We start from the raw sequence: 57,671 nt of genomic DNA, 5'->3' as shown, positions 1-57,671 counted from the left end.
AGTCGAATCCTCGCGAGGCCATCGAGAACAACGTGTTCGGCACACTGAACGTGGCGCGCATGGCTGACGAGTGCGGCTGCTCGCATTTCATTCTCATCTCTACGGATAAGGCGGTGAATCCCGCCAATGTGATGGGCGCCACCAAGCGCATGTGCGAGATGATCGTGCAGCATTATGCCCAACGGTCGCAGACTGTGTTCGCCTCGGTGCGCTTCGGCAATGTGCTCGGTTCCCATGGCTCGGTGATTCCCCTGTTCAAGCGGCAGCTGAAGGCGGGCGGTCCCATTACGCTGACCCACCAGGACATCACGCGGTACTTCATGACCATTCCCGAGGCGGCTCGTCTGGTCATTACGGCGGGAGCCTTGGCCGAGGGAGGCGAGATCTTCGTGCTCGATATGGGCGAGCCGGTGCGCATTTACGATCTGGCCGAGAACCTGATTCGCCTGTCGGGCCTGACGGTGGGCGAGGATATTGAGATCAAGGTGACGGGCTTGCGTCCTGGTGAGAAGCTGTACGAAGAGCTGAACATGGACGATGAGCCCACCGTGCCCACGGCCAACGGGGCCATCACGGTGATCAAGGGCGTGCGGCCTGAAGTGGCCAGCGTGGAGGAGCGGCTGGCGAAGCTGGAAGCGGCGCTGCCTCAGGAGCGCGACGACATCAAGCGGGTGCTGAAAGAGGCGGTGCCCACTTACACCCCCGAATTCCAATAGCACAGGAGAGCTGGTATGGCTGAGAAGATGAACATTCCGTTTTCGCCTCCCGACATTACCGAGGAGGAGATCGCCGAGGTGGCCGATGCCCTGCGTTCGGGCTGGATTACCACCGGCCCGCGGGTGAAGGAGCTGGAACGCCAGCTGGCGGCTTATCTGGGGGTTCCGCGCTGCGTGTGCCTGAACTCCCAGACGGCATGCGCGGAAATGGCCCTGCGCGTGCTGGGGGTGGGCCCGGGCGATGAGGTGATCGTGCCGGCCTATACCTACACCGCCAGCGCTTCGGTTATCTGCCACGTGGGCGCCACACCCGTCATGGTGGATTGCGCGCCCGACTCATTTGAGATGGACTATGACGCCATGGGGCGCGCCATTACCGCGCGAACCAAGGCTGTTATTCCCGTCGATCTGGGCGGCGTTCCCTGCGACTACGATCGCATCTTCGCGGTGCTGGAAGAGAAGCGGTCGCTGTTCAATCCCGCCTCGGCCATTCAGGAGGCGCTGGGCCGCGTGGCCGTGTGCGAGGATGCCGCCCATGCCCTGGGCTCTGCCTACCACGGTCGGATGATCGGATCGGTTGCCGACTTCACATCGTTCTCCTTCCATGCGGTGAAGAACTTCACCACGGCGGAGGGGGGCTGCCTCACCTGGAATCTTCCGAGCGAGGTGCCCGATGACGAGGTGTACCAGAAGGTGCAGCTGCTCTCGCTGCACGGGCAGTCGAAGGACGCGCTGGCGAAGACCAAGCTGGGGGCCTGGGAGTACGACGTGTTGGGGCCGTGGTACAAGTGCAACATGACCGATATCCAGGCCGCTCTGGGCCTGGTTCAGCTGAAGCGCTACGAAGGGATGCTCGAGCGTCGCCGCGAGTTGATCGCTCTGTACGATAGCTATCTGAAGCCGCTGGGGGTCGAGCCGCTTCCCCATCAGGGCGAGGGCTATGCATCGTCGGGCCATCTGTACATTTGCCGCGTGCCCGGCGTGTCGCCCGACGAGCGCAATGCCATCATCGAGGCCATGGCCGAGCGTGGTGTGGCCACGAATGTGCACTATAAGCCGCTCCCGCTGTTGACGGCCTACAAGGACCTCGGGTTCGATATCGCCGACTATCCCCGCGCCTATGCTCGTTTCGCCAATGAGGTGACCTTGCCGCTGCATACCTGCTTGACCGACGAGCAGGCTCATTATGTGGCCTCTACATTCGCCGACATAGTCGGAGGGACGCGGTGAGGCTTCTTCCTTGGGATGCACTGCCCGACGAGCTGAGGTGCGAGGCGGTCAGGCCCTACTACGAGACCCTGGCGGCCAAGCGGGCACAGCTGGCGGGCAAGCGTTGCTTCGATATCGTGGTGGCGGCGCTTTTGCTGGTGCTGCTCAGCCCGGTGTTCCTTGTGCTGGCCGTTGCCATCAAGGTAGATTCGCCCGGTCCGGTGTTCTATCGTCAGGAGCGCGTTACCCAATACGGCAGGCGATTTCGCATCTTCAAGTTTCGCACGATGTGCGATCGGGCCGATCAGATGGGCAGTGCCGTGACGACAGACGGAGACGTTCGGGTCACGCGCGTCGGTGCCAAGATTCGCGACTATCGTCTCGACGAGATCAGCCAGCTGATCGACATTCTGCGGGGGACCATGACGTTTGTGGGCACCCGTCCGGAGGTGCCCCGCTATGTGGAGGGCTACACGTCCGAAATGATGGCGACGCTGCTTCTGCCCGCGGGTGTCACTTCAACGGCGAGTATCCAGTTCAAAGATGAAGCTGATCTGCTGAATGGGGCCGATGACGTGGACAAAGTTTATGTGGAAGAGATTTTGCCCCTGAAAATGGAATACAATTTGCAGGATGTAAAGAAATTCAGCCTGCCGCGGGATCTGCGCATTATGCTCGCAACGGTAGGCGCCGTAACGAATCGAGGAGAATAGCGTGTCCGGGAAAACGATCTGGACGATCATGATGGACAACTGCCTGCCCGAGCATGGGCCCCACAATCGTCACTTCTGGTTCGCGAAACATCTGAAAGAGCAGGGCTATAATCCTGTGGTGTTTGTGGCGAGCCGTGAGCGTGGAAACGCCATCCAGATGATCGGGGATGACGCTCCCTTTAAGGTGGATGATTCTTACGGCTTTCCTTTTGTCTATATTCGTATTAAGGATTACGGCGAGAGCATGAAGAAACGCATTCTCGCTATCTTTGAATTTCACAAGCGCCTCAACAAATACGCCGACACCTTTGCGGAGATGTATGGGAAGCCCGATGTCATTCTGGGCTCGAACGGCTATCCGCTTTCGCCGTGGTTGGCCAATCGTCTGGCAAGGAAATACCATGCAGCCAGCATTTGCGAGGTGTGTGATCTGTGGCCGTTGTCACTAGAAGTGTATGGCGTTATCGGGCGTGGTGGCGCCATTGCAAAAGCCATGTACGTGCTTGAGCGCAAGAATTACGAAGATGCAGATGCCATTGTTTTTTCCATGGAAGGTGGCTCGCGCTATATTGCAGACCACGGTTGGGATGTAGCCCACGGCGGAAAGATCGATCTGTCGAAGGTCCATCATATTAACAACGGTGTTGATCTGGAGGCTTTTGATGCCAATCTTACAAGAAGGGGTGCTGGTGCGTCTGAGATAGCATCGGATGGAGCTACTGTTGTGTACGCCGGCTCGATGCAGAAGATCAACAACGTTGAATATCTCGTTGATGCGGCCGCTTGCCTTCGTGACGAGCCGATCCAGTTCATTTTCTACGGAGACGGCGAGGATGCGGCTTTTTTGCGTAAAAAGGTATCGGAAGAGGGACTGACAAACGTTTCTCTCCCGGGGGCGATCGACAAACGCGATATTCCCGCGGCTCTGCATGGGGCGACCTTGCTTCTGATGTACTCGCTGCCTGAGGACGAGATTGCAAAGTACGGGATGAGCCAAAACAAGTTGTTCGACTATCTTGCTAGCGGCCGTCCGGTGCTCTCCAATCTGCCCTCCGATTTTTCGGTGATCAACAGATACGATTGCGGCATCGAGGAGTCGTTTTCGGGGCCCGAGGATTTCGCTCGGCGAATTGCGCAGATGCTGTCTGACGAGGATTCGTTGAAACGGTGGGGAGAGAATTCTCGCAGCACTGCCGAGTTATACTCTTTTGTCAGCCATACGAACCACCTCATTGAGATCATTGAGGACATTACCAAGGAGGAACAGTGAACAAGCAGGAGTTGTTGGACAAGATCGCCTCTCGCGATTTGGTGTGCGGCACCGTGGGTCTCGGCTACGTGGGCCTGCCCCTTGCCGTGGAGAAGGCCAAGGCCGGCTTCAAGACGGTGGGCATCGATGTGCAGGCCGAGAAGGTCGACATGGTCAATCGCGGCGAGAACTACATCGGCGACGTGGTGAACGAGGATCTGCAGCAGCTCGTGAACGATGGCATGATCGAGGCCACCACCGATTTCTCTCGCATCGGCGAATGCGACTTCGTGGCTATCTGCGTGCCCACGCCCCTTGACGTGCACCAGCAGCCCGATACCTCTTACATGGAGTCTTCCGCTAAGGCCATTGCGCCCTACCTTAAAGAGGGTGTGATGGTGGTGCTGGAGTCCACCACCTATCCTGGCACGACCGAGGAGCTCATCCGACCCATTCTGGAAGAGGGATCGGGCATGACCTGCGGTGAGCAGTTCTACCTGGGCTTCAGTCCCGAGCGCGTTGATCCGGGCAACCTCATCTACAAGACCAAGAACACCCCCAAGGTGGTCGGCGCTATTGGCGACGATGCGCTGGATTGTATCGCGGCTCTGTACGAGTCGGTACTCGAGGGCGGTGTGACCAAGGTATCCAGCCCGGCGGTGGCCGAGATGGAGAAGATCCTGGAGAACACCTATCGCAACGTGAACATCGGCCTGGTGAATGAGATGGCCATGCTGTGCGATCGCATGGGTATCAACGTGTGGGAGGTCATCGACGCGGCCAAGACGAAGCCCTACGGTTTCACGGCGTTCTACCCGGGTCCGGGCCTGGGTGGTCACTGCATTCCGCTCGACCCCTACTACCTTTCCTGGAAGGCGCGCGAGTACGGGTTTCATACCTCGATGATCGAGTCCTCCATGATGGTGAACGACCAGATGCCCGAGTACTGCGTCGACCGTGCCGCCCGTGTTCTGAACGAGAGCGAGAAGTCGCTGAAGGGCGCTGATGTACTGGTGCTGGGCGTGGCCTACAAGCAGGACATCGACGACTATCGTGAGAGCCCGGCCCTGCGCGTAATCGAGTGCCTGGAGAAGCGCTGCGCGAACGTGAGCTTCTACGACCCGTGGGTGGCCGAGTACCGCTACAAGGGCGATACTAAGCAGTCCATTCCTGCGCTGACTGAAGAAGCGCTGTCCGATGCCGATCTGGTGATGGTGACTTGCGCTCACACGAACGTGGATTACGATTTCGTGCAACAGCACGCCAAGGCCATCTTCGACACGAAGAACGCCATGAAGGGCGTTGAAGTACGTGACAATATCGAGGTGCTGTAGTCCAGCGACGGCGACGGCTCTGGCAAGTAAGGTGAGGATGTAGCAATGAAGTGCGCCATTATCGGATGCGGTCGTATTGCGGTGAACCATGTGAAGGCGGTTGCGAACAACAACCTCGATCTGGTTGCGCTGTGCGATGTGGACGAATCGAAGTTTGACATCATGCTGGAGAAGGCCGATTGTGGCGATTTCTCCAATACCGAGCGCTATGCCGATTATCGGCAGATGCTCGCCGATCATCCCGAGATCGAGCTGGTGGCTATTGCCACCGAGAGCGGCAAGCATGCCGAGATCGCCCTTGATTGCATCGATGTGGAAAAGAATCTCATCATCGAGAAGCCCATGGCCATGTCCATCGCCGATGCCGACGAGATCATTCGTCGTGCCGATGAGAAAGGCGTGAAAGTCTCCGCCTGTCACCAGAACCGTTTCAACGTGGCCATCCAACAGCTGCGGGAAGCTGTCGAGGCCAACCGCTTCGGAAAGCTCTCCCATGGCAGCATTCATGTGCGCTGGAACCGCGGCAAGGGCTATTACAACCAGGCTCCCTGGCGCGGTACGTGGGAGCAGGATGGCGGCACGCTGATGAACCAGTGTATCCACGGTATCGACCTTTTGCGTTGGATGATGGGCGATGACGTGGTCGAGGTGTACGGCACGACCCGTCAGCGCTTCCACGACTATCTGGAGGCCGAGGATGTGGGTGTCGCCGTGGTCAAGTTCGCCAACGGCGCTGTGGGCACCATCGAGGGCACCAGCAACGTGTACCCGAAGAACTTGGAGGAGACTCTGTACATCTTCGGCGAGAACGGCACAGTGAAGATCGGCGGCACGTCCACCAACAACATCGATGTATGGGACTTCGCCGACGAGACCGAGGCCGATGCGGCGAACAAGGGCCTGGAGGAGCAGACCTCCAACGTGTACGGCAACGGACACACCTTGCTCTACGCCGATGTGGTCGATGCCATTCAGAATGATCGGGCACCCTATGTGGATGCCGTGGCCGGCCGCAACGCGCTTGAGATGGTTCTCGCCATTTACAAGAGCCAGAAGACGGGCGAGCCGGTGGCACTGCCGCTGGGCAATTTCGCCAGCACTGATATGGCGGGGGAGTTCTAATGGAAGGCGTGTTCGTTCACGAGAGCTCTTACATCGACGAGGGCGCCGTTATCGGCGATGGCACCAAGATCTGGCATTTCTGCCATGTGCAGTCCGGTGCCGAGATCGGCTGCCATTGCAGCTTGGGCCAGAATGTCAACGTGGGCTCCAATGTGAAAATCGGCAACGGCGTGAAGATTCAGAACAATGTGTCTGTCTACGAGGGCGTGACGCTGGCCGATTACGTGTTCTGCGGCCCCTCCTGCGTGTTCACGAACGATTTGACGCCGCGTGCGAAGTATCCCAAGGGCAACGTCGGCTACAAGGCCACGCCAGTGGGAGAGGGGGCCTCCATCGGGGCGAATGCCACCATCGTCTGCGGCCACGAGGTGGGCGCGTGGTCCCTCATCGGCGCGGGCGCCGTTGTGGTGTCCGATGTGCCGGCCCATGCACTTATGCTGGGCGTGCCCGCCAAGCGTAAGGGCTGGGTGTGCGAGTGCGGCACTCTGCTCGGTGCAGAGCTCGCTTGCGAAGATTGCGGCCGAGCTTACCGCGAGACCGATAAGGGCCTGGAAGAGGTGGAACGATAATGCAGTTCCGAGATCTGAAAGCTCAATATCTGGCGTTGAAGCCTCAGATTGACCGGGCGATTTTCGATGCCGTCGAGGAGGGACACTACATTTCCGGCCCCCAGGTGCGCGAGCTGGAGGAGCGCCTTGCCGCCTACGTGGGCGTCAGGCACTGCATTACTTGCGCCAACGGCACTGATGCCCTGCAGCTTGCGCTGATGGCCTGGGGCGTGGGTCCGGGGGACGCGGTATTCGTGCCCGACTTCACCTTCTTCTCCAGCGGTGAGGTGGTGTCGGCGATGGGAGCGACCCCGGTGTTCGTCGACGTCGATGAGTCTACGTTCAATGTGGACGTGACAAAGTTGGAGGAGGCTGTGGTGGCCGTGCGCGACGAGGGCAAGCTTGTGCCCTCAGTTGTGGTGTCGGTGGATCTGTTTGGCTTGCCCGCCGACTACCCGGCGCTCAAGCCCTTGTGCGAGAAATACGGTCTGAAGCTGCTGGAAGATGGTGCTCAGGGTTTCGGCGGTGCTATCGGCGAAGCCATGGCCTGCTCGTTCGGTGATATCTCCACGACGAGCTTTTTCCCCGCCAAACCGCTCGGCTGCTATGGCGATGGGGGAGCGGTGTTCACCGATGACGACGAATGGGCTGCGCTCATCCGCAGCTACGCCGTTCACGGAAAGGGATCCTTTAAGTACGACAACGTGCGTGTCGGCATGAACAGCCGTCTGGACACTATTCAGGCCGCCGTGCTGTTAGCCAAGCTGGATACCTTTGCGAACGAGGAAGTTGCGAAGGCGAACAAGATCGCGCGTCTCTACGATGATGTGCTGGCGGATTCGGGCCTTGCTTTGCCCCAGGTGCCCGATGGGTACACGAGTTCTTGGGCGCAGTACACCGTGCGGCTGCCCGAGGGCATCGATCGTGACGACCTTCAGGCGCGACTCAAGGAACAGGGCGTGCCCACGATGGTGTACTACCCCAAGCCCATGCACGAGCAGGGGGCCTTCGAGGGTGCCTGCGTTGTTGCTCCCGGCGGCTGCCCGGTCACTGAGCGTTTGTGCGCCACCGTGCTGAGTCTGCCCATGGGGCCGTATGTGGGCGCGGAGGATGTTGGTTTCGCATGCTCGGAGCTTCTCGCTTGTGACGGTTTGGGTTTCGATGCTTAACAGAGAAGAGAATGCAACGATAGCTGGCGGTTTCGGAGCAGCTCTCGTCTGCCTTTTCGTTTTGGCGCAGTTCTTCGTTAAAGTTTTTTTCGTAAACGATCTAATGGGAAATGCGCTCGTGGCAGTAATAGGTGCAATCTGTCTTTTGTATGCCTGCAGGAAGGAGAGCTCGAGCCCTCTTTTTGGGGTCATTTTCGGATTTGCATCATGTGTTTCGCTCCTGATGCTCGCGTCGATGCTGTACAACCAGAACACTTCCCTTGAGGACTTCTTATGGGTTTGGGCTTACTCTGGACCTGTGGCCATCATGTTGTCGCAATCAGTGGATCACAGGGTTTTTGCCATTGCATTCTATACGGTCGTTGCCTTTTTGCTTGTCCAGATCGCAATCGGGGTTGACAGTGCCGAGATATTCGAAAGCGGTTCTCGAAACGGTATTTCCAGTAATGTGATTCTTCTGGCCGTACTCGTATATTATTACCGCTGGAGGCAGCTTCGCAAAATCAATCTCCTTCCCGCCATACTTGCTGTGCCTGTATGTTTGTATAGCGTCGGTCGTGCGGGAGTTGCTGTTAGCATTGTGCTATTGGTTTTCGTGTTCGTTGCATACCTTGTCTTGGAGGATCGCCCGGCATTCTTGAAGTTTCTCATCGTTGCACTGATTTGTGTCCTGATAGCTATTTTTGCGGTAGAGTTATTCTCCGGTCTCATTGATTCGCTTTTGGAGCGGTTTCAGCGAGAAGGGCTTGAAAGCGGAAGAACAAAGATGTGGAGCGAGTATTTCGGACTCGTGTCGGCATCCTTTGGAAATTTGCTGCTTGGGGCGCCAACAATGGCTGATATGAGTTTGCGGATCGCATTCCAACAAGGCAATCTCCATAATTCATTCTTGATGCTTCATGCTCATTTTGGCGCAATCGGTTTCGTTGTCATCACGTCCTGCTTCATCATTTTTCTGCGGCAGCTCGTGAGGCGAGGGGAATTGTTTGTTGTCGGAATTATCGGAGTCGCAGTAATCAGAATGCTATTCGATGGAATTGCTTTTTTCGGTCCCTACGACCTATTGTTTATGTGCATGGTGATACCGGTTTTGTGTGGAGAGCGGTATCGCGGTGCACTTTCCCGCGATTGGGATATTTGGGACAAAAGCAATGGATTGAGGATGCTTGGTCGGGGTATGGTATGAAAGCATTATTGACTGGCTGATTAAAGCTGACTTGCGACGCAAGGCGCGTCACGGCTGCAATAGCGGTGGCAGATTACCTTGTTTCCATGTGACAGCTGTGTCATCGGATGGGTTTTTCTTACGGATATCTAGTTGAAACTTGAGTGGACAAATTGAATCGGAGGAACAAGGCATGAGTTCAGATGGCGCTTTGAAAGAATTTTTGAGATTTGGAAAGCGGTGTGCTTTCAAGGTGCTGCCCGAAGGAGCGTATTTAAAGCTTTTGTATCGGATACGATTTGGGCGACGGCTCGATCTTAGAAATCCTCAAGCGTTCTCCGAGAAGATATATTGCTTAAAGTCGATCAATGGGGAGCTGTTTGCTCCCTTGATGCAACGTTGCTACGATAAGGTTGACGTGCGCGGATATATTCTTGAAAAGCTGGGTGAAGCACGCGGCGAAGAAATATTGAATGAACTTTACGGCGTTTACGACAGTCCTGAGGATATCGATTTCGATGAGCTCCCCGATGCGTTTGTGCTTAAAGTTACGCAAAGCAGCGGCTTTAATATCATTTGCCCCGACAAAGCAAAGCTCGATAGGGAAGATGCCGTTAGACGTCTCGCCCAATGGCAACGGGCTTCCGCTAATGCCGTCGACTCATTCGAAGAGGGGTATGTGTACAACGGAAATCCTAAAATCTGTTGTGAGAAATTCTTATCCCTTGAGGATGGCTCCATTCCGCCTGATGTGAGAATTTATTGCTTCAATGGTGAGCCGAAGCTATTCGTGTGCGATTTCGAAACCACCAAGATCGATGGAACTCATGGCACGGATATCAAGCGAAACGTATACGACATGGATTGGAACCTTCTGGAGGTTGATTTCGGTCGTCCTCGTGATGCGTCCATCAAGATGGCCAAGCCGGCTGTTTTTGAGGAGATGGTAGATATTGCTCGGAAGCTATCAGCGGATTTTCCCTTCGTAAGGGTTGACTTGTATGATCTGTCGGGCAAGATCGTGTTCGGTGAGTTGACCTGGATTCCCATGGGGGGAAACTGCATCGTTGATCCTGCCTCATTCGATGTTGAGCTTGGATCGTGGCTCGAGATCCCGGGTCATTTTGGGGTAACGAGAAAGCGCGAAGAGCTGGTGGACTAATGGCCAACCCTCTTTTTGTCGGCCTTCTTCGTTTGAAGAGTCTGTCTATGCGCTTATTGCTTGGTGAGGATAGACGGGAAGCTCACTCGCCCGAAGCTCAGAGAAAGATTATCGAGAGTTTTCCAGAGCCGAGAGATGCGATCGAACGCTCGTACTTTCAGTATGTATGCCAGAAAAAGAGATACGCATCTGTGACGTATCGAGCATTGTGCTCGGTGGCAAATTTGGCAGCACTTGTTCCTCTGGTGTACTTTGTCGCGTTCAAGCGTATGGACGATGGTTCGGAGATGAGTGGCGCCTCGGAGAGTGCTTCTGCGGTGTTTCTCGGACAGCCCCATATACTTGATAGACTGCCGAACTCGCTGAGAGACAAGTACGATGGAATTGACGCTGATTTGCAGTACGGCATGTCGATGACAAAGCGCGAGCGACAATTAATAAGAGGCATCTGGGCTAGATATCCGTTGAGTTTCTTGTTTGTTTTAAAATGTGCAATGAAGCTCATGGCATATTGCGACATTATCGACAAATCAGGCGCGAAAGCGATTATTGCTACAAGCGAAGATTCCTACACATCTTCGATTCTTACGTACTATTGTCGCATGCGATCGGTGCGGCATATCAATATCATGCACGGAGAGATACTCTACGGTTTGGCGCGCACCTTCTTTAGCTTTGATGAGTGCGTCGTTTGGGATGAATACTATAAAAACTTGTGCCTGAGAATGAGGGCGGAATCCGCACAGTTCAAAGTCGATATTCCCGAGGGATTGTTGTATCGCGGCGATAACTCTAACATGGTTGGCGCAACGTATTACTTTCAGAATCAGACACGAGAGCAGATGATTGAGATAAAGAAGGCGCTTGATCATCTAGGGGTTTCATATCGTGTTCGTCCTCATCCCATCTACACCAATATGGATAATCTCAATTTGGTGTTTGACGGGGAAATGATCGAGGACTTTGATAATGTCCCCATTGAGCAGTCCATCATGGGGAGCGAGATGCTCATTGCAAAGAGCTCGACTGTCCTCTTCCAGGGATATATCAATAAAAAAAAGGTCGTAATAGACGACTTGAGTGATCCATGCTCGTTTTCTCAAGCGAGAGAGAGCGGTTATATCATGGCCAACAAGTGCGAATGCGACCTTCTGAGCGAGATCGTCGCGCGTGTCGACTGAGTACCGTAGGGTACTCGTCAGGGACGGGGTAAGTGTGTGCGGGCATGCGAGGGCTCAATCTTCCCATGCCTGGGCTTTGGATCAAGTTAGGTAAAGATTGGAGACTTAAAGGCAAGATGGGTTCTATGAAAAAAGCCCTCTTCTGGAAGCTTCTTGAAAGAGGTGGCGCTAAGGGGCTGCGCCTTTTGATTCAGATTGTTCTGGCTCGCATTTTAGCGCCTGAAGAATTTGGCCTTCTCGCCATCTTGCTCGTATTTGTTTCACTGAGCGATATTTTGATTCTGGGAGGACTCGGTGCCTCTCTTTTGCGGATGCCGAATGCCCGAAGGATTGATTACTCGACGGCTTTTTGGTTAAGTGGGGCTTTTTCTCTGGTAGCGTTTGTTGTCCTATCATTACTCTCCCCGTCGATCGCCTCATTTTATATGCAGCCTGATTTGGTGTTGCCTCTTATAGTACTCGCGCTGCAGTTTTTTCCGCTTTCGTTCAATAATATACAAGTCGCGAAGACGACTCGCGATCTTAACACGAAACCAATTTTTGTCGGAGTTGTCTCCGCTGAACTACTTGCAGGAGTTGTCGCACTTATTCTTGCGTACTGCGGTTTAGGGCTCTGGAGTCTGGTTGTTCAACAGCTCTTGGGTGCTGTGGCAACGTGTCTATTTACAGCAATATTAGTGAGGTGGCGGCCGTATTTTGAGTTTAGCCAGGAGTCGGCACGTGAGTTGTCGCGTTTTGGCTACAAGGTAATGCTCACTGACCTTCTCAATAATAGTGCCAGCAGTCTTTACACCATGGCAATTGGTAAAGTATTCAGCCCAGCGCAGTTGGGCTTTTACTCGCAGGGTCAGAAATATCCACTCGCTATTTCAGAGGTGCTAACAGGTGCGCTCACGCCGGTGCTCCTTGCTGGCTTCGCTGAGAAGCGGCATCGGGCTCGGGATGAATTTATGGCGTCAACGCGTCAAGCGGCTCGCTTCACTTCGATTCTTCTTGCGCCGGCAACGGCCTTCTGCATTCTATTTGCTTCGGATATCGTATCGCTTCTTCTGACCGATAAATGGCTTCCGTGCGTTCCCGTATTTCAGCTCTATTGTGTTGCCAGCCTGTCTCGTTCCCTTACACTTATAACGAGGCAGGGAATTATGGCAACCGGCAATGCTAGAGACCCTCTGCTTATTGCGATACTCAAGCTTGTGTCGTCTCTTGCGCTTTTCGGTGCTGTTGTGTTTATGGGCGGCGGCCTGACATTGATTACCGCTGCTTGGGTTTGTGCTTGCTTAATAGAGCAGGGCGCCACGATGGCTTCGGCGCGTAAGTCTTTTGGGTATAAGATTTCAGTACAATGCTTCGATATCTTGCCTGGAATGGCAACGAGCTTTTCGGGACTTGCCCTAGCCTTTATAGCACAATCGCTCGGACTCCATGTGCTCATGTCAGCGCTTGTCTTTGCGATGGGGTGCCTGCCCTTGAGTATCCTTGCACTCAAGGGCAGGAGATAGCGGCTCATATTGCGCTTTTGGAAACCGTGAACGTGTGTGACGCAAGTTGACTGGCGCCCTTAAAGCACTCTATTTGCTCCAACAACAACCGCTCCCTCTTTGGTGACGCTTTTGCTAACGCAGGCATTTGCGCCAATCGTTACTCCGTCAGCTATGATGATGTCGTTCCAAAGTTTAGCTCCAGGTCCGATGTAGACATCGTTGCCGATATGGGGCGCACCAGGCGAAGTTGGGCTTACGCCAATATTAACAGCGCTATTTAATGTACAGTTCTCGCCGATGCGCGCATGACGAGACACCACAATGCTGCCATAGTGAAGAATGCACAAGCCTGGCCCGCACACATTCAGGGGAATGGAAAACCCTAACTGCACGCTCTTCCTCTGAAAGCGCCAGCGAAGTAGGACTTTCAGAGGAAACCATCCCCGGGATTTCTTGCAGTTCTCCCAATATTCAAGACGGCGAAGCAACCGCTGGTATCGAGCCACTGGATCCACGAGCCAAATCATGGAATTGCCAGCCTGGATGAGAGGATGACGCGTTTTGGCGCCAAGAGCTCTCATGTCCTGCGCGACGTACCACTTGTAATCTTCTTTACTTGCTATCAAGGAAGCCCTCCATGGGTATATCCCAAAACACCTTTGTCATTGAGGTGTTGTTTGCAACTCGATTCAGGATTTCGCGAGTTTTCTCATGGTACTTTTCGGCTGTCTGCGGTTGATAGTAGGGGTTATCCAGGGGATCGGGCGCCGGCATCGATCCCGCCCGCTTCAGGGCAATCGCGATCTCGTCTTTGAGGCATTTCACGTCTAATACGCTCTTTCCTCGCACGCGACCGTCCTGTCTGTGCCCAATATTGATAGTGCACACACCCAGCGAGGGAGCTTCGATTAAACCCGAGGAGGAATTTCCTACAAGCGCTCGAGCGTGCTGCACCAAGTGATGGTAGTCACGGGTCCTCAGATTCTCACAATAGTGGGCGTTTTCGTTCGACGCAACGAAGTCCTGCACGGCCGCGCGAACTACGTCTGAGTGCGTGTCCGCATTGGAGCCAATGAAGACGTAGTCATAGTCCTCGAGTTCAGAGATAGCGCCGAGTAGTTCTTGGGTCTGAGCAAGAGGGTCTGCTGTCGACATGGTTTCGGGATGAAAGAGAACCACAAAATAGTCGCGCTGTGGAAGAGGGTAGGAGGGAGACTTACCGAAATCTGTCACAAGGCAATTTTCGGCACCAAGTGCTCCAAGGTTAAAGACGCGATTCGGCTCTTCCCCCAGCTGAATCACTCTGCGGCGATACTCTTCCGTGGCGGTGAAATGATAGAGGCTCATTTTGGTAATGGCGTGACGGATGAACTCGTCGTAATTTGCGAACGTCGCTTCGCCCCCGTGGATGTGCAGTATGGGAATGCGCTGCATGGCCGCTGCGGTCGCAACTGATAGCATCTCGTACCGGTCGCCCAGGATAATGAGCAGATCGTACTTATTGTCAGCAAAGTGAACCGAGAAACCCTCGAGGGCCCTAGCCATAGAGCGCGCGACACCGACCTCGGAAAGCGAATCAATTCCGAGGGGAATTTCGATGCCAATGGAAAACCCGTCTTCTTTCACTATATCAACCTGATATCCGTAGGCCTGTTCAAGAAGAGCGCCGGTGACCAATATGGATAAATCTATCGCCGGGTCGTCGTTGAGAAGCTTGAGGTATCTCCGAACAATTCCATAATCGGCCCTCGAGCCAGTTGCAAATGCGACCTTGCTTTTTGTGCTCGTATCCACTTTATCGTCCAATCAATCGTCGAGTCATGCAGAGTTCGGCTAGGGCGAAATCGATGTCATCGTCAATGTCGACCGATGATTCTTTGTCCATGACGTATGCCAGAGATCTCGCGCCAAAAAAATGGCCTTGGGCAAGATATTCATCGGGCTTCGCAATGAATATGGCGCCATTCGGAGAGTATTCCGCGCTGTCTTGCCTTCGATAGTTCGAGTAGTCGATGTCGAAGAGTGCGAGACTTCCATCAGCGGCAAGGGGATGGACCAGGTGAGATGCGTGTTCGGCCAAGGATACGCTGGCCACAAAGTCGTATTGCGCAAAGTTCAATGTGATTAACCGCATGGCGTCGGCAATCTGAGAAGCTGTCCGTAAAGGTGATGTGGGTTGAAGAAGGGTGAATAATTTCGACGGGCAGACTTTGTTGTGCAGCAAGTCTTCCAATACCATGAAAGTGGTTGCAGAAGAGGTTGCTAGTCGCTGGTCGCGGTAGACAACCTCTGCCCCCCATGCTTCTGCAATGGCTCCGTAATCAGGGGAGTCCGTCGAGACAAGAACCTTGTCAAAGCAGCCGCTCCCAAGCGCCGCCTCGATCGTCCATGCCAGCAGAGGCTTTCCGCACAGTTCCTTGACATTTTTTCCCGGCAGTCCCTTGGATCCTGAACGAGCGGGAATTACGGCCATGCACTCGCAATTTATTCTTGCCACGAAAATCCCTCCGCGACAATCAGCTCGTCTTCTTCAAAATCGCGCATTGCGGTTGCCCCCATGAGCTCATTCCAACACATAGGGCTGATGCCGTTGCCCGGGCGTTTGCAGGTGACATTGTCTTCGCTGAACGCCTCTCCTCGAGCAATCGGCCTGGACGCAACGATGGATTTTCTGGCGACTATCTTATTTTTCGCTTCTGAAGGAGTCACTTTCTTCTCTGCGCTTCCCCTCATGAGCTCCATTCGTCTGACGTTTTGACACAACTCGGTGAGTTCTTCGGGTGTAGCAGATGCTTTGTGGTCTGGACCGGGCAGGTTCTTGTCAAGCGTAAAATGCTTCTCGATTACCGAGGCACCAAGTGCGGTCGCCGCTGCGGCAGCCAGGGCTCCTACTGAATGATCGGAAAAGCCAATCTCAAGTCCAGGATACTTGTCCTGCAGGGCCTTGATTGCAAGGAGATTCACATCACAGTCTGGTGTTGGGTACTCAGTATTGCAATGAAGAAGCACGATCTTGCTTTGCTCGATCCCTCCTGATGTCAGCACCTTGAGGGCGGTGCTGATTTCGTCCAGCGTAGCCATCCCTGTGGATAGCAGCACACGCCCAACCGGAATTTGAGTTAATCGTTGTAAATATGGCAGGTTGGTGATCTCTCCCGAAGGTATCTTCCAGGTCTTTTGTTCCTGTTGTGCCAAAAAATCCATAGAACCTAAATCGAAGGCAGTGGAGAATGCGTCGAGGCCCAGAGAACGCGCAAATGAAACAAGCTCGAGCAAATCCTCGCGACCCAATTCAAGGGCCTTTGTCATTTCAAGCTGGGAATCCGAATCGCCCGTAGTGGCAATTTGGTATTCTGCTTTAGGGGCGTAACGCGATATAAGGGCATCAGCGGAAAAAGTTTGGAACTTCACCGCGTCAACTCCGCACTCTTGCGCAGTTGTGACCATTTTTCGCGCCAACTTGGGATCACCGTTGTGGTTGCATCCTATCTCGGCAATGATGTATGTTGAACTCACCAGAACCTCGCTTCTCGACGAACAACACGTGCGGGTACGCCAGCAACCGTTACCCCGGATTCGACGTCTTTGGTGACGACTGCGCCGGCTCCGACTATTGACCAGCTTCCCACGCTGAGCTGCCCAATAACTACAGAGCCAGAACCGACAAAGGTGCCCTCACCGATGAGCACATCTCCATTAAGAACGGCTTTCGTGGAAATGTTCGCATGGCTCTCCACGCTGCTGCCGTGCTCCACAAGCGCCATTGTGTTGATAACGACATTGTCGCCGATCTCGACGCCCGCATTCACGATAGCCATTTTTCCGATAAAACAGCCTTTACCAACTTTCGCCAAAGGGGAGACAATGGCTGAGGGATCCCAAACGGAGGCGAAATCCGCCCCGATCTCGCTAAGCTTATCGAACCAGATCTTTCGCTTTGGATCGCTTCCGATGGCGATGAAGAAGCTGAAGTTCTCCGGATGGGGAATATCGTCCAGGCTGTGGGCGAGGACTGGGTAGCCAAAATGCTCCTCTTTGTCGGGGCGTTCATCTAGAAAACCCTTAAGGTCATACTGCAGCGGATCAAACGAATCGAGTACCGATTTCGCATAGCCGCCAGCCCCTATTATGATCAGTTCTTTTTTCACTCGGGTATCGCTCCAATACTACTAGTCTCTTTTGACGATAGTTAGTATATGTTGCCTTTTTTCTTCAGGCAATCGACGATCCGAAAAGACTTACTACCGCCAGAATTACTATCGTGGCATGGGAGGATGGCGCGCCGGTGGGTTTTATGAATGTTATCGCGATACATGGGGGCAATCGCCTTGTTGGTGTGAGAAGTTGGAGATTCCGGAATGGGTTTTGGCCAGTATGCCCATCCGGGTTGTGTTGGAGGGGCATACCGTTGATTATGCGACGCGGACGAAGAGCGTGCCGTCGATAAGATCTATGCTTTTTTGCGAAGGGAAAGCTTCGGGAACGGAGTCGATTCCCGCTTCGCGCTCCGCTTGAGACATTGAGCTTGTGTCTGCAATCTTAAGAGGGAGGCCAAGAATATTATGAAAATATAGCTCAACGGTTTCAACCGAGGAAATTGGTATATTGGCCGCAAGGCCCACGGCGTAGCCAGTAAATTGCCCGCTATCGTCAAATGTCGGCTGAGAGAGCGCCGGGGGAAATCCAATGCGATTATTTTTGAATAGTACATTATTGGATGGAACTCCAACGAAAGCAACGGGCGTTTCCCCGGGGACATAGCCATCGGTGGTGTCCATGCGCTCCACCAGGCGCGTCATAAAGGAAAAAGTGGCCTGGTATTCAAGGTCCTTCTTGAGGTAGACCTGGTTTGCATAGATGACTCCGCTGGCGGCCATGCAGAGAACGAGGGTCGTTGAGAGGACGATGGGCGCGAAATGCCTCGACGCACGATGTCCTGTCTTGCTTTTGTTGGGTTGTGGTTGCGTCGAGGGGCTGTTTGCTGTGGATATTGAAGCTGCGCTGGGGCTGCATGACTGCAGTATCGCGAAAACGGCGGGGTAGAACAGGTAGTAAGAGAAAATCATGAGACTGTGCACAGTCGGATAAGAGGCTATATTGACGCAATTCATTGCTAGGGGCAGGAGGGCAAGGATCGTTGCGGCCAAGAGGAGATTGGTCTTCGAGGTGTTATTCCGTGCGTGGCCCAAGAGGCCGATGAGCCCAATCGTGAGAAGTGCCAGGTTGCATACGCCGATGAGGGGGATGGCGTACGTCTCAGGCCAAACCAACTTGGTCCAGAAATCGAGCCACACGGCAAAGGCGACCTGATAAATTGGGGTATTCGAGGAGAAGGCGGCAGAGACGGAATTGTAGGTATGGTACTCGGCGCCTCCTGCGAGAACGAATGCGACTTTTTGAGCGACGAGATAGAGGAGGAGGCCCGCTATTATCGTGAAAGCAACGCGGATGCCAAAATGCAGGCATTCTTTTCTTTGGTTTGCCAGGAGCCGTTGGGCGCATGAGATGAGCGTGAGCGTGACGGCTGCTGAGAGGTAGCTTTGGTAAAGGCCGGCCGAAAGGCAGAGCAGGAGTGCGGCTGCCGCAGAGCAATACCAGGTATGGCGATTGCAGAGATTAATTGAGGCGCACGAGAGAAAAAGGGCGAGCATCATGATGTCAAACCAGTCAAGGTAGGTGGCATTGACGAGCGTGATGGTGGCATTGGTGGTGAGCGCAGCGCAGACGGCAAGGATATAGAGACGATTTGTGATGTGAAGAAGCTTAACGATCTGCCAGTTCGCAAGTGCGAGGAACAGTGTTCCGAGCATTCCGATAAGCCAAGGAGCGACTATGGCTCCGCGAAGCGCAACGTAAAACTGTTGAAATGGGCGTCCGATTCCAATCTGGTGTTCCCAGTCATTCTGCATCACCATGAGGGAATCATGGGAGAACAGGGAGTTTGTCCAGCAATAAAGATGAGCTGCAAGGGCGCAAAGCGCAGTGCAGAGAAGAATGTATTTGAACGTGACGGAGTCGGTTTTGCCGCTATCGCCAAATTGGCTAATACGATCGAAGATAGAGTTCATCGGCAGAGTCCTTCTGATTGATTGCGGGTTCCCGTGGATGATGCATTGAGGGGAGATGGGAGAAAAACCTGAATACCGAAGATCGCCCATGCGATAAAAAGAGCAATTGAGCATGGCAATAGATTGATTTGGGCATTAAACAGGTAGTTGCTGTATGTGACGCAGTCGCATGCGATGACAATGAGACAACAAAGGAGGGGTAGCTTCCAGTTACGCATGCAAAAGAGGCAGACGATGAGAAGCACTGCGATAAGGTAGCCGTAGCGTTCGTGCATGGCGGGCAGAAATTCGACGCAAGTCCATGCCGACCATGTCGCCAGCAGGATGGCGCGGTGATGGCTAGGGCGAAACGCGGCAGAACGCCTCATACGGTAATCGATGCAAAACCCGGCGAGAAGCACAAAGACGGTCAAACCGATGGCGGGGAGTTTGAAGAATTCGAAGTTGTTGCTTATCATGACCCAAAAGCTGGGGTAGTTTAGATACATGGCTGCGTAGGTTGCCGCTTGCCCGAAGTAGATTTCGAGGGGCGCGAAAAGTGAGCGACCTGCGATAATGCCGGGAATCGAAAGAAGGTAGAATCCTAAGACGGCCCAGAGTGCCGCGGGGATGATGCGGATGCGGCGAAAGAGAAGGCAGTAAGCGAAGAAGGGCACGATAAAGCATGCCTGCAGTTTGAACGAGAGTGCGACGCCGAGAAGGAAAAAAGCGAGCGGAGGCTTGTTTCTAAAAAGGGCCCTTATTGCCGCAACAGCAAAGCAGCTGTAGATGGCATCGCATTGCCCCCAAACAGCGGAATTGGCCACAACGGGGGGCAGGATGAGTATTACGCCGTAGGCGATCGCGGCCTTAGTCTCGCTGCGAGAAATTTGTTGCACGAGAAGAAAGACCTGCCACGCGAGCAGATAGTCAAACGCAATAGATATGCTTTTGTACAATGCGAGGGCCGGAAGCGGGGTGTAGGTGCCGACTAATATGAGGAACTGATAGGGGATGCCGTAGTTTCCCACCTGTTGCCCCAGGGCTGCCAGCTCGAGTTCAGAAATTTTATCGTACCAGGGGAGAAGAAATGATTTCGCATCGTTGCTGATGAAATCTAGGCCAGGCCATCGCAGCACAAGGGCAACGAATGAGACGGTGGCCATAAGGACGATCGTGTTCGATAGGTTGTGGCGCGACTTGCGCTGGCGAGGGTCCTCTCTTTGCTCGGCTGCACCCTCTTTGGCGTGGCTCTCCATGCTAGAATCCCACTCGCTCTTTGATGAGATAGCGGGGACGGTCCTTCGACTCGAGGTAGATTTTGCCGATGTATTCGCCGATAACGCCGATTGAGAGCAATTGAAGGCCCCCGATGAGGAAAATGGCGCTCAATGTGCTTGTCCAGCCGGGAATGCTATTGCCAGAGGCAAAGGTGGCGAGGGCCCAAACGAGTCCGATGAGACCGACGCATCCGAAAATAATACCCGTCGTTGAAATGAGATGAATGGGTTTAACGGATAAGGAGGTGATCCCATCGAGGGCAAGATGGGCCATTTTGGCGAAGGGGTAGTGACTTTTGCCGGCTACTCGGTCGGAACGCTCGTACTCAACGGTTGTTGATTGGAACCCGATAAGGGGCACAATTCCGCGGAGAAAGAGGTTCTTTTCCCCGAATTGGGAGAGTCCGTCGAGAGCGGTTTTTCCCATGAGTCGAAAGTCTGCATGATTGAAGACGACTTCGGCACCCATTTTCTGCATGAATCGATAGAACGATTCGGCGGTTTTACGCTTGAAGGGCGTATCGGTGTCACGTGCGCTGCGCACGCCGTAAACGATTTCGTTTCCTTGGGAGAAGCGGGCAAGCATATCGTCAATCGCGTCGATGTCATCTTGTCCGTCGCAGTCGATCGATATCGATACGTCGCAAAAGCTGCGCGCCTCCATAAGGCCGCAGAGAAGAGCGTTCTGGTGCCCCCGATTGCGAGAAAGCGCAAGCCCAACTATGAGGGACGATTCGGCGGAGAGCTGGGTGATGAATGACCAGGTTTCGTCCCGGGAGCCGTCATCGACAAAACAGATGCGGCTCTCTGGCGAGACTGTCCGAGATTCAATAAGAGACTGAAGTTTTGTCAGAAAAAGGGGAGCAGTAGAGGGAAGGACCTCCGCTTCGTTATAACAGGGGATTACGATCCAGAGAGTTGGGGGGGGGGTATTCATTGAGCTCGTTTCCGCAAGTGTAGGTTTCTGCTTGGGTGATTATACTGCATTTTTGGTCTGCGTCCTAATGGGGACGGCGGGGCAATATGCCGATGCGATATCATCCCCATTGGCGTCATCTGGTGAGACGGATATGTAAGAGACACGGAGACGACCGCGGGCGCGCTTTCCCAAGCTACTGGCGAGGCGGATGGGCTCACTGCTGCGGTGTGGTCGAGCATTGGAGGCCAAATAGGGCGTCCATTAGGATTTCGGTTCTCGACGAATAGCTCGTTGGAGATGCGAACGGAATCGATACCTTCTCTCGCTTGAGTTGTTGGCGCGTCGTTGCGTAGCGAGAGTGATCGTATTGCGGATTCTACGCACATCGGCTGCGTGGCGTGTTGTTTCAGAAGAAAAGTTTCCTAGTGTCGCGGTCGACTGTCTGGCTTGCAGGTCGTTCGGGGTGGAGGCGGGGGCCGGTGTCCCGTGAGCTGTGCTCCAAGGAGTACTGGAGCAACGGAGACGCTTAAATGGCGTGAACGTTAATGCACAGGACGCGACAAAGATGGTATTCGTGCTATGCGATAAGTGCGGGGAGGGGTAATATTGGCAATGGGGTAGGGTTTTGAGATGACAGCAAGGGGGCCTATTGGGGAGGTTCGTAAGTGGACGCGGTTCGACTCGCGTTGTGTTGTTCTCCCTGAGAAAGCCCATTTGGGTCTGGATTCGAAAGTAGCGGTTGGCTTGTCGGTTTTGCGATTGCCTGCTGAATAAGTCAAGTTGTTTACGCAGCCTCCATTTTGTGGTTTGGGTGGCTCGGGCAAGCATTTTTATTCGGAAAACACTTGCTTAAGTTTTGAGAAGCACTTTCCGATTTGGCGAAAGGGAGGGAGAAATGAAGCACGGCGATGCTCTCGTGGTCGTTCCGGCGAAGAATGAAGCGGCCAGAATTGGAGGCGTTGTTGCAAGAAGTCGCGAGTTGGGATTCAGTGTCCTGGTCGTGAGTGATGGCAGCGTTGACGATACTGTCTCTGTTGCGCGAAAGTTTGGTGCTGCAGTGTTGGAAAATGATGCTAGCGAAGGGCTTAGCGTCTCGGTTGGCCGAGGCGTTGCTTATGCTAGGGATAACGCCTACAAAGCGGTTATTACTATAGATGGTGATGGCCAGCATGACCCTGAGACTCTCGGTGACTTCTTTGAGGCTCTCTGCTCGCACAAGATTGTATTGGGTACGCGATTTGGCGGGTTGACGCGGGGCATTCCCACGCAAAAATTGGCGGTCAACTCTCTCGGAGCGAATCTTGTATCGCAAATAACAGGTCAAAGGTGTCTTGATCCTTCTTGCGGAATGCGCGGATTTCATATCAGCCGCTATAGGGAGTTTTGGACGGCTGCGTCTTCGTACGAATACGTTTTCAATACTCTTTTTGATGCTCTTGGGTCGCCGAACGAGATGGCATGGTGTCATGTTCCGGCGATTTATCATCCAAATGTGCCGATGTTTACTCGCAGCGCGGAAATACTGGCTCTGATTTCTGCCGCTGTGCAATCTGCGGGTCGGTGGTCTTCTTTCCTTAAGACAATCAAGGACAAGGTTACTTCGGGAAAGCATTTTAAAGTTTCTGTTGGCGGTGATGAGTATTTCTGCTTCTACCTTTTCGGGTACGATGGGTATCTTATCCAGTGTGAGTGGTCTTTATGCCAATTCGAATTTACCGTCAGTCGTGACAGGTGTGTGCTTGTTTCGGAGATGAAGTTGGAGGAAAAATGATGGAGGGCGACTGGCCGTCAAGTTATCTATCTTTGCGTGAAGAGCTTTTAAACGCGGTGAGAAAACAGGATAGCCTCTTCCCTGTGATTCTTACCGCTTTTGGTGTTCTAGCGGCATTTGTCACTAATGGTGAAGTGGACAGGATGGTGTGTCGGCTACTGTGCGTCGCGCTCATATTTGTCGCTATTGTTTTTCAGTGTAAGACTGTGCAATATAGGGACACCGTATATCGAATCGCTGCATATCTTGCGTTTGCAGAAAAAGAAATGAAGCTGTCTGTGTCTTGGGAAAATGAACTAATTCAATTTATCGACGAACGAACGGAGTATGCTCAAAACCAGAACGCGAGAACAAAAGTTCTTTTTTGGGCGGAAAAAACTTCACGTTTTCTGAAGGACTGTTCATTCACAATATTTGCCATTTTCGCTTTTGTTTTCCTTGTCATTGAAAGCGACGGCCTAGGGGCGGGTTGGGAAGGTCTTGCATCAAGTATTGCGTTGCTTGTTGTTGGGGTGGTGCTGGTTGTTTATAGTATTTTGCTGACGATATGCGTCCGGAGGGATTCCGATAGAAGAAAGCTATATATCGAGCTTTGGGGCAAAACTCGGAAATCCGTTGTCCCTCCATATTCAAATCCGAGAGAGCTCTAGGTATCTGTGGGGCGTTTTTAGATTGCCGCGCCGATGCTCGGATGAAAGCAAGCTGGGATGCTTTCAGAAGGCAAGCGCTATTTTCTCGGGATGATCGCCATTTGCGAGTACCTTGATGCGGCGAAACACTTTCCCACACTCCTTTGTTATTTGCGGATATGTTCCGTTTGCTTTTGCTGTGACTGGAGCGGAAGGGGATGAGCGTTTATAATCAAGTTTCATTTTATGGGCAAGGAAGTGATATGACAGCAAGCAGGTTTCTGAGGGAAGTTTCGCGGGAGTGTCGCGAGCATCCTGGTCGGGTAGCGTATTTTACCTCTCGGGGGGGGGGTATCTGATTCCTTAACTTATGGCGAACTCGATCGCTGGTCGGATGGCCTGGCGGCCTTTCTGAAGAGAGAGGCGCCCGAGGGCAAGCCGGTGGTGGTGTATGGCCATAAGTCGCCGCTCATGCTGGTGTCGTTCTTTGCGGCGGTGAAGGCGGGACTGCCCTACGCGCCCATCGATATCGCCTATCCCGCCGATCGCGTTGCGGACATTCTCGAGCAGATCGGACGACCGCTGGTTATCTCGTTGTCTGACGAGCCGCTCGCCGCCGATGTCTCCCTTGCCGAACGGGTGCTGGGGAAAGACGAAGTGCGGACGGCCCGCATGGCGAGCGAGACGGTTTCCGAGGATAGTTGGGTGTCGGGCGACGACGTCTTCTACCTTTTGTTCACCTCGGGCAGCACGGGCCGTCCCAAGGGAGTGCAGATGCCCTCGCGTTGCGTCGATGCGTTCATGGACTACTTCGGGAAGCTGTTTCCCGCCGGCCCGGATCGCATCAGTTTCAATCGCGTTCCCTACACGTTCGATGTGAGCCTGTTCGACATCGTGGCGGGGCTCTCGGCCGGCTACACGCTGTTCGCTTTGGAATCGGAATGCGAGCAGAGCATGAGCGCGTCTTTCGAGGCGCTCGCGGCGAGCGACTTGACCACCTGGGTGTCGACTCCCTCCTATATCGAGATGTGTCTGGCCGACCCCTCGTTCAACGCTCAGCTGCTTCCGCGACTTGATACCATTGTGCTGTGCGGCGAGGTGTTTCGCAATGCGGCCGCAAGCAAGCTGCTTGACCGATTTCCGGGCGTGCGCATCTTCAACACCTATGGTCCGACGGAAACCCAGGCGGTGACCGATATCGAAGTGACGCGCGAGGTTGTCGATCAGTCGAATCCGTTGCCGGTGGGCTTTCTGAACCCTGAGGTGCGGGCGGTGATCCGCGATGTGGAAACGGGCGACGTGCTACCGTCGGGCCAGATGGGGGAGGTGTACCTGGAAGGCGCCACGGTGTCGCTGGGCTATTTCGGTCGCCCCGATCTGACAGAAGCCGTTTTCTCTGAGCGCACCCGTGCCAACGGAGAGACCGTGCGCTCGTACAAGACCGGCGACAAGGGCTATCTTGACGAGCAGGGACGCCTGTACTGCCTGGGGCGCTTGGACTTCCAGGTGAAGCTCAACGGCTTTCGCGTCGAATTGGGCGATGTGGAGCAAGGGCTCGCGTCGCTGCCTTCCGTGAAAGAGGCGGTGGTCCTGTCTGCCGAGAAGGATGGGAAGGTGTCCCACCTTGTGGCCCACGTCCAGTTGGCCGACCCTGCGGTCGAGCCGTCGTTCAAACGAGGACAGCAGATCAAGGCGGAGTTGCGCCAGGTGCTTCCCGATTACATGATCCCGAAGAAGATCGTCTTCCATGAATCGTTTGCGCTGACCGTGAATGGCAAAATCGACCGCAAGGCCTTGGCCTAGGGCGCGGGGCTGGCGGTTATGAACTTCTATATCGACCCGGCGTTCTACGTGTTTCTCGCCCTGGCGGTGATTCCGGCCACCATTCTGGGCTTTACGGGACGTCGGATAAAATACTACGGCCTGGCGGCATCGCTCGGGTTCCTGCTGCTGCTCTTCGGCGAGAACGCCCAGGGCATGGCAGCGTTTCTCGGATTTCTGGCGGTGGCGTGCGCGGCCACGTTCTGGGTGCTGCGCAGTTGGCGTTGCGGCCAGAAGGCCCTGTGGAAGTACCGGGTGGCCCTGGCGGCGGTGATCGCCCCTTTGGTGGTATACAAGATCGGGGCCGTGTTCGAGCACAATATCATGGGCTTTCTCGGGCTGTCCTACATCACGTTCAAGGCCGTGCAGGTGATTATCGAGGTGCGCGACGGGGTCATCGAGGACATGGGCTTTCTCGACTACCTGTACTTCCTCGTGTTCTTCGCGCCTTTTACCTCGGGTCCCATCGATCGCAGTCGGCGCTTCACTGAAGACGCGAACCGCACCTACACGCGTTCCGAGTACGCCGATTTGCTGGCGCGGGGCATCATGCTTCTGCTTATCGGCGCGGTGTACCAGAAGGTGCTGGGCACGGTGTTCTACGGCTGGTTCACGCCGGCGCCGCTGGGGGACGGCTCGCTGTGGCGTGAGCTGGCGGCCCAGGTGAAGGACGCCTACGCCTACGGCTTCTATCTGTTCTTCGATTTCGCCGGCTACTCGCTGATGGCCATGGGGGCCAGCTACTGCTTCGGCATCAAGACGCCGCGGAACTTTCGGGCGCCGTTTCTGGCCCTGGACGTGCGCGAGTTCTGGGATCGCTGGCACATGACCCTGTCCACCTGGCTGCGCGACTTCGTGTTCATGCGCGTGGTGAAGTCGGCCACGCGTCGCAAGCTGTTCAAGGACCGTCTGCACACGGCCTGTTTCGGCTATCTGGCGAACTTCATGCTCATGGGCGCGTGGCACGGGCTGACGGTGGATTACCTGGTGTACGGCGCGTACTACGGCGTGCTCATGGGGGCGACGGACGTGTACCAGAAGCGCGTGCCCTTCCATAAGAAGCACAAGAAGAAGCGCTGGTATAAGGCGCTGCAGTGGTTCGTCACGATCAATCTGGTCATGCTGGGCATGGCGATTTTCTCTGGTCAGTTACATACGGTAGTAGGAGGTCTGATTCATGGCTAACGGCACGGTTGAGACGCGGATGCTCGATCTGATCGAGGAAGTGTGCGACGATGAGGTGATTCGCGAGGAGCGCGATATCGACCTGTTCGAGGCGGGGTTGCTGGACTCCATGGCCGCCATCGAGCTTCTGGTGGGCATCGAGTCCGAGTTCGGCGTGGTGATCGCCCCGACGGCGGTGGAGCGCGAGGAGATGAACTCGGTGAACAAGATCATTCACCAGGTTGAGATTCGGGTGCAGGGCTAGGCATGCGGAAGCTGATCGCGGTTTGCTGCGCTTTGACGCTCGCTCTGGGTGTGGGCGCGGCATATTATCTGCAGGCGCCCACGGATGCCTCCCTACGGGACATGGCGCGGGAGAACCCAGTGAACCCGCGGCCGTCGGTGGCGCTGTGGGGGAGTCCGTCGCTTTTGGGTGAAATGGTGCGAGCGCAGCAGGCGCAGGGGCGCGCGGTGGGATTTCTGCTGGGGTCTTCAGAGCTGGGCCAGTCAGCGGAGGACTCCGCCCATCCCGTGCGATTCTTCTCGGAAAATGATCTGGGATTCGACCTGATATCTATGGGCGGTGGCGGCTACCAGTCGTTATGGGGTGCCATTGAAGTGGGCGCTTTGGACGAGTGCGGGGCGCTTCCCGAGAAGAAGGTCGCGTTCCTGATCGGCGATCAGTGGTTCATGAACGAGACGGGATGTACACCGGAGGCATTCATGAACAGCTTCTCGGAAGAGTCTTTCCGTGAGTGCATGGAGAATCCGGGGCTGACTGCCGAGACGAAGGCGCAGATTCGCGAGCGGGTGATAGCTCTGGGAGTAGACGCTCAAACGGTGAGCGATCTGACTGATGATTCGGTGGTGGCGTGGGCCAATCGAGCGGCCGCTGACTTTGTATCGGGCGGCGAACGTCGTGGGTTGCTTGCTGAGGGGCTGGCGGCCAACGGGCCGCTTGAACGGGATGGCACCTCGGCGGTTGAGCCTGATTGGGACGCGCTTGATCGGCAGGCTGTGGCGGAAGGTGAGGCGGCCTGTACGAACAACGATTACGGCATCTACGACGACTACTTCGATACCTACGTGAGCGATGTCGCCTGGGGGCAGCCCTACGAGGGCGAGCCGTTTTCCGGTTGGAGCGAGACGGAGTTCTCCGACCTGCGTCTGTTCCTTAAGGTGTGCGAAGAGCTGGGCATCACGCCACTTCTGGTGATTGAGCCGGTGAACGGCGAATACTACGACATTCAGCGCTATACCAAGGAGAGCCGCGCGGAGTTCTACGACAAGCTGCGCGAGGTGCTCGACGAAGCGCAGGTGGATTATGTCGACCTGTCGATGCACGACTACGACAAGTATTACCTGCGCGATGTGATGCATCTTGGTTGGAGGAGCTGGGTGCAGATCAACCGTGCGCTTTGCGAGTTCTACGGAGCGGAGGCGACTGACGCTGCTGGTGGCTCTGATGGTGTCGAGGGCGCGTCAGAAGGAGACGATGCGAGCGGGCAGACAGCCGCCCAGCGCGATGCCGAAGCGGCCGCCGATGAGATGCTCGAAGTGGAAGGGGCCGGAAAGGAAGTGGTGGAAAGCGAGGGTGAGCGCTCATGAAATGGCTCGAAAAGGCCCAGTCGTGGCTGTCGCAGCATCCGACCGTCGAAGCCCTGCTTTGGTTCGTGACCGCTGTCGCTTGCATAGCGATCCTCGTATGGTTCCTCCTGTTTTCTGGCTACGGCAACCCACCCGAGTTCGTCTACGAACAGTTCTAGGCAGGGGGCGTTCCTGTTCAACACGGCGATAATGTGCATTACATAGAGGGCCTTGTCTCTATCGTGGAGACTGTGATCACGATCGCATAAATAAAAAAACCAAGCAGCTGGAACGGGAATGGGTGGCGTGGTTGCATGCATGCCAGTGTTGTTGGTGTGCCTTCAGGCAAAACGTCGACCCGCCGTGGTTGCGTCGTGTTATTCTTTTGACCACACAAGTAAGAAGGAAAGGTGTGTCCGTGGAGCAATACGATTACCTGATTGTTGGCGCCGGCCTTACGGGTGCTGTGCTGGCGCGCGAATTGACTGATGCGGGCAAGAGTTGTCTCGTCATTGATCGTCGCGATCACATTGGTGGCAACTGCTATACCGAGAAGGTGAACGGCATCAACGTGCACAAGTATGGGGCCCATATCTTCCATACATCCGATCGCTCCGTGTGGGAATATGTGAACCGTTTTGCCGAGTTCAACAACTACGTAAATAGTCCCGTAGCTGATTTTCATGGCGAGGTGTACAACCTGCCTTTCAATATGAATACGTTCAGCAAGATGTGGGGTATCAAAACGCCTGACGAGGCGAAGGCCATCATTGAGGAGCAGAAGGCGGCCTGCGCTATCGATGGTGAGCCGAGCAATTTGGAGGAGCAGGCCCTGTCGCTCGTAGGCCGCGATATTTACGAGAAGCTGGTAAAGGAGTACACCGAAAAGCAGTGGGGGCGTCCTTGCACCGAGCTTCCTGCTTCAATTATCAAACGCCTGCCAGTGCGTTTTATCTATGACAACAATTATTTCAACGATCGTTGGCAGGGTATTCCTGTGGGCGGCTACACGAAGATCTTCGAGCGCATGCTCGACGGCATCGAGGTGCACACGGGGGTTGATTTTAGAGATATGGATCGTTCGCAGTTCGATCGCGTTATCTATACCGGCCCCATCGACGAGTACTTCGACTTCAAGCTGGGGAACTTGGAGTGGCGCACAGTGCGTTTCGAGACAGAATTGTTGGGGAATGTGGAAAACTGGCAGGGCAATGCGGTGGTGAACTATACGAGCCACGACATTCCGTTCACGCGCATCATCGAGCACAAACATTTCGAATTCGGTAAGGATGAAAATGGTGCCTTGTTGCCCGATACGGTTATCAGCCGCGAATATTCGTTTGCGTGGCAGCCAGGTGATGAGCCTTATTATCCCGTGAATGATGAGCGCAATAATTCGCTCTATGAGCAATACGCCCAAATGGGCCGGGCCGAAGAAGGCGTGGTGTTCGCAGGCCGCTTGGGCGCCTATCGCTATTACGATATGGCTCCCTGTATTGCTGCGGCTCTGAAGTTGGCCGATGCTGAGTTGGAGCGCTAGGCTTTAGCACTCAATTGGCTTGACGCGCTAAGGCCGAGACAGAGAATATGATGAACGAGATTTGTTTGTGAAAAGGTGATTGAAGGGTGTGGTTCTCCTTTCTTCTGGCATGGGGCGTGACGCTGCTCATTCTCTATGTACCGGGATACTTCATTTTGCGCGCATGCGGGAGGGCTCGCCTACGTTCCTTTTTATGCGCTCCTCCGATCACGATAGTCGTTATAGAAGCTTTGTGCATCTTGTACGACAAGCTGGGAGTTGCCGCCAATCCTCTTACGGTGGTTCTTCCAGTTGTCCTTGTAGGTGGTACGGGATATTTTCTCTCTCGGCTTGTTCTGCGCGAAAAAGGATGCCATTTGGGGGATGCCCCTGCTTTGCCTTGTTATCGTGGATGGTTTAAACGCTTCCTGCACTCCGACTTGGCCTGCGCTCTTCTTTACATTGGCGTATCAACGATAATCTCCGGCGTAATTTTTGTGACGAATCTGGACGGTCCCGCCTCGTTTCCCCAAGACTCCGACAACTCGGCGCATTTGTCTTGGATAAAATCCTTTGCGGACTCGCAGGTTTTGTCAACCCTCAATGTCGGTTTTTATCACGATCTTGAGGGTGGCGAGTTGACTCTCGTCAACACCGCTGGGGGCTATTATCCAGCAGGGTGGCATATGGTATGCGCTTTGGTTGCGCAGGCATGTGGCGTTTCAGCCCCGTTGGCTGCCAATGCGGTAAATTACGCTTTCCTATCGGTTCTTATCCCGACGGGGCTTTTCCTTTTTCTCGGAAAGCTCTTTGAGGGAAAACGAGCGATTGTATATTGCGGCGCTTTCGTCTGCTTGGCATTTCCTTCTTTCCCGTGGGGGCTTATTCTGCCTCCTCAAGGGCCGCTTTATCCAAACTTCGCTTCTTTCTCTCTTCTTCCCTATGCCTTCTGGGGCTTTATGGAGATGGTGTCCCGTTGGCGTGCGACTAAGGTGCGAGCCGGCCTTGTGGCATATTTTGTTCTTGCGTCGGCTGCAATAGGCATCATGCACCCCAATGGGATTTTCTCCTTGTATGCTGGGCTTGCCATCTACGTTATCGTGAATGCAACTCGTTGGGCATACGGGGTTGTGAGACGGAAGAAGCAATGTCGGATGTGGCAAGCTGTGGGGTTGTCAATCGGGATCGGATTGCTGCTCACGGCGGTTTCTGCATTCTTCTGGTATGTCTTTATGCAGATTCCCTCGATCAGTCGAATCGTTGCATTCTCCTGGCCCTCATACCTTGATTTGCCCGAGGCGCTCTGCCGCGTGCTGGGGCTTTCTTTCGGGCGTCCCAATCTGCAGGTTATTTTGCCGCTCGTTACCGTCATAGGCGTTGGGTATACCTTCATTGAGAGACGATACCTCTGGATCACAATTGCCTTTGGTTTCTTCTGCGTCTCGTTTATTGCGGCGGCGGCAACGGACGGACCACTGGACTCCGCCCTGACGGGCTTTTGGTACACCGATGGGAATCGTGTCGCAGGGAATGCGGGATTTTTCGGCATCCCCCTAGCCGCTATGGGGCTGAGCGTACTCGTTCGCTTTGCCAGAAATGTGGCGAAGCGATCAAAGAGCGACAGCAAAGCCAATATGCTCGGGGGTGTGGCCGCCCTGTGCGTGATTGTCATTTTTATTGTTTTGAATTTCTCGCGATGCGTTGGTGACGTTTGGACTGCGTTTGATGATGCGGAAAACTGTTTTGCCGCTGCAAACAATGCGGAAAGACCGAACACCTATTCTCCAGAGGAGCGAGAGTTTGTGAAAAGGGTCAAGGATGTTGTTGAGCCCAATGATCTTATTTTAAATGTTGCTGATGACGGAAGCAGCTTTGCTTACGCGAGCGACGGCTTGAATCTTGTCTATAGGCGGTCTTCCGATTCTTGGGATCCTGGCGACGATGACGGCTTGCTGAGAAAGAAGCTGAATGAGCTCGGTACGTCTCCAGAGGTGCGAGAGGTGTTGGAGACCAACGGGGTAAAGTACATTCTTTTGCTTGATCAAGGTGGCGATATCCGTGAGGAGCGGTGCTACTATGGATACTACAAACCTGAAAATTGGGCGGGCTATAACGCTATCGATGATACAACTCCTGGTCTGGAGACGGTGCTCGCCGAAGGCGATATGAGGCTTTATAAAATAATTGACGAGATCGGATAAAATACAACCGCGCCGAACGATACCGGCTTTTAGGAGGCGGCGTCGGAGCAAATTGGGCACCTATGCGATAATGGAATTGCTGTTCGATTTTAATAGTTTGAGGGAGAGCGCATGTCGGTCGTAAATATGGCAAAAAGAACATTGGGCGATGGCTTTGCGGGCCGGGCGGTCCGTAAGGTTCGTCGAGTGATGCGCAACCGGGCGAATTATCGCAAAGTTGCCGATACTGCTTACAACTTCATCGATCGTAGTACTGGTTCCGATAAGTTGTGCATTGTTCTTGCGGGCTATAAGGAGCCTCTCTGGGAAGAAGTGTTCGGTCGCCTTGCCCTCTTTGCGCCAGAGGATATAGACGTTTGCATTATGACGAGCGGATTGGTGAACGAAAAGCTGCAAAGTATTTCCGCCGAGCACGGATGGTCGTATCTCTCGACAGAGGTGAACCATCTTTCGCAAGTGCAGAATCTCGCCATCGAGAAGCATCCCCATGCGCGCTGGATTTACAAGTTAGACGAGGATATGTTTCTCACCGAGGGCTTCTTTGAAAAGCTCAGAGAAGCCTATGAGTACACTGAATCCTCCACGCCCTACGTGCCCGCTTTTGTGTCGCCGCTCATTAACGTCAACTGTTACGGGCATTTGCGGCTGCTTGACAAAGTGGGCCTGACGGAGGATTTTGCCGCGACGGGTTTGACCAACATGAAATATACCGACGGGCTTAACCATAGCAATGATGTGTTGGAGAGCTCCGCTGTGGCTCGCTATCTGTGGGGTGAGACTCGTGAGGTCTTGCGTGACATCGACACCCTGAACACTCGTTTCGCTGCTGAGCCGCTGACTATATCGGTGTGCCCGATGCGTTTCAGCATCGGTGCCATTCTTTTCACGCGCAAGGCGTGGGAATCGTTCGGTAAGTTTCCTCTCACGTTTGTGGGAAGCAGCTACGGCATTGGTGACGACGAGGAGCATATCTGCCATTACGCGATGTTCACGGGCCGCGCCATCGTAGTGTGCGAGAACAGCTTGGTGGGGCACTTGGGCTATGGGCCGCAAACGGCCGCTATGCTTGAGTACTATGAGGCGCATGCTGATCGATTTGCGTTGAAGGGATAGCCCATGGTTGATTCCGTCTCGTCGGGAGCGACCGATACCGGTGACGTGAAAATACTCGTTTCATGCCACAAACCCTCGGTCATTCCTCCATCGAAGGTGTTCCTCCCCGTCCACGTGGGCGCTCGATTTGCTGATGCGGCTCTTCCCGGCGCAGTACCCGACAATGATGGCGACAACATTTCAAGTCGTAATTTTTCTTTCTCGGAAATGAGTGGACAGTATTGGGCGTGGAAGAATCTGAGCGCCGACGAAGCTCCCTATGTAGGGCAATGCCATTATCGGCGCTTCTTCTGCTTTGATGGCAAGTCTCACCGGGCCAATGATCACGCCCAGATCGAGCTTCCCTTGCTCGATGAAGCGACTATTGCCGAATATCGTCTTGCGGACGAAGCTCTTATCTTAGATGCAATCACCCAGGCTGATGCCATTGTTCCTCCAAGGTGGAGCGTTATTGGTGTGCCGACTCCCCACGGGCCGCAAAACACCATTCGCTCCCATATGGAGGCCTACGAACTGGTTGATCATGCCAGTTTCGACCTATTTCTCGATGTGGTGGAGCAACGTCAGCCCGATTACGCTCCCTATGTGAGGCGCTACCTGGACGGCTCTGACTATATCGGCTACAACTGCTTTATCTTACGACGTGATCTGTTCGATGAGCTGTGCGCTTACGAATTCGATGTGCTGCTCGCCTTCGATAGGCTGTTTGATTACAACAATCGCACGCCTACGCAGATGCGCATCTGCGGCTATCTCGGTGAGGTGCTGTTCAGCGCTTACGTGGAAAAGCTCCGTGATGGAGGGGCGACGCGGATAAGGGAAGTCCCCCTTACTTTTTTCTTTGAGACGGCTCCTGGCGCTTCTGTTTCCGATACTACTCGAGAGGGCGGCTCCGTGTTTGGCAGATCGTTCGTACGACGCGGTCTTGCCAAGGTAAAGCGTATGCTTGCGAGCGTTTTGCGCGAAGAAGCCCAAGAAGCTTCCTCTACGGAAGTGGCGCCGACCTCCCCCGAGTCTGCCGAGGCGGCGTCCACGCTGGTTACGGTGATCGTACCCGTGCGCAATCTCCGGGACTATGTGATTCCGTGCTTGGAGAGCATTCAGACTCAGACTCACGGACATCTTCAGGTCGTTGTGGTCTATGATGGGTCAGCCGATGATACGTGGGCATTTGTGGAGGAATTTGTCCGTACTGATGACCGTTTCAGCGCGATAGCGTGGGAGAAAGGCAGTGCGGAAGAGGTTCGTAACCGAGGTGTGGAACTGGCGCGGGGTGAATACCTGCTATTCTTCGACGACAATGACCTGATGGCTCCGACCATGGTGCAGCTTCTTTTGGAGCGGGCGTTGGAAGCACGTGCCGATGTCACGATGTGTCGGGCCTCATCGTTCTGCACGGATCCAACTAACCCGACTGACGAGAATCTCGGTCCCTTTGGCGTTGATCTTGCTAGGGTGCACACTGCTGATGATATGCGTGGGCGTATATTTTCAGTAAGCACGTCTTGGCCTGGGGACAAGCTTTTTCGCACTGATTTCATTCGGAAAAATAACATGTCGTTCCAATCTTTCGGCTCTGCTAGCGATGCTGCTTTCGTGTTCACAGCTCTTGCTCTGGCCGATCGCATTGCTTTCGTTTCCAAGGTGCTTGTCTCCCGCCGGTGTTGTTCTGGGTCCATCAATGACACTCGTCCCACTCCTCCCCACAGTATCTATGCTGCTTTCGAAGCCATTCGCGATAGGCTGGCACAGTTGCCTGCATGGAGCAGGGGGCTTGATGCTGAGTGCGTGAACTGGGCTCTTGGCTATTTGCGCTGGAGCTATCGTGCATTGTCGGGCGAGGCCCGCAACGAGGCATTCGCTGATTATCTAGCGGTACTCGAGTTTGCGCGCGATTGGGATCGTACAATGTTTGAACACTGCGAGGACCGGGAAGCGCGTGGTGCTCTGCCCGAGGGGGATTGGCCTGTGTCGGAGCACCTTGCTGATTAGACGATTGGTGGGACTTACGACATAGAGGATCCAGATGCGTTCCGTCGCCGAATCGGCGAATTGGGATTGACGAAGTCTAAGGAAGCCCAAGAAGGGAGCGAGGAGCTATGGCTCGGCAACGTACTGAACGAGGTTTTGGGCGCTCCACTTTGTTGGGCGCCCAAAACGATCCGGCGGAGTCACGCGTTCGTGACCTATAGGCAATCTTTCGTCGGCAGTCGTTCCTGACGTTCGTAGATGCCCCTCTTCTTCCCGCAAAGATGTGTGAGTCACATGGTGCCAATGGGACATTCAGTATTTTACCATAGGCAGCGTGATCGAATTTCTGCTAACGGTGTCTTTCGAGAAGGAATAGGTATGAAAACGTCGAGCACACGGTTCCGCAATATTCCACTGTTTGCGGCAATGCTGCTGGCCTCCGCTCTTCTTTCCCTCGCTCCGGCCGTCCCGGCTTGGGCTGCTGACTATCAGAGCGGCATCACCGATGCCAACATGAAGCAGTTGGTCATCGTGGTGCGCTTTGCGGGCGACACCACAGGCGACAACAACGACGGGCTGAACCGGTCCTATTCCACGACGGTACCCTCGGAGGCGGCCAAGTACCGTACCGAGTGGGACTGGACCTTGCGCAACCTGAACGCGAAAGACCAGACCACCGCCGAGCTGCAGTCGGTCTATTCCTATATGAAGACGGTGTCGGGGGGCCAGTGCCGTCTGGAATCGGTGAGCCCGCAGACCGACGGCGCCACGGGCAAGGTGGCCTATCTGACCCTTCCCGACTCGATCAAGAGCTATTCCGAGGGAACTCCCGACACGGTCGTTGCGGCGGCGGTGGATGCCTTTGCGGCGGCCTACCCCTCGTTCAACTGGCGATCGCTCGATATGGACGGCGACGGTTGCGTGGATAATGTGCTGGTCATCCCCGAGGTGGGGAACGGCAAGATCGACGGCGTGGCCATCGGCAGCAACAGCAGCCTCTGGTCGCGCCAGGGTTTTCTCGGCAACGCCAAGGTGGTGGGGTCGGGCGGCACGCAGTCGAAGGTGAGCAGCTTCACGCTGGTCAACACGGCGAACCTCGCGTTTGTGGGAACGCTGTCCCATGAGACGATGCACACCCAGGGGGCGAAGGACCTCTACCGCATCGCGGCAGCGACGTCTGACGGCACGCCGCAGCCTGTTGGTGTGTGGGACATCATGGCCAAACACGGCACGCGGTATCTGATGTGGCCTTTGGCCATCACCCGTCAAGATTGCGGATGGCTCACGCTGTCGGAACGACAGCCAGGATCCCATACGCTGTACGCCCCGGGTTCGGGCAGGCAGCAGGCCGTCGTGTTCAAGTCGCCAGTGAATCCCACGGAATACTTCGTTGCCGAATACCGCAAGGCGACTACGACAGAGGCCGATATCTTCTCCCTCGACCATTCCGATGCCACCGGGCTGACCATCGGCAGTTCGGGACTCATCGTGTACCGCGTCAACCCCGCCGTCAAAGCCGACAGCAACGGCAACAAGGGCGGGAAAGACTACGTGTACCTCTATCGCAGCGGCGAGACCACGACGACAGGCGTGCGCGGCGATGGCATGGGCGACATCAAGAACGCCCAGCTGAGCATGGCCGGGCGCAAAGTGCTCGGTACGTCTGACATGGCCAAGGGCCTCGCCGAGGGCGCCGTCACCTTCTCCGACGGACAGAATTCGGGCCTCGTCTTTACGGTGACGGGCCAGACGGCCGACTCCATTACGTTCACCGCCACTTGTCCGAGTGGCGATGATCTGGGCGTGTGGTCGCCGGTGACGGATGCCAACGGCACGGTGCCCTTCGCGACGGCGTCCTCTCCCGCTACGGCCGTGGTCACCGATGGTACGACACTCTACATCGCGGCGGCCGACGAGCGTACCGGCTCTTGCCGCGTGTGGAGGCACAACGGCACGCGCTGGTCGGCCGTGGGCGTTCAGCTGTCGGGCATCGTGCAGCCCACCTTGTGCTGGCACGGCGGATCGCTGTATCTGGCGGGACAGTCGTCCACCTCGTCAGGCTCGCCCACGGGACGTTTGGTGGTGAAGCGGTTCGACGGTGCGCGCTGGGCGGATGTGGGATCGGTTCCCTCGGTGGCGAACGTGGTGCAGACGCCGCTGGCCTCGGTGGGACCGAAGCTGGTGGCCCTGGCGGCCCCCTCGGCATCGACGCTTCAAGCCTACGAGGTGGGCCAGGGGCTTGTGTCCCGGGGCTCGTCCATGCGCGTGACGAATCCTGCCAACGCGGTGCTCTTCAACGGAGCGGGGAAGATGGCGGTGGCCGTGGGGGAGAACACCGGCGCCGGCTCGACGAGCCTCTTCTTGCAGACGGGTGCTGTATGGAAGAAGACCAAGGTGTTCGATCAGATCTCCTCGGTTTTGAGCGCCACGTCGTTCAAGGGCGCCATCTACCTGTACAGTTACACGTTCCAGAGCGCGCAGTTGGCGCGCGTGGGCGCTGATGGCGTCCTGGCCGCTCGGGCGACGTTGAGCAGTCTGGCGACCGCATCGCTGGGCGGCGCGCTGGTGGCGGCGGAGAAGAACCTGTACCTGGGCTATCTGGAGGGGGCCGATCCGCGCGCGGCCTCGTGCGTGAAGGTGAACGCCGATTCGCTGTCGCTGGCGGGCACCGTGGGCGCTCGCGTGTGCTCCGGCGGGGGCGCTCTGGCCTTAACGGCGATGGGCAACAAGCTCTTCTGTGCCCTTCCCGAACTGACGGCGGGGAAGGTCACGGTACGGTCCCACGTTATGCCCGACGGCGACAAAGCACTGCCGGTGTCTTCCGGCTCGTCGTCCGGGGGCGGCAGTGGTAGCTCGTCGGGTTCCTCGGGCGCGGCCGGCTCGGGAGGCTCGGGGGGCTCGACCGGCTCGGCTGGCTCGGCTGGCTCGACCGGCAACACGGTGGTGACGCCCGCGCCGGCGTCTCCGGCCCCCACAGGGGCGTGGCGCCACGACGGGCGCGGCTGGTGGTACCAGTACTGGGCCGGCGGTTATCCGGCGGGAACCTGGCAGTTGATCGAGGGCGCTTGGTATCACTTCAACGGAGCCGGCTATATGGAAACGGGCTGGATCCGCGACGGGGGCACCTGGTACTACCTCTATGGGTCGGGGGCCATGGCCACAGGCTGGCTGTTCAGCGGCGGTGCGTGGTACTATCTCGATGGTGGCTCGGGTGCGATGGCCACGGGTTGGAGAATGGTCGATGGCGCGTGGTATTATCTGTACGGATCCGGCGCCATGGCCACCGGTTGGCTGCGCGACGGGGGTACGTGGTACTATCTGCACGGTTCGGGCGCCATGGCTACGGGCTGGGTGCAGACGGGGGGCGCCTGGTACTATCTCCATGGATCCGGAGCCATGGCGACAAATCAGTGGGTGGAAGACCGCTACTGGGTAACGGGAAGCGGCGCGTGGACGAATACCCGTTAGTGGGAAGAGAGAGGGAGTGCTCGATGGATCATCGGAGTGGGGGCCGCGTTCGGCAGGTGCTGTGCGTCGCCGTGGTCGCGTTGCTGACTCTGGCGGGCGTGCCCGGGGCTGCGATTCCGCAGGCTGTGGCGTCGCCTGCTTCCGATGGTGCCGCCCGTGCCGCTCAGGAGCGCGCGACTGACCCTGCGGACTTGGGATATCTTCCCGGTGAGATCGTCGTAATCTACGATCGCGAGGCCACCGAGGCCCAGAAGGACGCCGCGGCCCAAACGGTCGAGGGGGAGAATTCCGCTCCCCAGGCCGAGTTCGACATGGGCACGGTGACCACGGTGGAGATATCGGATGATCTGACGGTGCAGGAGGCGGCCGCTCTCATCGAGGATGATCCTGCCGTGCGGTGCGCGATGCCCAATTACGTGGCCGCCTTATTCGACGACCCAGCCCCCGCAACGGCGACCGCATCCGACGACAAGTATCGCCGCGAGCAATGGTATCTCGATTATGTGAAGGTCCCCGAGGCCTGGGAGGCGCTGGCAAACCGTCCGTCGGCGGCGCGCACCAAGGTGGCCGTGATCGACACGGGGGCGTCGCTTACCCATCCTGATCTGCGCCGCATCGTCAATAAGCCCGAGAGCATCGAGGTGCGTCATCCCGACAATCCCACGAGCGCCGACGACTGGTGGGAGGCTCCCCTGCGCGGCGACGGTTACACCAATGGCAGCGCCGCCATCAACGAGTTCTCCAGCCACGGCACCCATGTGTCGGGTATCGTCGCCGCCGAGGCCGGCAACGGGGGAGTTGAGGGCGTCGCCAGTGCAGCAGGCACCCTCCATCAAAACAAGCTCGTCGATCTGGTGGTCATCGACGCCTTCTCGTTGCTGCGTCAGCAGTCGGATGGCACCTACGTGGCCAATGCCGTCTTCGAGGATCTCATATTCGCCCTGGAATACGCCCGGGACCACGGTTGCACGGTCGTCAACATGAGTCTTGGCTTTACCGTGACGGATCAACGCCTTACCCGCACATTCGAACAGCTCACGACAGAGCTGACTCGGAAGAACAATATGCTCATCGTGGCTGCGGCTGGCAACGAGGGCGCCAACAAGCCCACTATTCCCGCGCGCTGCAGCAATGTCATAGGGGTGACCAGCGTATCGGATCTCTCCGTTCCCTATACGAGTGAGAAGACGCGGGCTTTGGCCCAGCAGACTTGGACGGTGGGAACGACGACGCGCTCGTACTTCTCCAACTACGGTACGTGGTGCGATATCGCGGCTCCCGGCGAGGGCGTGCTCAGCTCCGTGCTCGTCAACGGCACCCGCGACGACTACAACGTCATGAGCGGCACGTCCATGGCGTGCCCCGTGGTGACGGGTGTCGCGGCCCTGGTGCGCAGTGCCAATCCGCGGCTGTCGGCCACCCAGGTGCGCGCCGTGCTGCTGGATACGGCCACGAATTTGGGCCAGCCCCTCTACACGGGCCGCGGTGTGGTGAATGCCGGGGCCGCCGTCGATCGTGCCCTTGCCACCACCGGTGCCGCTGCGCCTGATCCCGTTCCGGCCCCGCCGGCACCGCCCGCAGGCGCGTGGAGGCACGACGGGCGCGGCTGGTGGTATCAGCTGTCCGGCGGCGGTTATCCGGCCGCATCGTGGCGTCTGATCGACGGCGCGTGGTACTACTTCGATGGCGCGGGCTATATGCGAACGGGCTGGCTCAATGCGGGCGGCACCTGGTACTACCTGCACGGCAGCGGCGCCATGGCCACGGGCTGGCAGTGGATCGGGGGCGCGTGGTACTACCTGTACCCCGACACGGGCGCCATGGCCACCGGCTGGAACTACATCGACGGCGCCTGGTACTACCTCACCGGTTCGGGCGCCATGGCCACGGGTTGGCAGCGCCTGGGCGGTACGTGGTACTACCTGCACGGCAGCGGTGCCATGGCCACCGGCTGGCAGTGGATCGGGGGCGCGTGGTACTATCTGCACGGCTCCGGCGCCATGGCCACGGGGTGGTGCCTCGTCGACGGCGCCTGGTACTATCTGGACGGCTCCGGCGCCATGGCCGCCAATCGCTGGATCGGAAACTACTACGTGACTGGCTCCGGCGCTATGGCCACCAATACCTGGATCGGCCGCTACCACGTGAACGAAGACGGCCTGTGGGATCAGACTTGGTAGGAGCGTTGTTTTGGGTAAGACCATATGCATATTCTCGGCCTTGTACTATCCGAATATCGGAGGCGCGGAAGTCTACACCGATCACCTGGCCGAGGCGCTTGCGCTGCGGAGCCATCGCGTTTTTATCGTAACGTCGAACGTGTTCGATCTTCCGGAGCGAGAGCGTCTTGCCAACGGTGCTGACATCGTCAGGCTCCCTTGCTTTAATCTGGTGGGCGGCCGCTATCCGTTCCCGCGCAAGAACAAGTCCTACCGAAGGCTGATCGACGACCTGGCGGCCGAGTCCGTCGACTATGTTGTGGTGAACACGCGATTCTACGGTCACACCCTGGAGGGGCTTCGGTTCGCTCGGCGCAAGGGCGTATCACCCGTGGTGATCGATCATGGATCGGCTCATCTGACCTTCGGCTCGCCGGTCCTCGACCCTATAGTCGAGTGGTACGAACATGGGATTACCGCGGTGGTCAAGCGCTTCTCTCCCGCGTTCTATGGCGTATCGCAAAAAAGTTGCGCATGGCTGAGGCATTTTGCCATTCAGCCGCAGGGCGTTCTCAATAACTCCATTGATGCTGCTTCGTTTCGCGAAAACGCATCGACGCGAGACTTTCGCGAGGAACTGGGACTTTCTGGGGCAGATACCATTGTCTCATTCACGGGGCGATTCGTTCCGGAAAAGGGCATTCGGGTGCTTTCGGAAGTGGCCACCCTCTTGGAGGACCGGATGGACATCTGGTTTCTTTTTGCCGGTGACGGCCCTTTGCGCAAGGAATTGGAGGACAATCATCCCAACATCAAGGTGCTCGGGCGCTTGGCGCCGCCTGACGTCTCCGCACTTCTCCGAGCCTCCGATTTATTTTGCCTGCCTTCGAGGTCCGAGGGTTTTTCCACTTCACTCCTCGAATGTGCTGCCTGGGGAGTTGTGCCCTTGGCGACGGACGTGGGAGGTGCGCGCGAACTGATGCCGTCTAATGACTATGGCGTCATATTGACGGAGCCCGATGCTCGCGTCATCGCTGACTGGGTGGAGCATTTCGCAGAACACGGCGAAGACCGTTCTCGTTGCGGATGCGCCCTTCGGCAGAGAGTGGAGGCGGAGTTCTCGTGGGACTCTACAGCGCAGAGGGTCCTTCGCGCCTGCAAACAGGCGCAGGTAGACGCCTTGGACTGAGAAAGGAATGCTATGGGTATGGTGTCCCTCACCATAGATGATATGAAGCAGATCGAATTAGAGATTTTCGATGAGATACATCGTATCTGCATTGAGCACGACCTACGATACTTTATGGCCTATGGCACCTTGCTAGGTGCGGTGCGCCATGGTGGCTTCATACCGTGGGATGACGATATGGACGCCCTTATGTTCCGGGCTGACTATGAACGATTTGCTGAGAATTTCGATCAATGGCGCTCTTCGTCTCGTTTTGCCCTTGCCTCTTATCGGCACGGGGGAGCGTTTTATCCCTTTTTGAAGGTGGTCGATACGACAACGGCGGTTCTCGAGAACTTCGTTCGCAAAGATCGAGATGTGGGGGTGTGGGTAGACATCTTCCCTTATGATGAGGTAGACCCGAACGATGGCGCCCTCTTTCGAAAACGTGCGCGAGCGAACTTGATGTACAATTTCATTGTTGCCGACCCCGCGGTCGGCTCAAATGCCCTGGCGAAGCTTGCCAAGCGCATCGTGTGTCCTCTTGTGGGCCGCAGCGACCCACGGAAATATGCCGGCATTATCGACTCCCTTTCTCGGGAAGCCTGCCCTTCCGGATCTTCCTTTGTGGCCGATGTCGTGGCTCAGGGGGATAGTGCCCATGTTTTCCCCAAAACGTTATTCGAGCCTGTGGAGATGCCATTCGAGGATCGCGTATACCTTGCCCCCAGCGGGTATCGTGAGTTTTTGAACATCCAATACGGCGATTGGGAGACGCCTCCGTCTTCCGATGACCGGGCGGTGCACACCTGCGAGGCCTATCGTCTATGCTAGTGGCAGACAAAAGGGGGGCTGACTACCCGCCTCTTTCGGCTCGCGCCAATATGTTGTGGAACTCGGCGGGGTCGATCGTCTACCTGGCCTGCCAATGGATGGTCACCATATTGGTAGTACGCCTTTCCTCGAGCTACGATGCGGCGGGTTTGCTGTCGCTTGCCATGTCGGTGGTGGGCACCTTTGCGACGTTTGCAAACTACAAGATGGGAACCTACCAGGTTTCGGATATTAAGCGCGAGAACAGCACGACGGAGTATCTGGGATTCCGGTTGATCACCCTAGGGATGGCCTTTGTTGGCTGCATGGCATATGCGCTCATCACCTGTCCACTGGGTTCGCTGCTCCCTATCGTTCTGTATTTCATCTTCAAGGCGGTGGGGCTCGTCATCGATATCCTCCACGGCCTCGATCAGCTGAATCGTCGCATGGACTTCATAGGGAAGTCCTTCATACTGCAGGGTTTTTCAACTCTTGCTGCATTTGTTCTCGTCTTTTGGCTCACCCAAAGCCTCAATTGGGCGATTGTTTCCATGACCGTTGCAGTATTGGGAGTTCTGGTTCTGTTCGACGTTCCCCATTCGCGTGCCTTTGAGCAGTATGGCGTGCGTATTACGATCAAAAAAGCAGTCTACTTGCTCAAGCGCTCATTTTCAGCGGTGCTTGCCGGTGCTGCGGGCAGTGCTTTGTTCGCCGTGCCGAAACAGTATCTGCTTGCCAGGATGGGCGATGCAGCGCTGGGCATCTACTCCTCGGTGGCTGCTCCGGCGCTCATAGTGCAAATGGGCGCGACATATCTGTATGTGCCCCTGCTCGATGTGTTTCCCCGCTATTACCTGGAGGGGAACAAGGGTGCTTTCTTGAAATTGCTTGCGCGGACGGTTGCGGCCATTCTCTTGGTGGGCGCCTTGTGCTACGGATTGTTCGGCCTCATTGGCGAATGGGCACTGCTTCTTCTGTTTGGCGAGAGTATCGCTCCTTATGCCTACTTGTTGCAGCCTGTCATTATCGCATCGATTGCCACGGCATTTCTGTGGTTCTTTGGCGATCTGCTTATTACCGTTCGGTGCTTCAAGGGTAATTTTTGGGGGAATATCGTTGCCTTTGCTGCCATTATTCCCTTGAGTGTCTTCTGTGTTGATCAGTGGGGTATGAACGGCGTGTCCTTCGCGGGTGCCATAGCCAGCCTCATAGGCGCTTTGGTAATGCTGTTCTTCCTTGCGAAGAGTGTCAAGGATATCCCGACTTCGCAAAATGCGGTAGAGGATGATGAAAATGATATCACGGGCAAATGAAATGACGGGCGCTAAAGAGCCCCTGCGCGTACTTCAGGTTATCGGTGCGATGGATCGGGCCGGTGCTGAGACCATGATCATGAATCTGTATCGCGCCATTGACCGGCAGAGAGTCCAATTTGATTTTCTGGTGCACGAGATGCGAGAGTGCGATTATGATGGGGAAATTGAAGAGCTGGGGGGGAGGATCTATCGGCTTCCCCGGTTTAATGGAGTCAATGCACTAACCTACGCGGGCGGTGCGCGCAGCCTTATTGCATCTCATCCCGAATGGCGCGTTGTCCACGGGCATATTGGCAGCAGCGCTGCCCTATATTTGACGGCAGCGAAGAAAGAAGGGCGGGCCGCCGTTGCCCACAGCCATGCGCAGCATTTTCCCCTCTCTGTGGGTCAGCTGGGATTTAGGGCGGTGTCTTATCCGACGCGCTTTGTGGCCGATGAGTTCCTCGCGTGTTCGAGGCAGGCGGGGATCGATCGGTTTGGCACCAAAGTGGTGGAGGGGGATAGGTTTCATGTTCTGAAAAACGGCATTGACGTCGAGCGGTATGAATGCAGTCTTGCTCAGCGTTGTGCGGCAAAACGTGCGTTTGGATGGGGGGAAGGGCCGGTAATAGGCCACGTGGGGCGTTTGACCCCCGTAAAGAACCACGAGTTTCTGCTCAAGGTGTTCTCGAACATACGCCAGCGCAGACCGGGGGCCAAGCTCGTACTTGTGGGCCGCGGCGAGTGTGAGCCCGAGTTAAGGGCGCTGGCGTCTCGTCTTGGAATGGAGGGGAGCGTCGTGTTCTACGGCATGACCGATGATGTGGCGAGCGTTCTGAAGGCATTCGATGCGTTTGTGTTTCCGTCGTATAAGGAGGGGCTTGGGATGGCGGCGGTAGAAGCCCAGGCTGCCGGAGTGCCCGTTGTGCTTTCCGAGGGGGTGTCTCCCGAGGCTGTCATCTCCTCTCGGGCGGTTCGCTTGCCCCTTTCTGCGGGTACTGAAGTGTGGGCCGATACAGCTCTCGCGTTCATGGAGGATGAACCTGATCGCCTGGCTTCCGCTGAGCAGGTTCGTCAGAGCGGTTTTGATGTCGCCGACTCGGCCGCATGGCTCTCTGACTTCTACGAGCGCCTGGCCGCCTTCTCTCGCTAATGGATCGAAACGGCTCTGCGGCGATGATGGGGCGTCTTATGCGCTATACTTGCTGATGCATCATACGCAGCGATTTTTGGGGGTCCGTTGAAAGTTCTGGCCATTGTTCCCGCCTATAATGAAGAGGACAATATCGTTTCCACGATAGAGGATTTGCAGCGCAACGCGCCCGGCGTTGACCACATCATCATCAATGACGGCTCTTCGGACGCGACTGAGGCGATATGCCGTGCGCACGGGTTCAATATCATCACGCTGCCCATGAATCTGGGCTTAGCCGGGGGATTTCAGACGGGGATGAAGTACGCCTTCCAGCGGGGTTACGACTATGCCGTGCAGTTCGATGCCGATGGTCAGCACTCGGCCGCCTATATCATGCCCATGGTGGAGCAAGCGGAGCGGGACGGGTCCGATATCATCATCGGCTCGCGGTTCTGCGCCCAGAAAAAGCCCGTGTCTGCACGTATGGCGGGCTCGGCGCTCATTACGGCCATGATTCGCTTGACGACGGGGCAGAAAGTGCAGGACCCCACGTCGGGCATGCGCCTGTTCGATCGCGACATGATTCGCCAGTTCGCCCACAACTACGACTTCAGCCCCGAGCCGGATACTATGGCCCTGTGCATTCGCAATGGGTACCGCGTGTCCGAGATGCAGGTGGAAATGCGCGATCGCGTTGCCGGTGAGAGCTATCTGAACTTCACGAAATCAGTTGCCTACATGCTGCGCGTGTGCATTTCCATCATGTTCGTTCAGTGGTTCCGAAAGAAGGGGAACTAGCATGTACTGGACTTTTCTTATTGCGGGGGTGATTTTCGCTCTGACCTATGTGGTGGTGAAGATTCGCCATCACCAACTTGCGACGGCCGATGCGGTGTTCTGGTTTCTCTTTGCTTTGATTCTGATCGTTATCGCCATATTCCCGCAGATCGTATTCTTTTTCTCGAATCTGCTGGGTTTCGAGTCCCCGGCCAATTTCGTGTTTCTCTGTCTGCTAGTCGTGGTTATCTATCGCCAGTTGTCGGCATCGGTGGAAAACGCCCGCCTGCGGACGAAGCTCACCCAACTCACCCAGTCGGTGGCCCTTTCCCAGGTATCCGACGAGGGCCAGGGGGATGCTTCCCGTTAGACCACATTGGTCGCGTGGGGTATGATCCCAAAGCGCCGAGAGAAAGACGAAGGACCCCGCATGCACTGATGCGGGGTCCTTCGTCTTAGGAAGTCGGGATGCGCTTACCAGACGTAGACGCGGGTGTTGCCCGGGATGTTGTTGTAGATCCACTGGGCATTCCACACATCAAGGCGAACGCAGCCGTGGGACAGCGGGATGCCCAGACGGCCGTCCATAATCCAGGTGGGGGAGGATGTTTGGTGGTAGAGCACCGAGTGGAACAGGTAGTTCCCGTAGAACTGTGTGTAATAGAAGCAGCGGGCGTTCTTGGAATCGAAATAGTATCCGCGGCTGCCTACCGAGAAGCGGCCCTTCACCGTGGGCGTGGAAGCCTTGCCCGGGGAGCAGTCCCAAAGGTGCTGCAGCTGCCAGTTCCACTGAGAGCCCCAGAAGACGGCCACCTTGCAGCGGGCGGTGTCGACGAGGATGAGCCAGTTGGTCGCGCTCCACTCGGGCTGGGCCCAGGCGGCGAACATACCTGCCAGATCGGTGCTGCCCTGCCAGACGCCCGAGCCGTCGAATTGATGGTACTCGTTACCGATGGTGCGGGAACCCGTGACCATGGCGCCCGAGCCGTCGAGGTAGTACCAGCTATCGCCGAGCTGGAGCCAGCCCGTGGCCATGACGCCGGAATCGGGGAAGAGGTAGTACCAGGCGCTGCCCACCGACTGCCAGCCCGTGGCCATGGCACCCGATCCGTGCAGGTAGTACCAGGCCCCGTTGGCCCACTGCCACCCCGTCTTCATAGCTCCCGAATTGCCGAGGAGGTACCAGGTGCCGTCGATCTGCACCCAACCCGCAGCCATGACACCGGTGTCGGGGTAGAGATAGTACCACGAGCCGCCCACCGACTGCCAGCCCGTGGCCATGGCGCCCGATCCGTGCAGGTAGTACCAGGCCCCGTTGGCCCACTGCCATCCCGTCTGCATGGCGCCCGACCAGCTGAGGAGGTACCAGGTGCCGTCGATCTGCACCCAGCCCGCAGCCATGGCGCCGGTGTCGGGGTACAGGTAGTACCACGCGTTGCCGATCCACTGCCAGCCGTGGGCGCGCTCGCCGTTGGAGGCCAGGTAGTACCAGGCTCCGTCGATGAACTGCCAGCCCGTTTCCATGGCGCCGGAGCCGCCCAGGTAGTACCACGTGCCGTCGACCTGGGTCCAGTAGGTGGCCATGGCCCCGGTGTCGGGGTGCAGGTAGTACCAGGCCCCGTCGTACAGCCAGCCCGTTTGCGGGGTGCCATCGGCACGCCCGTAGTACCACTGGCCGTCCAGGTAATTCCACCCGCTGGCCAGGGCGGGCAGCGCCGGCGCTTGCGGCTGCGCCGGGGTGGCGGGGGCGTCGATCGGGTCGGCATCTTCGGCCGCAGCGTCGCGAGGCGCGGCGGCATCTGCGGGTGTCTGCTCGGTGACGCCGGCAGTCGGCTGAGCCGCTCCGATCGCCGCTTCCGGCCCCTCGGTGGTGGCCGTCACAGCTGCGGGGGCCACCTCGGTCTCGGCGGCCCAAGCCTGGCCGACGGCCGACAGGCCCGCAGCGGGGATGGTGCCCAGCGCCAACAGCGCCGCAAGGCCCACCTTGCACCATGATTGTCTGAGATGAACGTTGTGCATATCACTCTCCTCCGTAGGCGCGCTCGCGCGCGTCATCCTGCCTATCGCGTTTCTCCTTCTTCCGTTCGCGATGGTATCACATTTTGCCGACAATTAAAGGGGGCAGATGCGGTTGCATTCCGCTGTTGAACAGGAAAAAGGGGAATGTGGCCAGAGGGAGGTTTCGGGGCTTTTCGAGATTGCGAAGGCCCTGCGACCATGGTACCATGCAAAGACTTTAGTGACGATTGGGTTACGAATGTCAACCGAGTGCTTAAGGAAGGTAGAAATGAAGCAGAGAGCACTTCGATTGGTTCTGGCGTCTACGCTGGCACTTTCCCTCGTTCCGGCCCTGGCTTTCGCCGAGGCTGCGGGCGGGGCCTCCGGTGGCGAATACGCCGGCATCCCCGAGCCCGAGTACCAGGACACGACGGGTGAGCAGGCGAACAGCTTCCGCTTCACCGATGGTATCCCCGATAATGTGATCTACGAGGAAAATGAGAAACTGGCCGACGAGGGCATCCAGCTGTTCAGCGGCGCGTTCAGTGACGTCGGTGACAGCTACCGCTCCACCTGGTCGCGATCGAACGGCAAGGACACCTATACCTATCGCGAAACGCCGAATGGCGCCAATCAGATCGTTTCCGTGCCGGGCGTGCAGGAGATCGGCATCGACGTCTCTTACCACAACAACTCGAGCGGCTCGGGCTATCGGGCCATCGACTGGAACCAGGTGAAGGCCGACGGTATCACCTTCGCCATCATTCGCTGTGCTTACGGCAACGACACGCCGCGCCAGGACGACACGTGGTTCGCCCGGAACTACCGGGGCGCCAAAGCCGCGGGCTTGAAGGTGGGCGTGTACCTGTACTCCTACGCCACTCGTGAGTTGGGTCCCTCGTCTTCGGCCGAGGGCGAGGCGCGCCACGTGCTGCGGGTGCTCAAGGAGAACGGTATCGCTCCACAGGATCTGGATCTGCCGGTGTACTACGATATGGAGGACAAGTGCCAGGCGAGCCTCGACAAGGGGCTGCTCGGCGCCATGGCCAACCGCTTCTGCTCTATGGTGGCCAACGAGGGCTTCAAGGTGGGCATCTACGCGAATAAGGACTGGTGGGACAACCGCCTGACCGCGCCGGTGTTCTCCACCGATAACATGAAGAGGCAGGGCTGGGGCCGTTGGGTGGCGCGCTATCCCTACATCGCCCACCAGTGCGGCGTGGCCAACACCGACATCTGGCAGTTCACCTCCATCGGTCTGGTGAATGGAACGCCGCGCAAGTACTGCGACGTGAACTTCGCCTATACCACGGCCTTCCCGTTCTCGTCGGCCACCAGCTCGGGTTTGGCTGACACTCCCAGCTGGATTGCGCCGGAACCTTCGACGCGGTGGGTGCAGAGCGGGTCGACGTGGTACCTGCGCGACGCCAACGGCAACAACCTGACCGGCTGGCAGTGGGTCAACGGCGCCTGGTACTACATGAACGGCTCCGGCGTTATGCAGACCGGCTGGCTGAACCTGGACGGCACCTGGTACTACCTGAACGGCTCCGGCGCCATGCAGACGGGCTGGCAGTTGATCGGGGGCGCCTGGTACTACTTCCACGGCAGCGGCGCCATGGCCACGGGGTGGCTTGATCTAGGCGGCACCTGGTACTATCTGAGCTCCTCGGGCGCCATGGCCACCGGATGGCTCAACCTCGGTGACACCTGGTACTACCTGAATGGCTCGGGAGCAATGCAGACAGGCTGGCAGCTTGTGGGTGGCGCGTGGTACTATCTGAGCGGCTCCGGTGCCATGCAGACTGGTTGGCTCAACCTCGGAGGCACCTGGTACTACCTGCATGGTTCCGGTGCCATGGCCACGGAGTGGCTGAATCTGTGGGGTACTTGGTACTACCTCAATGGGAGCGGTGCCATGGTCACGGGATGGCTCAACCTCGGTGACGCCTGGTATTATCTGAACTCCTCGGGCGCCATGGCCACCGGATGGCTCAACCTCGGTGGCACCTGGTACTATCTTTACGGGTCCGGCGCCATGGCGGCGAGCTGCTGGATCGGCAATTATTATGTGGGCGGTTCTGGCGCCATGTTGACTGACACGTGGATCGGGCCCTACCACGTGAACTCCTCGGGGTTGTGGGACGCCACTCGCTAGGGAGACGGGCGCGATCGCCTCAATGCGAGGTGTTGTCGCAGGACCTCGCTGCCAGTTTGATCGACTGGCAGCGAGGTCTTTTTCTTTTAATCAATTGCATAAAAACGAATAACGTTGCAAATAATGAAACCGCTTCCAATGGCCGTCGCGCAACATCCTGTTACCGAAGTGTGATATTCTGGGATTGCTTGTCAGAGAATGCCTCCAGGTCGGAGGCGCTATGAGAAGGAGAGTGATGAGTATGGGTAATGTAATGTCCGAGCAGGCTCGGAGCTTCTCGTCGAAGTGGGTGAAGCTGTGGGCGTGCTGCATCGCTGTGGTCGCCGCGGTGGCCCTCTCGACGATGGGGCTGGGGGCCCAGGCTGCGTACGCCGATCAAGGCGCGCCGGTTGAGAGCCTGAACGTGTCTGCCCTCACGGTGGACGAGGACGTCGACGGTGACGAGCTGACTCCGGGCTACTGGATGCAGTCCAAGGGCGGCTGGTGGTTCGAGTACGAGGATGGCACCTACGCGGTGGGCTACCAGTACATCGAGACCAACGGCGAGGGCGAGTTCTACTACTTCGATCAGAACGGCTGGATGGTGACTGGTTGGCACTGGGGTTCCGAGTTTGTTGAACTGCTGTACGGCGGTTATATCCCCGAGGGCGTGTCGAGCTGGCTGTATTTCAAGGACGGCGGAGCGATGGCGTTCGGCTGGGAGAAGGTCGGCGGCACCTGGTACTACCTGGATCCCGACATGCTGGTCGGTTGGTGGGACATTGATGGTGCCTGGTACTTCATGAACGGCTCCGGCGCCATGGAGACCGGCTGGCTGAACCAGGGCGGCACCTGGTACTACCTGGCGGCCTCCGGCGCCATGCAGACCGGCTGGCAGTGGATCGGCGGTTCCTGGTACTACCTGGATCCCGAGACCGGTGCCATGGCCACCGGCTGGGCTGAGATCGACGGTACCTGGTACTACCTGAACGGCTCCGGCTCCATGGAGACCGGCTGGCTGAACCAGGGCGGCATCTGGTACTACCTGGCGGCCTCCGGCGCCATGCAGACTGGCTGGCAGTGGATCGGCAACGCCTGGTACTATCTCAACCCTGTTTCTGGCGCGATGGCCACGGGCTGGTTCGACGTAGACGGCACCTGGTATTACGCCAACGGCTCCGGTGCCATGCAGGCTAGCAAGTGGGTTGGCGACTATTACCTGACCGGTTCGGGCGCCATGGCCACCAATGCCTGGATTGGCAACTACTACGTCGGCGCTGACGGCAAGTGGATCCCGAACTACGATGAGAACGCTGTTACGGTGTATTGGGTGGACAATGGTACGGTGTACCACACCAGCCAGAATTGCACAACGCTGAAGCAGTCCGACAACATCAAGTCGGGCACCATTGCTGAGTCTGGCAAGGATCGCGCTTGCAGCGTATGCGCTCGCTAAGCGCGCTCGCTGAAAACGCTTAATCGCACAAACAAAGGCCCCCACAGCCGTAGCTGCGGGGGCCTTTCTCTTGGGTCAATGGAGGGGCGGGACAGGAGCGGCCCGCATCTTCTCACGCGGCCGCCCCTAGCGCTCTCCCTCTTCCTTACGCCTGCCCTTTCGTGCGGCTGAACAGCTCTTTCCAGTCGCAGGCGGCCAGGATGGTGCCGCACAGGATGGCAACACAGCAGATGATCTCCACGGGACCGGGCACGCTGCCCAGCAGGATGAGACCGAACAGCACGGCCCAGGCCGAATACGAGATGTTCAACGCCATGCCCTTCGCCGCGCCGATGGTGGCGATGCCCTTATAGTAGAACAGGTAGGAGGCGGTGCCGGCCAGGGCCGCCAGGGCCACCACGCCCACTCCGAAGGTGGGCAGGCTCGTCCAGGTGAACATCCAGGCGCCGAAGATGGGCAGGATCACGAAGAGGTACACGATCGCCGAGGTGGTCTCGCGAATCTGCAGGGCCGTCTCGTTGTCCACGGCGTCATCGCGCATGCCCCAGGCGCACAGCACCGCCTCGGAGCCCCAGCCGACTACGGTGACGATGGCGGCGATCAGACCTATGGTGGGATCGCCCACCACGGTGGTGTCGGCGGACAAATACCCCATGGCGATGATGCCGCCCAGGGCCACGAACAGCGCGATCAGACGCCCGGCCGTGATCTTCTCCTTCAGCAGCAGCACGGCCATGAGGGTGCCGAAGGCGGGGTAGAACGACGAGATGATGGCCGTGTAGCCCGCGCCGATGTTGTTGATGGCGATCACGTAGCCGGTCATGCCCAAAGGTCCGCCGAGCAGGGCGCCCAGCATGACCACCTTGCCGCTGCGGGTCTTTAGGGCCGCCAGCGTGTCCTTCAAGCGCCCGCGCACGCCCATGTACAGCAAGAGCCACAGGGCGCAGAACACATCATGGAGTGCCGAGCTGACGATGGCCCCCAGCGCGATGGCCTCGGCCGTTCCGATAAAGGGCACCATGGTCAGGGCAATGCCCAGAATCACCGTGTCCAAACCCCAAAGGCAGCCGCTCATAAGTCCGTATTTCATGGCCTATCCTTCCGTGTAAAAAGACTCGTCGTACCAGCGCAGCACTTTCCCCAGATATTTCTTCGCGTAGTTGTAGTAGATATAGAGCCACTCGCCCACGAAATCGCCCTCGGCCTCCTTCACGAGGCTCCAGACGTACCAGCACCAGCCGGCCAGGGCCACGTAGGCGAAGTTGTGGCGCACTTCCTCGAAGGTGGGCTTGCGGTCGAAATAATGTTCCAGCGCCCGCAGGGCCTCCTGCTCGCTGCACTCGCAGCACACCACATAGGTGCCGAAGTCGCTCGCGTAGTCGGCGAGCCCGGCGTACTCCCAGTCGATGAGGTAGAGGTGGTCGTCGCCGTCAATGAGGAAGTTCAGGTAGAAGAAATCGTTGTGGGTGAGGCAGATCGGCGCGCCGTCGCCGTCGGCGTACTCCTTCACGCGGCGGGCCGCCTCGGCCATCTCCCGGTAGCCGGGCACGTCGATAGGGCCCTTCTCGCGCAGCAGCTGCTCGTAGTGCAGGCTCTCGGTGTAGAAGTCGAACGTGTTGTCCACCGTGGCACCCGACTCGTGGATCATGCGTGCGATGGCCATGGCGCGGGCCACTTCCGCGTCGTTGCGCGGGTCGAGGTTGCGCGCCCCGCCGATGAAGCGCGAGATCTTCCAGCCGCGCTCGTCCTCGTGGATGAACGTGTCGTCGATGCCGAGGCCGTGGGCGATCTTCTGGGCGGCGGTCTCGCTCGTGCGGTCGATCATGGCCTCGGTGCCGATGCCGGGATGGCGGTACACGTACTCGCCGTCGGCGGTGGCGAAGTGGCACGAGAGGTTGGTGAGCCCCTGCTTCAGAGGGTACACGTCGTGGATCTCGCCCTTGGTGCAGCCGAGGGTGGCCACGATGTTGTCGAACACCTCCGAGTCGAGGTTCTCCAGGAACAGGGGGTCGAACGCGCGCACCTCGTCGAGGCTGTCGAACTCGAAGATGGTGCCGGCGGGGTAGCGGCGCGCCATCATGTCGAGGTCCTTGATTTGATCGAGGTAGATGTGCTCCCACAGCTTTTCGACGGTGGCCGGGTTGTCGTAGACGGCGTCGAGCAGCGGCACGTAGGCGGCGGAGAAGGCGCGGTCGAAGTAGACGTGTCCGATCATGTACCAGGCGTCGGTCCCGCCGATGGTGACGGCGGTGATGCGGTCGTGGGCGCCGGTGGTGACGCACCATTCGGCCGTGGGCCCTTCCGCATACTCCACCGCGTAGTAGGCCTTCCACACGTAGGGCTCGAAGGGGTTCTCGGTGAAGTAGTCGTCCGACGAGCAGATGTAGGTGTTGCCGAGGCGGTCCTCCACCCGCTTGATCGACGAGCTGTTGTTGCGCGAGGCGTAGTCGGGGTTCACCACGATGGACACCCCGAACTTGTCCTCCAGGTAGAAGAAGTACTCCTTCTTGTATCCCACCACCACAGTGATGTCAGTGATACCCGCGGCCAGCAGCTGCTCGATCTGGCGCTCGATGAGCACCTCGCCACGTACCTTCAAAAGCCCCTTGGGCTTCTCGTAGGAGATGGGGGCGAAGCGGGAGGACAGTCCCGCCGCCAAGATGACGGCATTGTCCACCTTGTAGGGAGCCAGGGCCGCGATGCCGCCCTCGGTGGGGCCGCCCTCCGCGATGAGGCCCTGGGCGGTCAGGGATTTCACCGTGCCGTTGACCGTGCCCAGGGAAAGCCCCGTGGTCTCGGCGATCTTGCGCTGCGCGCGATGGGGGTGCAACACGATTTCCCGTAGGACGAGGAACTCGTTCTTGCCCAGACTCATAATAATGATACCTCGATTCGCTCCAATGTTCATCTGAATATGTTTAGAGATACTAGCACATTAAAGTGTTCAGAAACATATTAGTTAGAAATAAAATTGAACAATGGGGAAGGGGAAAGGAGAACGGCGCCCTGTGGTGGGTGCCGTTGTGGATGGGGAGGGGTGAGAGAGAGGGGGGGGGCGGAGCCGAGGAGCGGGTGGGGGCGGTGGACCTCGGATCTGGGGTGTCGGCTGGGGCGAGCGGGCTGAAGCCCGCCCCTACGGGACGCGGGAGGGGGTGCGGTGCTGACCGATGCACTCGCGGCCCGATGGAGCACTGCTCGTGGGATCCTCTCTCCGCGACCTTAGTGGGTGTAGATGCCGCGATAGGGGTTGATGAACGTGTTGGTGAACTCGCGCAGACCGCCGTACCAGAACTTCTGAGCCGAGGCCCCCGATACGCCAGCCCAGGGGTCGACGAGGTAGACAGCGTCGGTTTCCGGATCGTAGCCGTCCACCACCATGAGGTGTCCCATAGAGCTGCGATGGCCGTTGTAGTAGCGGCCGTTGCCCTCCCAGGTATGCACCACCACGGGGTAGCCGGTGTCGAAGGAGCGCAGCACGGCGTCGCGCACCGTCTCATAGGAGGGATGGGGAATCGTGTAGTAGGCGTCCCAGCCGAGCCAGCGGTTGATGCCGCGCTCGAAGTCCCGCGTTTCCAGAAAGACGCCCGCGGGAGTGGCGCCCATGAAGCGCGCGACATTGTTGATGGTGAGCGGCGTTCCGTCGGCGGCGCCGAAGGCGCCCAGGTGTCGCAGTACCATATAGCCCGAAGTGGGGCCGCAGTAGTAGCTGTTTGGCTGGCCGGCCCATTGAATGTTCAGGAACCGTGCCGCCGAAGAATAGCCAGGGCCCGCGCTGTTCCACAGACCGTCGTTGCCGACGTAGTATTCCCCGATCCAGCGATTGGTGGCCATGGTGCCGTCGCCCATGAGGTAGTAGTCGCCCATCCACTGGTTCGCGACCATGGCCCCCGAGCCCTTCAGGTAGTACCAGATGCCGTCCAGGTCGATCCACCCCGTGGCCATGGCACCGGAGGCGGGCCACAGATAGTACCAGCTGCCGCCGAGATACTGCCAGCCCTCGGCCATGGCTCCCGAGCCGTTGAGGTAGTACCAGGTGCCCCCGAGCTGCTGCCAGCCGGTGAGCATGGCCCCCGAGCCGCTGAGGTAGTACCAGGTGCCGTCGACGCGCGCCCAGCCCTCGGCCATGGCGCCGGAGTCGGGCCACAAGTAGTACCAGCTGCCTCCGAGATATTGCCAGCCCTCGGCCATGGCTCCCGAGCTGTCGAGGTAGTACCAGGTGCCCCCGAGCTGCTGCCAGCCGGTGAGCATGGCCCCCGAGCCGCTCAGGTAGTACCAGGTGCCGTCAACCTGCGCCCAGCCCGTGGCCATGGCGCCGTCGCGGGTGGGGTCGAGGTAGTACCAGGAGCCCCTATCCCAGAGCCAGCCGACCCGCGACGTGCCGTCGGCGTTGCCGTAGTGCCAGGCGTCATCGTCAGTCAAGCTCCAACCCGCGGGCAGCCAGGGCGCGGGTTGCGCGGGCGCCGTGCCAGTGATCACCTCGGATGGCGGCGCCTCCGCGTCAGTTGCATCGGGCGCGGCCCAGGCGCTCGCAGGGGCGAGAAGGGTCAGGGCGCAGAGCGCGGCAATAGCGATGCGAACGGCATGGGGGGGGGGTCTGGCTGAAAGCGGTCATGAAGAATCTCATACGGTGTCTCCCCTAAGATAAGCGTGATATGCTTTCCAAGATACGGTACGGAGGTCGTGTTGTCAAGAGTTCCCCGTCGGGCTCTCGTTCTCCGCATCGCGCCTTCGTAGGGGCGGGCTTCAGCCCGCCCGCGACAGCGGCGCACCCGCGTCGCGGTGTTTCGCCGCTGTCCGTGTGAGCGACTCGCGGAAATACCGTGTAATCCCAGATAAACTGATACACTGTCAAGGTTAATTGAGCTGGGTATTTGAGGAGTTTTGAGAGCCTATGAGTTACGGAGTGCTTTCTGCGGGAAAGCGCGGGCGCCTTTGCGCGCTCGCCATCGTCATTGCTCTGGGAGCGATGTTGCTTGCCGTCATGCCCGTTGCGGCCCATGCGGCGACGGCGGGAACGGTGCGCATTCACGTGCTTCCCTTCGACAACACCGATGCGATCCTGGTGGAATGCGACGGTCGTTTCGGTATGGTGGATTCGGGTGAGGACAGCTCGTACCCCGATGGGTCCGACAGCCGCTATCCCGCGCGCCCCGGCATCACTCGGGGCCAGGGTATCGAGCATGCGGTGATCGCCTACATGAAGTCGCTGGGCGTGAACGCTGACAACTTCGATTTCTACATCGGCACGCATACGCACAGCGATCATATCGGCTCGGCCTCCGACATCATTCGCACGTTCCAGCCGCGCACGGTGTATACGCCCTACTACAGCGATCTGCTCATCTCCGACGGTTCTCGTCTGTGGGATAACCTCTATGTGTATGATCGTCTCTGTGCGGCGGTGGAATCCTACGACGGTCGCCTAGTGCACTATCTCGATCCTGCGTGGGAGGAGCCCGGTGAGGGCGACGGACCCGATGGGGGTGCCGGCGACGATCTCGATGGGGGCGACGGCGACGGCGACCTTGACGGCGACGACGACCCGCGCGCCGACCATACGGGCTCGCCCTATCTGACGCTGGGAAGCGCCGCGGTGGAGATTCTCAACTACGATGACGCGAACACCGACTACATCGCCTACCGCGTTCCCGATGCGAACTTCTTCTCTTACGGGGTGAAGGTGACGGCGCCCAACGGCCGTATCGCGTTTCTGGCGGGGGACATCAACAACTACGCCAACGACTGGACCGTGGGCAACGGCGATGAGGCCAAGCTGGCCCGCACCCTACGCAACGTCGATTTTCTGAAGTTGGGACACCATGGGCACGTGGGGTCGAACACCCCGGCCTACCTGCGCGCGATTCTGCGCCCGGTGGTTGGTAACGTTCGCCCCGTGGCGGTGCAGACCGGTGCCTACCAGCTGATGCCTGCCGAGACGGTGCAGGCGCTCCATCGTCTGGGCGTGCGCCACTTCAATGCGACCTACGCAGCCCAGCTGGGCCAGAGCGCTTTCGTGGCGACCTTGGGCGACAAGGGCGTGACGACTAATGTGGACGGTAACCGCTGGATTCAGCAGCAGCGCAACGCGGCCCCGTGGGCGTTCTTCTACAACAACGGCGTCCCGCTGACGAACAAGAGCGGCTGGGTGGCTATCAACGGCACGTGGTACTTCCTCGAGCCCGGTGGCG

At 57.4% G+C, this 57,671-nt stretch carries 46 protein-coding genes (2 of these 46 cut by a window edge); 34 read left to right on the top strand and 12 right to left on the bottom strand.

Going from position 1 to position 57,671, the window contains the following annotated elements:
- From G503_RS0103430 to G503_RS0103375, 12 genes are all read left to right on the top strand, one after another.
- Positions 1–716, top strand: the end of a protein-coding gene (locus tag G503_RS0103430; protein WP_035021615.1) for a polysaccharide biosynthesis protein. 1,153 nt of this gene lie to the left of the window's left edge; the window shows 716 of its 1,869 coding nt (coding positions 1,154–1,869); its start codon lies beyond the left edge, outside the window; the stop codon is at positions 714–716.
- A 15-nt stretch (positions 717–731) separates the two neighbouring features.
- Positions 732–1,946, top strand: coding sequence for a DegT/DnrJ/EryC1/StrS family aminotransferase (locus G503_RS0103425; RefSeq protein WP_202805159.1), 1,215 nt, complete (start codon positions 732–734; stop codon positions 1,944–1,946).
- A complete protein-coding gene (locus tag G503_RS0103420) occupies positions 1,943–2,638 on the top strand; it encodes a sugar transferase (protein WP_028026480.1) in 696 nt (231 codons plus the stop codon). Before G503_RS0103425 ends, G503_RS0103420 begins: the two co-directional genes overlap by 4 nt.
- Before the next feature lies 1 nt (position 2,639).
- Complete coding sequence (locus G503_RS0103415) at positions 2,640–3,908, top strand: glycosyltransferase family 4 protein (RefSeq protein WP_028026479.1); 1,269 nt, start codon at positions 2,640–2,642, stop codon at positions 3,906–3,908.
- Complete coding sequence (locus G503_RS0103410; RefSeq protein ID WP_028026478.1) at positions 3,905–5,221, top strand: nucleotide sugar dehydrogenase; 1,317 nt, start codon at positions 3,905–3,907, stop codon at positions 5,219–5,221. The genes G503_RS0103415 and G503_RS0103410 overlap by 4 nt, the downstream gene beginning before the upstream one ends.
- A 45-nt stretch (positions 5,222–5,266) precedes the next feature.
- Positions 5,267–6,343 (top strand): Gfo/Idh/MocA family protein, encoded by a 1,077-nt coding sequence (locus tag G503_RS0103405; protein ID WP_028026477.1) that lies wholly within the window; start codon positions 5,267–5,269, stop codon positions 6,341–6,343.
- A complete protein-coding gene (locus G503_RS0103400) occupies positions 6,343–6,912 on the top strand; it encodes an acyltransferase (RefSeq protein WP_028026476.1) in 570 nt (189 codons plus the stop codon). Before G503_RS0103405 ends, G503_RS0103400 begins: the two co-directional genes overlap by 1 nt.
- Positions 6,912–8,060, top strand: coding sequence for a DegT/DnrJ/EryC1/StrS family aminotransferase (locus G503_RS13455; RefSeq protein ID WP_035021614.1), 1,149 nt, complete (start codon positions 6,912–6,914; stop codon positions 8,058–8,060). Before G503_RS0103400 ends, G503_RS13455 begins: the two co-directional genes overlap by 1 nt.
- On the top strand, positions 8,035–9,246 hold the full coding sequence (locus G503_RS0103390; RefSeq protein ID WP_028026475.1) for an O-antigen ligase family protein: 1,212 nt from the start codon (positions 8,035–8,037) through the stop codon (positions 9,244–9,246). The genes G503_RS13455 and G503_RS0103390 overlap by 26 nt, the downstream gene beginning before the upstream one ends.
- Positions 9,247–9,418: 172 nt before the next feature.
- Positions 9,419–10,387 (top strand): ATP-grasp fold amidoligase family protein, encoded by a 969-nt coding sequence (locus tag G503_RS13450; RefSeq protein ID WP_051190867.1) that lies wholly within the window; start codon positions 9,419–9,421, stop codon positions 10,385–10,387.
- Positions 10,387–11,568, top strand: coding sequence for a hypothetical protein (locus G503_RS0103380; RefSeq protein WP_028026474.1), 1,182 nt, complete (start codon positions 10,387–10,389; stop codon positions 11,566–11,568). The genes G503_RS13450 and G503_RS0103380 overlap by 1 nt, the downstream gene beginning before the upstream one ends.
- Positions 11,569–11,684: 116 nt before the next feature.
- A complete protein-coding gene (locus G503_RS0103375; protein ID WP_169628138.1) occupies positions 11,685–13,070 on the top strand; it encodes a lipopolysaccharide biosynthesis protein in 1,386 nt (461 codons plus the stop codon).
- A gap of 59 nt (positions 13,071–13,129) precedes the next feature.
- On the opposite strand, the gene G503_RS15920 is transcribed toward G503_RS0103375, so the two are convergent.
- From G503_RS15920 to G503_RS0103340, 8 genes are all read right to left on the bottom strand, one after another.
- On the bottom strand, positions 13,130–13,678 hold the full coding sequence (locus tag G503_RS15920) for an LbetaH domain-containing protein (RefSeq protein ID WP_156891899.1): 549 nt from the start codon (positions 13,676–13,678) through the stop codon (positions 13,130–13,132).
- Positions 13,665–14,846 carry a UDP-N-acetylglucosamine 2-epimerase gene (neuC, locus tag G503_RS0103370; RefSeq protein WP_035021612.1) on the bottom strand — a complete coding sequence of 394 codons (1,182 nt, stop codon included), beginning with the start codon at positions 14,844–14,846 and terminating at the stop codon, positions 13,665–13,667. The genes G503_RS15920 and neuC overlap by 14 nt, the downstream gene beginning before the upstream one ends.
- 1 nt (position 14,847) lies before the next feature.
- Positions 14,848–15,549: an acylneuraminate cytidylyltransferase family protein gene (locus tag G503_RS13445; protein WP_202805158.1), complete on the bottom strand. Its 702-nt coding sequence runs from the start codon at positions 15,547–15,549 to the stop codon at positions 14,848–14,850.
- Positions 15,537–16,568, bottom strand: a complete 1,032-nt coding sequence (gene neuB / locus G503_RS0103360) for an N-acetylneuraminate synthase (protein WP_028026471.1) — start codon at positions 16,566–16,568, stop codon at positions 15,537–15,539. The genes G503_RS13445 and neuB overlap by 13 nt, the downstream gene beginning before the upstream one ends.
- Positions 16,565–17,200: an acetyltransferase gene (locus G503_RS0103355; protein WP_028026470.1), complete on the bottom strand. Its 636-nt coding sequence runs from the start codon at positions 17,198–17,200 to the stop codon at positions 16,565–16,567. Before G503_RS0103355 ends, neuB begins: the two co-directional genes overlap by 4 nt.
- Positions 17,201–17,464: 264 nt before the next feature.
- A complete protein-coding gene (locus G503_RS0103350; protein WP_028026469.1) occupies positions 17,465–19,120 on the bottom strand; it encodes a glucosyltransferase domain-containing protein in 1,656 nt (551 codons plus the stop codon).
- Positions 19,117–20,358, bottom strand: a complete 1,242-nt coding sequence (locus G503_RS16260) for a hypothetical protein (RefSeq protein ID WP_028026468.1) — start codon at positions 20,356–20,358, stop codon at positions 19,117–19,119. The genes G503_RS0103350 and G503_RS16260 overlap by 4 nt, the downstream gene beginning before the upstream one ends.
- Position 20,359: 1 nt before the next feature.
- On the bottom strand, positions 20,360–21,316 hold the full coding sequence (locus tag G503_RS0103340) for a glycosyltransferase family 2 protein (protein ID WP_028026467.1): 957 nt from the start codon (positions 21,314–21,316) through the stop codon (positions 20,360–20,362).
- Between the two features lie 877 nt (positions 21,317–22,193).
- Here G503_RS0103340 and G503_RS15475 point away from each other — a divergent pair.
- The 19 genes from G503_RS15475 (at position 22,194) to G503_RS0103245 (ending at position 46,262) form a co-directional block, all read left to right on the top strand.
- Positions 22,194–23,069: a glycosyltransferase family 2 protein gene (locus tag G503_RS15475; RefSeq protein WP_051190865.1), complete on the top strand. Its 876-nt coding sequence runs from the start codon at positions 22,194–22,196 to the stop codon at positions 23,067–23,069.
- The gene (locus G503_RS0103330) at positions 23,066–23,719 is read left to right on the top strand and encodes a hypothetical protein (RefSeq protein WP_156891898.1); all 654 of its coding nucleotides are present in this window, start codon (positions 23,066–23,068) and stop codon (positions 23,717–23,719) included. Before G503_RS15475 ends, G503_RS0103330 begins: the two co-directional genes overlap by 4 nt.
- A gap of 309 nt (positions 23,720–24,028) precedes the next feature.
- Positions 24,029–25,501: a D-alanine--poly(phosphoribitol) ligase subunit DltA gene (dltA, locus tag G503_RS13435; protein WP_084636240.1), complete on the top strand. Its 1,473-nt coding sequence runs from the start codon at positions 24,029–24,031 to the stop codon at positions 25,499–25,501.
- Between the two features lie 18 nt (positions 25,502–25,519).
- Positions 25,520–26,704: a D-alanyl-lipoteichoic acid biosynthesis protein DltB gene (dltB, locus tag G503_RS0103320; RefSeq protein WP_028026465.1), complete on the top strand. Its 1,185-nt coding sequence runs from the start codon at positions 25,520–25,522 to the stop codon at positions 26,702–26,704.
- Positions 26,697–26,948, top strand: a complete 252-nt coding sequence (gene dltC, locus G503_RS0103315; RefSeq protein ID WP_028026464.1) for a D-alanine--poly(phosphoribitol) ligase subunit DltC — start codon at positions 26,697–26,699, stop codon at positions 26,946–26,948. Before dltB ends, dltC begins: the two co-directional genes overlap by 8 nt.
- Positions 26,949–26,950: 2 nt before the next feature.
- Positions 26,951–28,291 carry a D-alanyl-lipoteichoic acid biosynthesis protein DltD gene (dltD, locus tag G503_RS0103310; protein ID WP_028026463.1) on the top strand — a complete coding sequence of 447 codons (1,341 nt, stop codon included), beginning with the start codon at positions 26,951–26,953 and terminating at the stop codon, positions 28,289–28,291.
- On the top strand, positions 28,288–28,449 hold the full coding sequence (locus G503_RS16255) for a hypothetical protein (protein ID WP_156891897.1): 162 nt from the start codon (positions 28,288–28,290) through the stop codon (positions 28,447–28,449). The genes dltD and G503_RS16255 overlap by 4 nt, the downstream gene beginning before the upstream one ends.
- Positions 28,450–28,688: 239 nt before the next feature.
- Positions 28,689–29,810: a UDP-galactopyranose mutase gene (gene glf, locus G503_RS0103300; RefSeq protein WP_028026462.1), complete on the top strand. Its 1,122-nt coding sequence runs from the start codon at positions 28,689–28,691 to the stop codon at positions 29,808–29,810.
- Positions 29,811–29,896: 86 nt separating this feature from the next.
- Positions 29,897–31,990 carry a DUF6541 family protein gene (locus G503_RS16250; RefSeq protein WP_328285567.1) on the top strand — a complete coding sequence of 698 codons (2,094 nt, stop codon included), beginning with the start codon at positions 29,897–29,899 and terminating at the stop codon, positions 31,988–31,990.
- Positions 31,991–32,101: 111 nt separating this feature from the next.
- The gene (locus G503_RS13430; protein WP_051190863.1) at positions 32,102–33,103 is read left to right on the top strand and encodes a hypothetical protein; all 1,002 of its coding nucleotides are present in this window, start codon (positions 32,102–32,104) and stop codon (positions 33,101–33,103) included.
- Between the two features lie 3 nt (positions 33,104–33,106).
- A complete protein-coding gene (locus G503_RS0103285) occupies positions 33,107–35,095 on the top strand; it encodes a DUF4422 domain-containing protein (protein WP_028026460.1) in 1,989 nt (662 codons plus the stop codon).
- A 357-nt stretch (positions 35,096–35,452) separates the two neighbouring features.
- The gene (locus G503_RS16665; protein WP_051190862.1) at positions 35,453–38,542 is read left to right on the top strand and encodes a hypothetical protein; all 3,090 of its coding nucleotides are present in this window, start codon (positions 35,453–35,455) and stop codon (positions 38,540–38,542) included.
- Positions 38,543–38,565: 23 nt separating this feature from the next.
- Positions 38,566–40,722: a S8 family serine peptidase gene (locus G503_RS16550; RefSeq protein WP_051190861.1), complete on the top strand. Its 2,157-nt coding sequence runs from the start codon at positions 38,566–38,568 to the stop codon at positions 40,720–40,722.
- A gap of 10 nt (positions 40,723–40,732) precedes the next feature.
- Positions 40,733–41,890 carry a glycosyltransferase family 4 protein gene (locus tag G503_RS0103270; protein WP_035021609.1) on the top strand — a complete coding sequence of 386 codons (1,158 nt, stop codon included), beginning with the start codon at positions 40,733–40,735 and terminating at the stop codon, positions 41,888–41,890.
- Between the two features lie 12 nt (positions 41,891–41,902).
- Positions 41,903–42,703, top strand: a complete 801-nt coding sequence (locus tag G503_RS0103265; protein WP_235715480.1) for a LicD family protein — start codon at positions 41,903–41,905, stop codon at positions 42,701–42,703.
- Positions 42,697–43,998 carry a lipopolysaccharide biosynthesis protein gene (locus tag G503_RS13415; protein WP_051190860.1) on the top strand — a complete coding sequence of 434 codons (1,302 nt, stop codon included), beginning with the start codon at positions 42,697–42,699 and terminating at the stop codon, positions 43,996–43,998. Before G503_RS0103265 ends, G503_RS13415 begins: the two co-directional genes overlap by 7 nt.
- Positions 43,970–45,133, top strand: coding sequence for a glycosyltransferase (locus G503_RS0103255; RefSeq protein WP_235715479.1), 1,164 nt, complete (start codon positions 43,970–43,972; stop codon positions 45,131–45,133). Before G503_RS13415 ends, G503_RS0103255 begins: the two co-directional genes overlap by 29 nt.
- An 87-nt stretch (positions 45,134–45,220) precedes the next feature.
- Positions 45,221–45,913 (top strand): glycosyltransferase family 2 protein, encoded by a 693-nt coding sequence (locus tag G503_RS0103250; RefSeq protein WP_028026456.1) that lies wholly within the window; start codon positions 45,221–45,223, stop codon positions 45,911–45,913.
- A 1-nt stretch (position 45,914) separates the two neighbouring features.
- On the top strand, positions 45,915–46,262 hold the full coding sequence (locus G503_RS0103245; RefSeq protein ID WP_051190858.1) for a DUF2304 domain-containing protein: 348 nt from the start codon (positions 45,915–45,917) through the stop codon (positions 46,260–46,262).
- A 104-nt stretch (positions 46,263–46,366) separates the two neighbouring features.
- Here the strand turns inward: G503_RS0103245 and G503_RS13410 are convergent, their stop codons facing one another.
- The gene (locus tag G503_RS13410) at positions 46,367–47,911 is read right to left on the bottom strand and encodes a L,D-transpeptidase family protein (RefSeq protein WP_051190857.1); all 1,545 of its coding nucleotides are present in this window, start codon (positions 47,909–47,911) and stop codon (positions 46,367–46,369) included.
- 268 nt (positions 47,912–48,179) lie between these two features.
- Here G503_RS13410 and G503_RS16545 point away from each other — a divergent pair, with 268 nt between their 5' ends.
- The gene (locus tag G503_RS16545; protein WP_202805156.1) at positions 48,180–50,048 is read left to right on the top strand and encodes a GH25 family lysozyme; all 1,869 of its coding nucleotides are present in this window, start codon (positions 48,180–48,182) and stop codon (positions 50,046–50,048) included.
- 241 nt (positions 50,049–50,289) lie between these two features.
- The gene (locus G503_RS13400; RefSeq protein ID WP_202805155.1) at positions 50,290–51,483 is read left to right on the top strand and encodes an N-acetylmuramoyl-L-alanine amidase family protein; all 1,194 of its coding nucleotides are present in this window, start codon (positions 50,290–50,292) and stop codon (positions 51,481–51,483) included.
- 145 nt (positions 51,484–51,628) lie between these two features.
- Here the strand turns inward: G503_RS13400 and G503_RS0103225 are convergent, their stop codons facing one another.
- The 3 genes from G503_RS0103225 to G503_RS15455 all read right to left on the bottom strand — a co-directional run bounded on the left by G503_RS0103225 (position 51,629) and on the right by G503_RS15455 (position 55,902).
- Positions 51,629–52,573, bottom strand: coding sequence for a DMT family transporter (locus G503_RS0103225; RefSeq protein ID WP_028026454.1), 945 nt, complete (start codon positions 52,571–52,573; stop codon positions 51,629–51,631).
- Positions 52,574–52,576: 3 nt separating this feature from the next.
- Positions 52,577–54,358: an NTP transferase domain-containing protein gene (locus tag G503_RS0103220; RefSeq protein WP_028026453.1), complete on the bottom strand. Its 1,782-nt coding sequence runs from the start codon at positions 54,356–54,358 to the stop codon at positions 52,577–52,579.
- Between the two features lie 344 nt (positions 54,359–54,702).
- Positions 54,703–55,902: a C39 family peptidase gene (locus tag G503_RS15455; protein ID WP_156891894.1), complete on the bottom strand. Its 1,200-nt coding sequence runs from the start codon at positions 55,900–55,902 to the stop codon at positions 54,703–54,705.
- Positions 55,903–56,374: 472 nt separating this feature from the next.
- Here G503_RS15455 and G503_RS15450 point away from each other — a divergent pair, with 472 nt between their 5' ends.
- Positions 56,375–57,671: the 5' portion of an MBL fold metallo-hydrolase gene (locus G503_RS15450; protein WP_051190854.1), read on the top strand. Its footprint extends 977 nt past the window's final position; the window shows 1,297 of its 2,274 coding nt (coding positions 1–1,297); it begins with the start codon at positions 56,375–56,377; its stop codon lies off the right edge, out of view.

Source organism: Adlercreutzia mucosicola DSM 19490, assembly GCF_000422625.1.
Lineage (GTDB): Bacteria > Actinomycetota > Coriobacteriia > Coriobacteriales > Eggerthellaceae > Adlercreutzia > Adlercreutzia mucosicola.
Note: the sequence above shows the minus strand (reverse complement) of the source record. Positions and strands in the feature narration are given on the sequence as shown.

Coding starts and splice junctions, on each gene's coding strand:
- G503_RS15475 (WP_051190865.1), top strand. CDS start 22,194: ATGAAGCACGGCGATGCTCTCGTGGTCGTTCCGGCGAAGAATGAAGCG.
- G503_RS0103375 (WP_169628138.1), top strand. CDS start 11,685: ATGGGTTCTATGAAAAAAGCCCTCTTCTGGAAGCTTCTTGAAAGAGGT.
- G503_RS0103265 (WP_235715480.1), top strand. CDS start 41,903: ATGGGTATGGTGTCCCTCACCATAGATGATATGAAGCAGATCGAATTA.
- G503_RS0103225 (WP_028026454.1), bottom strand. CDS start 52,573: ATGAAATACGGACTTATGAGCGGCTGCCTTTGGGGTTTGGACACGGTG.
- G503_RS0103340 (WP_028026467.1), bottom strand. CDS start 21,316: ATGAATACCCCCCCCCCAACTCTCTGGATCGTAATCCCCTGTTATAAC.
- dltD (WP_028026463.1), top strand. CDS start 26,951: ATGCGGAAGCTGATCGCGGTTTGCTGCGCTTTGACGCTCGCTCTGGGT.
- G503_RS0103255 (WP_235715479.1), top strand. CDS start 43,970: ATGATGAAAATGATATCACGGGCAAATGAAATGACGGGCGCTAAAGAG.
- G503_RS0103425 (WP_202805159.1), top strand. CDS start 732: ATGGCTGAGAAGATGAACATTCCGTTTTCGCCTCCCGACATTACCGAG.
- G503_RS0103405 (WP_028026477.1), top strand. CDS start 5,267: ATGAAGTGCGCCATTATCGGATGCGGTCGTATTGCGGTGAACCATGTG.
- dltB (WP_028026465.1), top strand. CDS start 25,520: ATGAACTTCTATATCGACCCGGCGTTCTACGTGTTTCTCGCCCTGGCG.
- G503_RS16665 (WP_051190862.1), top strand. CDS start 35,453: ATGAAAACGTCGAGCACACGGTTCCGCAATATTCCACTGTTTGCGGCA.
- G503_RS13415 (WP_051190860.1), top strand. CDS start 42,697: ATGCTAGTGGCAGACAAAAGGGGGGCTGACTACCCGCCTCTTTCGGCT.
- G503_RS13450 (WP_051190867.1), top strand. CDS start 9,419: ATGAGTTCAGATGGCGCTTTGAAAGAATTTTTGAGATTTGGAAAGCGG.
- G503_RS0103285 (WP_028026460.1), top strand. CDS start 33,107: ATGGTTGATTCCGTCTCGTCGGGAGCGACCGATACCGGTGACGTGAAA.
- G503_RS13400 (WP_202805155.1), top strand. CDS start 50,290: ATGGGTAATGTAATGTCCGAGCAGGCTCGGAGCTTCTCGTCGAAGTGG.
- G503_RS16260 (WP_028026468.1), bottom strand. CDS start 20,358: ATGGAGAGCCACGCCAAAGAGGGTGCAGCCGAGCAAAGAGAGGACCCT.
- G503_RS0103350 (WP_028026469.1), bottom strand. CDS start 19,120: ATGAACTCTATCTTCGATCGTATTAGCCAATTTGGCGATAGCGGCAAA.
- G503_RS0103380 (WP_028026474.1), top strand. CDS start 10,387: ATGGCCAACCCTCTTTTTGTCGGCCTTCTTCGTTTGAAGAGTCTGTCT.
- G503_RS0103330 (WP_156891898.1), top strand. CDS start 23,066: ATGATGGAGGGCGACTGGCCGTCAAGTTATCTATCTTTGCGTGAAGAG.
- G503_RS16255 (WP_156891897.1), top strand. CDS start 28,288: ATGAAATGGCTCGAAAAGGCCCAGTCGTGGCTGTCGCAGCATCCGACC.
- G503_RS0103400 (WP_028026476.1), top strand. CDS start 6,343: ATGGAAGGCGTGTTCGTTCACGAGAGCTCTTACATCGACGAGGGCGCC.
- G503_RS0103245 (WP_051190858.1), top strand. CDS start 45,915: ATGTACTGGACTTTTCTTATTGCGGGGGTGATTTTCGCTCTGACCTAT.
- dltC (WP_028026464.1), top strand. CDS start 26,697: ATGGCTAACGGCACGGTTGAGACGCGGATGCTCGATCTGATCGAGGAA.
- G503_RS13410 (WP_051190857.1), bottom strand. CDS start 47,911: ATGCACAACGTTCATCTCAGACAATCATGGTGCAAGGTGGGCCTTGCG.
- G503_RS13430 (WP_051190863.1), top strand. CDS start 32,102: ATGTCGGTCGTAAATATGGCAAAAAGAACATTGGGCGATGGCTTTGCG.
- G503_RS0103220 (WP_028026453.1), bottom strand. CDS start 54,358: ATGAGTCTGGGCAAGAACGAGTTCCTCGTCCTACGGGAAATCGTGTTG.
- G503_RS16545 (WP_202805156.1), top strand. CDS start 48,180: ATGAAGCAGAGAGCACTTCGATTGGTTCTGGCGTCTACGCTGGCACTT.
- G503_RS16550 (WP_051190861.1), top strand. CDS start 38,566: ATGGATCATCGGAGTGGGGGCCGCGTTCGGCAGGTGCTGTGCGTCGCC.
- G503_RS13455 (WP_035021614.1), top strand. CDS start 6,912: ATGCAGTTCCGAGATCTGAAAGCTCAATATCTGGCGTTGAAGCCTCAG.